General features: G+C 37.1%; 58 protein-coding genes, 2 tRNA genes, 1 pseudogene and 1 other annotated feature (1 of these 62 cut by a window edge). Of the genes and pseudogenes, 4 read left to right on the forward strand and 57 right to left on the reverse strand.

Going from position 1 to position 57,671, the window contains the following annotated elements; genetic code table 11:
* Nucleotides 1-144 (forward strand): ISL3 family transposase (locus tag HMPREF0819_RS08910; protein WP_004232095.1); only part of this gene is annotated, 144 nt, incomplete at its 5' end.
* A 76-nt stretch (nt 145-220) separates the two neighbouring features.
* Here HMPREF0819_RS08910 and HMPREF0819_RS02975 read toward each other — a convergent pair.
* The 7 genes from HMPREF0819_RS02975 to gdhA form a co-directional block, all read right to left on the reverse strand.
* Nucleotides 221-1,993 carry an ABC transporter ATP-binding protein gene (locus HMPREF0819_RS02975; RefSeq protein WP_004232098.1) on the reverse strand — a complete coding sequence of 591 codons (1,773 nt, stop codon included), beginning with the start codon at nt 1,991-1,993 and terminating at the stop codon, nt 221-223.
* Nucleotides 1,983-3,797 (reverse strand): ABC transporter ATP-binding protein, encoded by a 1,815-nt coding sequence (locus tag HMPREF0819_RS02980; RefSeq protein ID WP_004232101.1) that lies wholly within the window; start codon nt 3,795-3,797, stop codon nt 1,983-1,985. Before HMPREF0819_RS02980 ends, HMPREF0819_RS02975 begins: the two co-directional genes overlap by 11 nt.
* 3 nt (nt 3,798-3,800) lie before the next feature.
* Nucleotides 3,801-4,241 carry a MarR family winged helix-turn-helix transcriptional regulator gene (locus HMPREF0819_RS02985; RefSeq protein WP_004232103.1) on the reverse strand — a complete coding sequence of 147 codons (441 nt, stop codon included), beginning with the start codon at nt 4,239-4,241 and terminating at the stop codon, nt 3,801-3,803.
* Nucleotides 4,242-4,388: 147 nt separating this feature from the next.
* Nucleotides 4,389-4,799 carry a peptide deformylase gene (locus HMPREF0819_RS02990; RefSeq protein WP_004232105.1) on the reverse strand — a complete coding sequence of 137 codons (411 nt, stop codon included), beginning with the start codon at nt 4,797-4,799 and terminating at the stop codon, nt 4,389-4,391.
* Between the two features lie 2 nt (nt 4,800-4,801).
* Entirely contained in the window at nt 4,802-5,140 is a 339-nt protein-coding gene (locus HMPREF0819_RS09295; protein WP_336495113.1) for a GNAT family N-acetyltransferase, read from the reverse strand.
* Nucleotides 5,125-5,304 carry a hypothetical protein gene (locus HMPREF0819_RS09300; RefSeq protein WP_004232113.1) on the reverse strand — a complete coding sequence of 60 codons (180 nt, stop codon included), beginning with the start codon at nt 5,302-5,304 and terminating at the stop codon, nt 5,125-5,127. Before HMPREF0819_RS09300 ends, HMPREF0819_RS09295 begins: the two co-directional genes overlap by 16 nt.
* 151 nt (nt 5,305-5,455) lie before the next feature.
* Nucleotides 5,456-6,805 carry an NADP-specific glutamate dehydrogenase gene (gene gdhA / locus HMPREF0819_RS03000; RefSeq protein WP_004232115.1) on the reverse strand — a complete coding sequence of 450 codons (1,350 nt, stop codon included), beginning with the start codon at nt 6,803-6,805 and terminating at the stop codon, nt 5,456-5,458.
* A gap of 229 nt (nt 6,806-7,034) precedes the next feature.
* Here gdhA and HMPREF0819_RS03005 point away from each other — a divergent pair, with 229 nt between their 5' ends.
* Nucleotides 7,035-7,532, forward strand: coding sequence for a DUF308 domain-containing protein (locus HMPREF0819_RS03005; protein ID WP_004232117.1), 498 nt, complete (start codon nt 7,035-7,037; stop codon nt 7,530-7,532).
* A gap of 38 nt (nt 7,533-7,570) precedes the next feature.
* On the opposite strand, the gene queF is transcribed toward HMPREF0819_RS03005, so the two are convergent.
* From queF to HMPREF0819_RS03250, 50 genes and pseudogenes are all read right to left on the reverse strand, one after another.
* On the reverse strand, nt 7,571-8,062 hold the full coding sequence (queF, locus tag HMPREF0819_RS03010) for a preQ(1) synthase (protein ID WP_004232119.1): 492 nt from the start codon (nt 8,060-8,062) through the stop codon (nt 7,571-7,573).
* Between the two features lie 14 nt (nt 8,063-8,076).
* Nucleotides 8,077-8,790 carry a 7-carboxy-7-deazaguanine synthase QueE gene (gene queE, locus HMPREF0819_RS03015; RefSeq protein WP_004232121.1) on the reverse strand — a complete coding sequence of 238 codons (714 nt, stop codon included), beginning with the start codon at nt 8,788-8,790 and terminating at the stop codon, nt 8,077-8,079.
* Nucleotides 8,783-9,229 carry a 6-carboxytetrahydropterin synthase QueD gene (queD, locus tag HMPREF0819_RS03020; protein WP_004232123.1) on the reverse strand — a complete coding sequence of 149 codons (447 nt, stop codon included), beginning with the start codon at nt 9,227-9,229 and terminating at the stop codon, nt 8,783-8,785. The genes queE and queD overlap by 8 nt, the downstream gene beginning before the upstream one ends.
* A complete protein-coding gene (queC, locus tag HMPREF0819_RS03025; RefSeq protein ID WP_004232125.1) occupies nt 9,229-9,882 on the reverse strand; it encodes a 7-cyano-7-deazaguanine synthase QueC in 654 nt (217 codons plus the stop codon). The genes queD and queC overlap by 1 nt, the downstream gene beginning before the upstream one ends.
* Nucleotides 9,883-10,047: 165 nt before the next feature.
* Nucleotides 10,048-11,817 carry an ABC transporter ATP-binding protein gene (locus tag HMPREF0819_RS03030; protein ID WP_004232128.1) on the reverse strand — a complete coding sequence of 590 codons (1,770 nt, stop codon included), beginning with the start codon at nt 11,815-11,817 and terminating at the stop codon, nt 10,048-10,050.
* A gap of 2 nt (nt 11,818-11,819) precedes the next feature.
* Nucleotides 11,820-13,559, reverse strand: coding sequence for an ABC transporter ATP-binding protein (locus tag HMPREF0819_RS03035; RefSeq protein ID WP_004232131.1), 1,740 nt, complete (start codon nt 13,557-13,559; stop codon nt 11,820-11,822).
* Between the two features lie 44 nt (nt 13,560-13,603).
* Complete coding sequence (locus tag HMPREF0819_RS03040; RefSeq protein WP_004232133.1) at nt 13,604-15,472, reverse strand: ABC-F family ATP-binding cassette domain-containing protein; 1,869 nt, start codon at nt 15,470-15,472, stop codon at nt 13,604-13,606.
* On the reverse strand, nt 15,469-16,674 hold the full coding sequence (locus HMPREF0819_RS03045; RefSeq protein WP_004232136.1) for a CCA tRNA nucleotidyltransferase: 1,206 nt from the start codon (nt 16,672-16,674) through the stop codon (nt 15,469-15,471). Before HMPREF0819_RS03045 ends, HMPREF0819_RS03040 begins: the two co-directional genes overlap by 4 nt.
* Nucleotides 16,671-17,438 (reverse strand): 4-hydroxy-tetrahydrodipicolinate reductase, encoded by a 768-nt coding sequence (gene dapB / locus HMPREF0819_RS03050; protein ID WP_004232139.1) that lies wholly within the window; start codon nt 17,436-17,438, stop codon nt 16,671-16,673. Before dapB ends, HMPREF0819_RS03045 begins: the two co-directional genes overlap by 4 nt.
* 19 nt (nt 17,439-17,457) lie before the next feature.
* Nucleotides 17,458-18,306, reverse strand: coding sequence for a DegV family protein (locus HMPREF0819_RS03055; protein ID WP_004232141.1), 849 nt, complete (start codon nt 18,304-18,306; stop codon nt 17,458-17,460).
* On the reverse strand, nt 18,306-18,686 hold the full coding sequence (locus HMPREF0819_RS03060; protein ID WP_021142489.1) for a DUF1149 family protein: 381 nt from the start codon (nt 18,684-18,686) through the stop codon (nt 18,306-18,308). The genes HMPREF0819_RS03055 and HMPREF0819_RS03060 overlap by 1 nt, the downstream gene beginning before the upstream one ends.
* Nucleotides 18,687-18,801: 115 nt before the next feature.
* On the reverse strand, nt 18,802-19,461 hold the full coding sequence (locus HMPREF0819_RS03065) for a glucosaminidase domain-containing protein (RefSeq protein WP_004232147.1): 660 nt from the start codon (nt 19,459-19,461) through the stop codon (nt 18,802-18,804).
* Between the two features lie 116 nt (nt 19,462-19,577).
* On the reverse strand, nt 19,578-21,338 hold the full coding sequence (locus tag HMPREF0819_RS03070; protein WP_044023292.1) for a 1-deoxy-D-xylulose-5-phosphate synthase: 1,761 nt from the start codon (nt 21,336-21,338) through the stop codon (nt 19,578-19,580).
* 83 nt (nt 21,339-21,421) lie between these two features.
* On the reverse strand, nt 21,422-21,898 hold the full coding sequence (locus HMPREF0819_RS03075) for an NAD(P)H-binding protein (RefSeq protein ID WP_004232150.1): 477 nt from the start codon (nt 21,896-21,898) through the stop codon (nt 21,422-21,424).
* Nucleotides 21,899-21,942: 44 nt separating this feature from the next.
* Nucleotides 21,943-22,764, reverse strand: a pseudogene (locus HMPREF0819_RS03080) (aldo/keto reductase); the annotation flags it as partial.
* A 15-nt stretch (nt 22,765-22,779) separates the two neighbouring features.
* Entirely contained in the window at nt 22,780-22,929 is a 150-nt protein-coding gene (locus HMPREF0819_RS09550) for a hypothetical protein (RefSeq protein WP_004232155.1), read from the reverse strand.
* Between the two features lie 90 nt (nt 22,930-23,019).
* Complete coding sequence (locus tag HMPREF0819_RS03085; protein ID WP_004232158.1) at nt 23,020-24,876, reverse strand: bifunctional homocysteine S-methyltransferase/methylenetetrahydrofolate reductase; 1,857 nt, start codon at nt 24,874-24,876, stop codon at nt 23,020-23,022.
* 13 nt (nt 24,877-24,889) lie between these two features.
* Complete coding sequence (metE, locus tag HMPREF0819_RS03090) at nt 24,890-27,124, reverse strand: 5-methyltetrahydropteroyltriglutamate--homocysteine S-methyltransferase (RefSeq protein ID WP_004232161.1); 2,235 nt, start codon at nt 27,122-27,124, stop codon at nt 24,890-24,892.
* A 257-nt stretch (nt 27,125-27,381) separates the two neighbouring features.
* Entirely contained in the window at nt 27,382-29,310 is a 1,929-nt protein-coding gene (locus HMPREF0819_RS03095; protein ID WP_004232163.1) for a PTS fructose transporter subunit IIABC, read from the reverse strand.
* Nucleotides 29,307-30,218: a 1-phosphofructokinase gene (pfkB, locus tag HMPREF0819_RS03100; protein WP_004232166.1), complete on the reverse strand. Its 912-nt coding sequence runs from the start codon at nt 30,216-30,218 to the stop codon at nt 29,307-29,309. The genes HMPREF0819_RS03095 and pfkB overlap by 4 nt, the downstream gene beginning before the upstream one ends.
* Nucleotides 30,215-30,964 (reverse strand): DeoR/GlpR family DNA-binding transcription regulator, encoded by a 750-nt coding sequence (locus HMPREF0819_RS03105; protein ID WP_115255267.1) that lies wholly within the window; start codon nt 30,962-30,964, stop codon nt 30,215-30,217. Before HMPREF0819_RS03105 ends, pfkB begins: the two co-directional genes overlap by 4 nt.
* 177 nt (nt 30,965-31,141) lie before the next feature.
* On the reverse strand, nt 31,142-32,143 hold the full coding sequence (locus HMPREF0819_RS03110) for an NAD(P)/FAD-dependent oxidoreductase (protein ID WP_004232172.1): 1,002 nt from the start codon (nt 32,141-32,143) through the stop codon (nt 31,142-31,144).
* A complete protein-coding gene (locus HMPREF0819_RS03115) occupies nt 32,144-32,656 on the reverse strand; it encodes a GrpB family protein (RefSeq protein WP_044023293.1) in 513 nt (170 codons plus the stop codon). It abuts the gene before it with no gap.
* Nucleotides 32,657-32,715: 59 nt separating this feature from the next.
* Nucleotides 32,716-33,444, reverse strand: coding sequence for a tRNA (guanosine(37)-N1)-methyltransferase TrmD (gene trmD / locus HMPREF0819_RS03120; protein ID WP_004232177.1), 729 nt, complete (start codon nt 33,442-33,444; stop codon nt 32,716-32,718).
* Entirely contained in the window at nt 33,434-33,952 is a 519-nt protein-coding gene (rimM, locus tag HMPREF0819_RS03125) for a ribosome maturation factor RimM (RefSeq protein WP_004232180.1), read from the reverse strand. The genes trmD and rimM overlap by 11 nt, the downstream gene beginning before the upstream one ends.
* 85 nt (nt 33,953-34,037) lie before the next feature.
* Nucleotides 34,038-34,109, reverse strand: a tRNA-Glu gene (locus tag HMPREF0819_RS03130).
* Nucleotides 34,110-34,133: 24 nt separating this feature from the next.
* Nucleotides 34,134-34,205 (reverse strand) — tRNA-Gln (locus tag HMPREF0819_RS03135).
* A 245-nt stretch (nt 34,206-34,450) separates the two neighbouring features.
* A complete protein-coding gene (locus HMPREF0819_RS03140; protein WP_003065320.1) occupies nt 34,451-34,699 on the reverse strand; it encodes a KH domain-containing protein in 249 nt (82 codons plus the stop codon).
* Nucleotides 34,700-34,716: 17 nt separating this feature from the next.
* Nucleotides 34,717-34,989, reverse strand: a complete 273-nt coding sequence (gene rpsP, locus HMPREF0819_RS03145) for a 30S ribosomal protein S16 (protein ID WP_004232185.1) — start codon at nt 34,987-34,989, stop codon at nt 34,717-34,719.
* A gap of 175 nt (nt 34,990-35,164) precedes the next feature.
* Nucleotides 35,165-35,947, reverse strand: a complete 783-nt coding sequence (locus tag HMPREF0819_RS03150; RefSeq protein WP_004232187.1) for a hypothetical protein — start codon at nt 35,945-35,947, stop codon at nt 35,165-35,167.
* Between the two features lie 31 nt (nt 35,948-35,978).
* Entirely contained in the window at nt 35,979-36,728 is a 750-nt protein-coding gene (locus HMPREF0819_RS03155) for a class I SAM-dependent methyltransferase (protein ID WP_004232190.1), read from the reverse strand.
* An 18-nt stretch (nt 36,729-36,746) separates the two neighbouring features.
* A complete protein-coding gene (locus HMPREF0819_RS03160) occupies nt 36,747-37,337 on the reverse strand; it encodes a TVP38/TMEM64 family protein (RefSeq protein ID WP_044023294.1) in 591 nt (196 codons plus the stop codon).
* Between the two features lie 85 nt (nt 37,338-37,422).
* Nucleotides 37,423-38,652, reverse strand: a complete 1,230-nt coding sequence (locus tag HMPREF0819_RS03165; protein WP_044023295.1) for an ABC transporter permease — start codon at nt 38,650-38,652, stop codon at nt 37,423-37,425.
* 12 nt (nt 38,653-38,664) lie between these two features.
* Nucleotides 38,665-39,375, reverse strand: a complete 711-nt coding sequence (locus HMPREF0819_RS03170; RefSeq protein ID WP_044023296.1) for an ABC transporter ATP-binding protein — start codon at nt 39,373-39,375, stop codon at nt 38,665-38,667.
* Nucleotides 39,376-39,387: 12 nt separating this feature from the next.
* Nucleotides 39,388-40,599 carry an efflux RND transporter periplasmic adaptor subunit gene (locus tag HMPREF0819_RS03175; RefSeq protein WP_044023297.1) on the reverse strand — a complete coding sequence of 404 codons (1,212 nt, stop codon included), beginning with the start codon at nt 40,597-40,599 and terminating at the stop codon, nt 39,388-39,390.
* Between the two features lie 195 nt (nt 40,600-40,794).
* A complete protein-coding gene (gene carB / locus HMPREF0819_RS03180; protein WP_004232200.1) occupies nt 40,795-43,974 on the reverse strand; it encodes a carbamoyl-phosphate synthase large subunit in 3,180 nt (1,059 codons plus the stop codon).
* A gap of 233 nt (nt 43,975-44,207) precedes the next feature.
* Nucleotides 44,208-45,296, reverse strand: coding sequence for a carbamoyl phosphate synthase small subunit (locus tag HMPREF0819_RS03185; protein WP_004232201.1), 1,089 nt, complete (start codon nt 45,294-45,296; stop codon nt 44,208-44,210).
* A 67-nt stretch (nt 45,297-45,363) separates the two neighbouring features.
* The gene (locus tag HMPREF0819_RS03190) at nt 45,364-46,290 is read right to left on the reverse strand and encodes an aspartate carbamoyltransferase catalytic subunit (RefSeq protein WP_004232204.1); all 927 of its coding nucleotides are present in this window, start codon (nt 46,288-46,290) and stop codon (nt 45,364-45,366) included.
* Nucleotides 46,291-46,293: 3 nt separating this feature from the next.
* The gene (locus tag HMPREF0819_RS03195; RefSeq protein WP_074450880.1) at nt 46,294-47,526 is read right to left on the reverse strand and encodes a uracil-xanthine permease family protein; all 1,233 of its coding nucleotides are present in this window, start codon (nt 47,524-47,526) and stop codon (nt 46,294-46,296) included.
* 61 nt (nt 47,527-47,587) lie between these two features.
* Complete coding sequence (pyrR, locus tag HMPREF0819_RS03200; protein ID WP_004232208.1) at nt 47,588-48,109, reverse strand: bifunctional pyr operon transcriptional regulator/uracil phosphoribosyltransferase PyrR; 522 nt, start codon at nt 48,107-48,109, stop codon at nt 47,588-47,590.
* 284 nt (nt 48,110-48,393) lie between these two features.
* Nucleotides 48,394-49,290: an RluA family pseudouridine synthase gene (locus tag HMPREF0819_RS03205; RefSeq protein ID WP_004232211.1), complete on the reverse strand. Its 897-nt coding sequence runs from the start codon at nt 49,288-49,290 to the stop codon at nt 48,394-48,396.
* Complete coding sequence (gene lspA / locus HMPREF0819_RS03210) at nt 49,274-49,747, reverse strand: signal peptidase II (protein WP_004232214.1); 474 nt, start codon at nt 49,745-49,747, stop codon at nt 49,274-49,276. Before lspA ends, HMPREF0819_RS03205 begins: the two co-directional genes overlap by 17 nt.
* Complete coding sequence (locus HMPREF0819_RS03215) at nt 49,744-50,661, reverse strand: LysR family transcriptional regulator (protein WP_044023298.1); 918 nt, start codon at nt 50,659-50,661, stop codon at nt 49,744-49,746. The genes lspA and HMPREF0819_RS03215 overlap by 4 nt, the downstream gene beginning before the upstream one ends.
* Nucleotides 50,662-50,798: 137 nt before the next feature.
* Nucleotides 50,799-51,092 (reverse strand): 50S ribosomal protein L27, encoded by a 294-nt coding sequence (gene rpmA / locus HMPREF0819_RS03220; RefSeq protein WP_004232221.1) that lies wholly within the window; start codon nt 51,090-51,092, stop codon nt 50,799-50,801.
* Between the two features lie 21 nt (nt 51,093-51,113).
* Nucleotides 51,114-51,449: a ribosomal-processing cysteine protease Prp gene (locus HMPREF0819_RS03225; RefSeq protein WP_004232222.1), complete on the reverse strand. Its 336-nt coding sequence runs from the start codon at nt 51,447-51,449 to the stop codon at nt 51,114-51,116.
* A gap of 12 nt (nt 51,450-51,461) precedes the next feature.
* A complete protein-coding gene (gene rplU / locus HMPREF0819_RS03230) occupies nt 51,462-51,776 on the reverse strand; it encodes a 50S ribosomal protein L21 (RefSeq protein ID WP_004232223.1) in 315 nt (104 codons plus the stop codon).
* 35 nt (nt 51,777-51,811) lie between these two features.
* Nucleotides 51,812-51,887 (reverse strand) — a sequence feature (ribosomal protein L21 leader region).
* A 91-nt stretch (nt 51,888-51,978) separates the two neighbouring features.
* The gene (locus HMPREF0819_RS03235) at nt 51,979-52,518 is read right to left on the reverse strand and encodes a GNAT family N-acetyltransferase (protein ID WP_004232224.1); all 540 of its coding nucleotides are present in this window, start codon (nt 52,516-52,518) and stop codon (nt 51,979-51,981) included.
* Nucleotides 52,509-53,711 carry a CapA family protein gene (locus HMPREF0819_RS03240; RefSeq protein ID WP_004232225.1) on the reverse strand — a complete coding sequence of 401 codons (1,203 nt, stop codon included), beginning with the start codon at nt 53,709-53,711 and terminating at the stop codon, nt 52,509-52,511. The genes HMPREF0819_RS03235 and HMPREF0819_RS03240 overlap by 10 nt, the downstream gene beginning before the upstream one ends.
* Nucleotides 53,712-53,805: 94 nt before the next feature.
* Nucleotides 53,806-55,020 carry a tRNA uracil 4-sulfurtransferase ThiI gene (gene thiI / locus HMPREF0819_RS03245; protein ID WP_004232237.1) on the reverse strand — a complete coding sequence of 405 codons (1,215 nt, stop codon included), beginning with the start codon at nt 55,018-55,020 and terminating at the stop codon, nt 53,806-53,808.
* Nucleotides 55,021-55,060: 40 nt separating this feature from the next.
* On the reverse strand, nt 55,061-56,206 hold the full coding sequence (locus tag HMPREF0819_RS03250) for a cysteine desulfurase family protein (protein ID WP_044023299.1): 1,146 nt from the start codon (nt 56,204-56,206) through the stop codon (nt 55,061-55,063).
* A gap of 195 nt (nt 56,207-56,401) precedes the next feature.
* On the opposite strand from HMPREF0819_RS03250, the gene HMPREF0819_RS03255 reads away from it, so the two are divergent.
* Together HMPREF0819_RS03255 and HMPREF0819_RS03260 are read left to right on the forward strand one after the other, a co-directional pair.
* Complete coding sequence (locus HMPREF0819_RS03255; protein WP_004232242.1) at nt 56,402-56,866, forward strand: DUF6556 family protein; 465 nt, start codon at nt 56,402-56,404, stop codon at nt 56,864-56,866.
* Nucleotides 56,867-56,925: 59 nt separating this feature from the next.
* A protein-coding gene (locus HMPREF0819_RS03260) for a bifunctional folylpolyglutamate synthase/dihydrofolate synthase (protein WP_004232244.1) crosses the window boundary here: on the forward strand, nt 56,926-57,671 show its 5' portion. The gene runs 499 nt beyond the window's last position; the window shows 746 of its 1,245 coding nt (coding positions 1-746); its start codon is at nt 56,926-56,928; its stop codon lies beyond the right edge, outside the window.

Genomic DNA, 57,671 nt, shown 5'->3' on the forward strand with positions numbered 1-57,671 from the left:
ACCAAACTGGAGGCAACCAACAAACTCATTAAAGACATCAAACGACAAGCCTTTGGATTCAGAAATTTCGACAACTTCAAAACAAAAATACTTATCACTTTGAACATCAAGAAAGAGAGGACCAAAGTCCTCTCTCGCATGTGATTATAAGTCAACCCACTACAGTTGACAAAGAACCAAAAAAAAAGAAAACTAGAAAAGCTCTAGTTTTCTAACATTTTTATGCTACTTCAAACTGTGAGTTGTAAAGGTCAGCATAGAAGCCACCTTCTGTCATCAACTCATCATGATTTCCTTGTTCGATGATGTTACCATCTTTCATAACAAGGATAAGATCAGCGTTTTTAATAGTTGATAGACGGTGAGCAATTACAAATGATGTGCGACCTTCCATCAATTTATCCATAGCTTTTTGAATCAATTCTTCAGTACGTGTATCAACTGAAGATGTTGCTTCGTCCAAGATAAGAAGCGGAGCATCTTTCAAAAGCGCACGCGCAATTGTCAAAAGTTGTTTTTGACCAATTGAAAGAGTTACTGAGTCATCAAGATAAGTATCATATCCATCAGGAAGCGTCATGATAAAGTGGTGAACACCGACTGCTTTAGCTGCGGCAACCACTTGTTCATCAGTAATGTTTTCTTGGTTGTAAATCAAGTTTTCTTTGATTGTACCTTCAAACAACCAAGTATCTTGAAGCACCATTGAGAATTGATCGTGAACTTCTTCTCGTGACATGTTACGAGTATCGATACCATCGATAGAGATTTGACCTTTATCGATTTCATAAAATTTCATAAGCAAATTAACAATGGTTGTTTTACCAGCACCTGTTGGTCCAACGATAGCCACTTTTTGTCCTGGTTTAGCAACCGCTGAAAAATCATGAATAATCGTTTTATCTTTAGAGTAACCAAAGAAGACATTATCAAAGGCAACCTCACCTTTAACAGCTGTCAATTGACGTTCTTTGTGAGAATCGTCTTCCATTTCCTCTTCTTCAAGGAATTCAAAGACACGGCTCATTGCAGCAGTTGCTGATTGCATTTGTGTGAAGGCTTGCGCAATTTGTGATAATGGTTGTGAAAAGATACGAACATAAGTCATAAAGGCAACCACATCACCCATTGTAATATCACCGTTAATAACTTTGACGGCACCAACAACACAGACCATAACGTAACCAAAGTTACCAGTGAAAATCATCAGCGGCATCATAATACCAGACAAGAATTGTGATTGCCACATTGATTTATAAAGGTTTGTATTTAGTTTCTTAAAGGCTTCACTTGTTTCTTCAGACGCGTTGTAACTTGTTACCACATTGTGTCCAGAATAAATTTCTTCGACATAACCATTGACTGCTGCCAAGTTGTTTTGTTGGCGTTTAAACAATGGTTGTGATGAGCCCATAATGACGATAACCAAAAGGAAACCGATGAAAACTGATCCGATAGCTGTCAAAGCCATACTTACATTTGAATGGAACATCATGAAAATTGAACCAAACAAAAGCACAACAGAAGTCACTAATGTTCCCAGACTTTGGTTAAGTGATTGAGCAAGTAAGTCAACATCGTTTGTCACACGAGAAAGGGTATCACCTTGTGAATGACTATCAAAATAATTTAGTGGAACACGATTAATTTTAACTTGAATAGCTGCACGTAATCGTTGTGAAAAACGTTGGACGATTGTGGCAACTGTAAAGTTTTGAATATAACCCACCACAGCTGAGACACCATACAAAACAGCAAGTGTCATTGCAATTTCTCCGACTTTATCCAAATCAACACCTGGAATTGTTCCCATTTTCGTAGGTGTCAATCCGTCCATAATCGTATTTGTAATCTCTTTTAATTTATCAGGTCCAATAACCGTGATAGTCGCAGAAATAATCGCTCCAATCACCGCAAGGATAAATGGAAATTGGAAACCTTTGATATATGGCTTCATTCTGCTATAGAAAGATGCTTTTTTCTTATTTTCCATTTTCTAATTCCTCCTTAGATAATTGTGAGTAGGCAATTTCACGGTAAACTTCATTGTTTGCAAGAAGTTCTTCATGAGTACCTTGACCAACAACTTTACCTTCGTCAAGAACCAAGATTTGGTCAGCGTCCATGATTGTCGAAATACGTTGAGCAACAATCAATTTTGTCATGTCAGCTGTGCGTTCTTTCAATTGTGAACGAAGAATTCGGTCAGTCTTGTAGTCAAGCGCAGAGAAAGAATCATCAAAGATAATGATTTCTGGTTTACGTGCAAGAGCACGCGCAATTGCCAAACGTTGTTTTTGGCCGCCTGAGAAGTTCTGACCGCCTTGTGAAACTGGCGCTTTTAGTTGACCTTCTTTGCTTTCGACAAAGTCTCTACCTTGAGCCAAGTCAAGAGCTTCCCAGATTTTATCGTCATCAAGTGGTGAGCTATTGCTGTCACCCATATTCATATTAGAAGTGATGTCTCCGCTAAAGAGAACTGCTTTTTGTGGAATGTATCCGACAATCTTATGAAGCGTATCATGGTCGTAATCACGAACATTGACACCATCAACCTTGATTGTTCCTTCCGTCGCATCGTAGAAACGTGGAATCAAGTTCACTAAGGTTGATTTACCTGAACCAGTTGATCCAATAAAGGCAACTGTATCACCAGCCTTAGCTTTGAAAGAAACATGTTCTAGGACAGCCTCAGAATTTTTACTGTATCGGAATGAAACATTATCAAACTCTACAGTTCCTTTTTCTTTTGGTTTAGCTTTACTTTCTTCAGGATAAAGTACAGATGATTTTGTATCCAAAACTTCATTGATACGACCTGCCGCTACAACCGCACGCGGCAAGATAAAGAACACAGCAATCATCATCATAAATCCGATAACAACTTGCATGGCATATGATGAATAAACCACCATATCAGAGAAAATGTTCACCTTGTCTTGCATAGCGCCTGCAATTTTTGTCGGATCTTTTGGAATAGCAATATCTTCAATCAAGAAGGCACCAATCCAGTAAATCGCCAATGTCATACCACTTGAAATACTTGTCATCACCGGTGACATCAATGACATTGAACGTCCAATGAAAAGGTTAAGATTTGTGACATCGTTATTTGCCTTTTCGAATTTACCGTCTTGGTAGCTTTCAGCGTTATAAGCTCGAACAACTCGAATACCACTTAATGATTCACGTGTAATACTGTTTAGTTTATCAGTTAGTTTTTGAATCATACGTTGTTTTGGCATTACCATCATAAGAAGGAAAGCAAGCATGAAAATCATGACTGCAACCGCCACAACAAGTACCATTAACCATTCATGGTTCTTATCAGCAATCTTAGTAATTGCCCAAATCGCCATAATCGGACCTTTAGTAACGACTTGAAGTCCCATTGTGAAGACTAATTGAATTTGAGTAATATCATTCGTTGTACGTGTCAAAAGACTTGGAATTGAAAACTTCTTGATTTCGGCATCCGAATAGTCTAAAACACTATGGAAAATATCATCACGTAGACGAGTACTGAAACTTGCTGCAATACGTGCCGCTAAGAAACCGACAACCACAGATGCTGCAAAACTTCCTAAAGAAAGCAAGACCATACGCATTCCAGGGGCATCAAAATTCCAAGCAAATATATCTTTCGCTTTTGTTCCTTGAGTTGATAGCAAGGATGTGATATCTGACATGTAATCAGGGATTTTCAAATCCAAGAAAACATTCAAACACACAAATAGTACGGCAATAATTATCATAGCAACTTCTTTTGCCGTTAATCGTTTAAAAATTTTTAACATGCGTTACTCCTTGTTTTCTAAATTTTTCAAAATACGATCAAAGACACGACCAGAAATTTCTAGCTCTTCACGACTAATGCCATCAAAAATTTGCTTGTGAACCGCAGCGTGAAAAGCATCAATATCTTTTGTCTTAGCTCGGCCAAGTTCTGTAAGCACTACACGCTTGTAACGCTTATCAACTTCAGATGGAACAACTTTTATAAAACCATTCTTTTCCATTCTTTTAATCAAATTGCTGGTTACTGATTTTGAAATTTTAAGCTTACGTTCAATATCTTTAATGAAAACTTCTTTGTCTTCATTATCTCTCAGATATAAAACCGCAAATCCCTGCGGACCAGCTAAGTTCTCCACATCATGAAGTTCACCGAGTTCGTGCACACGGTTTTCCATCAAATTAACGAAGTCTCTTAATTGTGAAAACGGATCTTTATCTCGCATTTTTTCCTCACTTTCTGAAAAGCTTTCAAGAATAATTCTTGCAAGTTATATTATAGTTCTTATGAGAACTATTGTCAAGAAAAAAGTTCTCGTGTTAATTATTTTTTAACTATAAAAGAAAAAGCGCTGACCATCAGCGCCTTCACCTTAAATAATAATACCTTCTAAATGGTCCAGCTCATGCTGACAAATTTGTGCAGGTAGCCCTGTCAACGTAAGGCTTTGTTTGTTCCAATTTTTATCCATGAAAGTAACATCAATTTTTTGATAACGACGTGTCGAACGTGAACCCACCAAAGAAAGGCATGATTCCTCTGTATCAAAAGGCAATGATTTGTTCGTCATAACTGGGTTAAACATAATTAAATCACCTAGTCCCATATTCACAATGATGGCACGTTTTTTTACGCCAATCATATTTGCCGCCATACCAACACAATTTTCACGATTCGCATTCAAGGTATCTTGTAAATCCGTTGCAAGATACAAATCGGCTTCTGTTGCTTCTTCTGATTTTTGTGCCAAGAAAAACGTATCTTTTACAATTTCTTTAATCATATTTACTCCATTACTAATTCCATAATATCAAAATCAATCAAAAGTCCATCGACTTCCATAAAACCTTTAAAAGTACCAATTTTTTGAAACCCCAAGCTTTCATAAAGGTGAATAGCTGACTTATTGTCAGACCTAACCTCAAGGAAAAGAATTTTTAAATCAGACTGCTTTGCAAGAGCAATTAATTGAGTCATCAACTTTCGATCGATTCTTTGATTCCAATTAGACTTTTTTACCGCAATCCCAATCTCAGCTCTATGAGCTAAGCGTTTTTTACGAAAACCACTATAGTTACAAGTACCAACAATTTGGTTATTAACTTCAGCTAACAGAAAAAAGATGTGTCAGCATTCTGAACTTCTGTTAAAATACTCTCTTCATCGCCGACAGAAAGTCCAATGCCTTCGCTCCCATAGGAGAGGTTGTCTGTTTCTGAACCGATTTGATAACAAAATTCTAAAATGGCTTTAGCGTCATTTACTTTTGCTTTCCTTATTGTGACCATATGAAAGTCTCCTCTTTCGATAAAATCATTATATCAAAAAATGGTATTAACCAAAAGAGCCCACCAATGTGAGCTCTTTTGGTTATTTGATATTAGAGAATTAATTAAGATAATAATGGCTTGTTTAATCTGTCTGTATGCTTCTAGAAAATTAGACAATACCTTGTGCTGACATAGCTTCCGCAACTTTAAGGAAACCAGCAACGTTTGCACCGACAACAAGGTTACCTTCTGCACCAAATTCTTTAGCTGCAGATGCTGCGCTTTCGTAGATACCTTTCATGATGTTGTAAAGTTTAGCATCTACTTCTTCGAATGTCCATGGTGTACGTTGGCTATTTTGAGCCATTTCAAGTGCTGAAACAGCGACACCACCAGCGTTTGCTGCTTTGGCAGGACCAAATGAAACACCAGCTTTTTGGAAGACGTCAATTGCTTCAAGTGTAGAAGGCATATTTGCACCTTCAGTGACTGCAATAACACCATTTGCAACAAGAGCTTTTGCGTGTTCTTCGTTAATTTCGTTTTGAGTAGCACATGGGAATGCAAGGTCTGCTTTGATGTTCCAGATTGAGCCTTCAGATGCAGGAGTGAATGTTGCACTTGGACGAGCTTCAGCGTATTTAACGATACGAGCACGTTCAACTTCTTTCAATTGTTTAAGAAGTGGGACATCAATACCTTCTGGATCATAAACAAAACCAGATGAGTCTGAAACAGCGACAACTTTAGCACCCAATGTTTGAAGTTTTTCAGTTGCATAAATCGCTACGTTACCTGAACCAGATACAAGAGCTACTTTACCAGCGAAGTCTTCACCACGTGCTTTAAGCATTTGTTCTGCAAAGTAAACTGCACCGTAACCAGTTGCTTCAGTACGAGCAAGTGATCCACCATAAGTAAGGCCTTTACCAGTAAGAACACCAGTGTATTCGTTACGAAGACGTTTGTATTGACCGTAAAGGTAACCAATTTCACGTCCACCTACACCGATATCACCAGCTGGTACGTCAGTGTCAGCACCGATGTGTTTGCTCAACTCAGTCATAAAACTTTGACAGAAACGCATAATTTCGTTGTCTGATTTACCTTTAGGATCAAAGTTGGAACCACCTTTACCACCACCGATTGGTTGACCAGTAAGAGAGTTTTTGAAGATTTGTTCGAAACCAAGGAATTTAATGATTGATTGGTTTACAGAAGGGTGGAAGCGAAGACCACCTTTGTATGGTCCAATTGCAGATGAGAACTGAACACGGAAACCACGATTCACTTGAACTTGACCTTTATCGTCAACCCACGGAACACGGAAAGTGATAATACGTTCTGGTTCTACCAAGCGTTCAAGAAGGTTTTCTTCGATATATTTTGGATATTTATCGAACACTGGGACAAGTGATTCGAAAACCTCTTCTACTGCTTGTAGAAACTCTGGTTCGTGAGCGTTTTGAGCTTTAACCTTTTCAAAGACGCCAGCTACGTACTCTTTACCTGTTGTCATATATATTCCTCCAAATGCGAGATTGTAATTTTTATTACGTTAAATATTATAAATTTTCTGAATATTGATGTCAAGCATTTTCGATAAGTTTTTTGAAAAATTCACGATTTTATGTCATAAAATGTTACATATAATATTAAAAACTCCTAAAAACCTGTCAGTACATGCTCTAACAAACTTTTTTGTGAAAAATGTGATATGATAAAGGTAACTTACAGGAGGTATCATTATGAAACGTTTTTCATTTTTAGCAGGGATTATCGCAACTCTTATCGGCTTGTTTCTTTTTATTCATCCTTTTACAACAACTGCTATGATTGGCTGGATTATCGCCATCATCATTTTCTTTTCTGGTTTCACCAGTCTTATGATGTTTTCTAGCAGTTTCACTCGTTCACCTTGGTACTTATTACAGGGAATTCTATCCATTATTTTTGGCATTATTCTTCTCTCAAGTTCAGCTATGTCACTATCAAGTGCGGTTATGACAATCGCTGCTTACTGGTTTTTGATTAGTGGTATTCTTCGCTTAATTGGTGGATTTCAAATGCGTAAAGCAGGATTTTACGACGCTAATCGATTTTTGAGTTCAGCTGTAATTGCTATTCTTATTGGACTCTTCCTCCTATTTAATCCAACATTATCAGCTATATTTGTTGGTCGACTTGCGGGTCTTCTTCTTATGGCTGTTGGTGTTTCAGGAATTACTTTTTCATTTAAATTATAATAAACAAAAGTCTCGGATAATTTTCCGAGACTTTATTTTTAGCGGTTATCAATTTTTTCTGGGTAGAGATCGTGATTCATCAAACGATGCTCTGCCATTTTTTCATATTTTGTACCAGGTTTACCATAGTTGAAGTATGGATCAATTGACAATCCACCACGTGGTGTGAATTTTCCCCAAACTTCGAGGTAACGAGGATTAAGCAATTTAATCAAATCTTTCCCGATTGTGTTAATGCAATTTTCATGAAAATCTCCATGATTGCGGTAACTAAAAAGATAAAGTTTTAAAGATTTTGATTCAACACAAAGTTTGTCAGGAATGTATGATAGATAAATAGTAGCAAAATCGGGTTGCCCTGTAATCGGACAAAGTGATGTAAACTCTGGACAGTTAAATTTGATAAAATAATCATTTTCAACGTGTCGATTATCAAATGATTCTAGTATACTTGGGTTGTATTCATATGTGTATTTTGTGTTTTGGTTTCCCAAAAGCGTTAAATCTTTCATTTCATCTGTTCTTGTCATGTTAAATCTCCTTTTTAAACACCACGTTTATTGTCATATAAAAGCGTATGTAATTGTGGTAATACGCGTACGGATTGCCATTCAGGGTCTGCAGCCACCGTTTCCCATAGCATGCGCAGACGATTAAGCTGTGCTTCTACAATATTTCCAGCAGCATGAGGCTCTGGGTTCCCTGCAGATAGGTACAAAACATCTGGTTGATAACGGTTTTGAATCATTTTTGCAAATGCCAAATCGTCATCATCAAAGACAGGAATTTTAAAAGTATGCTGGTCTTTTTCCAATTGTGACACAATAAAATCAAGTGTTTCAAAATTCACAGTCATTTTACTTGATGGTGGTTTTGGACTGAGTGTCACCTGATCAATGTCCTTAAGCCAAGTTTGCCAACGTGACCCTTGCGTTTCAATACCAAGTGTGACACCACGCGCCTTGAGTTTAGTAACTAATTCTCCCATACTTGCCCCTAAAAGGCATGGATTCCCACCTGACAAAGTCACATAATCGTAAGTACCCAGTCGATCAAGTTCAGCAATAATTTCATCTGCTGTCATACGATTTGGCTTTTCAGAACCATTCCAAGTAAAATCTGAATCACACCAAGCACAATGATAATCACAGCCACCTGTTCTTACAAACATGGTCTTTTGTCCAATTGCTCTGCCTTCTCCTTGGAAAGTTGGCCCAAAAATTTCTAAAACAGGAATGGTTAATGGTCGCTTAGGCATCTAACTCCCACTCCCTTCTGAACTCAGCATAAGAAGTTGGTGTTTCATATAAACGGACATATTCTACTCGAGTGTCTCGCTCTTTTGGCAAATACTGCTCTAACTGTTTAAAAATCCAATAAACCATATTTTCAGCAGTCGTATTCATGTAGGGTAGACTTTCATTTAAATAGCGATGATCCAAATATGGTTCCAAGTGGTCTTTATAAATTTGCTTGATATCTCCAAAATCAACTGCCATTGCGCGATTATCCAGCATTCCAGAAACAGCAAGTTGTAGGTGATAAGTATGCCCATGAAGTGCTTTACACTTCCCATCATAATCATATAAATGATGCGCTGCATCAAATGTAAATTCTTTTGAAACCATGACACGGTGTGGACAATACACAAGTGACTCACCTGTCGGTTTTTTAATTTCTTTTGGGATTTCAAACATCAGTCTTGACCTCTTCTAGCTAAATACTTTTCAAGACCAGCTTGGCGAAGTTTACATGAAGGGCATTCACCACAACCACTTCCCTTGATACCATTGTAACAAGTCAAAGTGTTTTCTCGGACATAATCAAATTTTCCAAGCTTATCTGCCAACTCCCATGTTTCTGACTTATCAAGCCACATTAAAGGAGTTTGAATGACAAAATTGTAATCCATTGCCAAATTCAAAGTCACATTTAGTGATTTAACAAAGGCATCACGACAGTCAGGATAACCTGAAAAGTCAGTTTCACAAACACCAGTAATAATATCTGTAATACCAAGACGTTTTGCAAGCACTGCCGCAAATGATAAGAAGAGATGATTACGACCATCAACAAAAGTATTTGGCACATCATCATCAGGATTTTCAATCTCAATATCACGAGTCAATGCATTTTCAGTTAATTGCCCAAGCAACGACATATCAAGTAAGTGATTTTTAACACCTTGTTCGGCTGCAATTTGTTTAGCAACTTCGATTTCAAGGCTATGGCGTTGACCATAATTAAAAGTCACCGTTTCGACATGTTCATAGTGCTTTAAAGCCCAAAATAGGCAAGTAGTTGAATCTTGTCCGCCACTAAAGACGACAAGAGCAGATTGACGTTTCATTCAATATCTCTTTTCTAAGATATCTGGGCAAAGAAAAAGCCCCTATGGGAATCCATAGGGGCGCTAATATCAGTCATTAGGCTGGTTTTTTTTAGCGATGGCTTTTCCCAAACATCGATAATATTACTTTCTAATCATACCATTTTTAAAACTGATATTCAATTTTTAACTGTTTTTAGCAAACTGGCTATTGTAAAGGTCATAATAGAAACCTTTAGCAGCGAGTAAGCATTCATGATTTCCTTGTTCGACAATTTGACCATCGTTCAAAACAAGAATTTTGTCTGCATCTTGAATAGTAGACAAACGATGGGCAATGACAAAACTTGTTCTGCCATGCATCAATTTTTCCATAGCTTTTTGGATAAGCAATTCCAAACGTGTATCAACTGAAGATGTCGCTTCATCCAAAATCAGAATTTTTGGATCTGCTAGAAGAGCACGCGCAATTGTTAATAATTGTTTTTGTCCAAGAGAAACATTACTTGATTCTTGATTCATTTCCATGTTGTATCCACCAGGAAGGGTGCGGATAAAGTGGTCAACGTTCGCGGCTTTAGCAGCTTCAACAATTTCTTCATCAGTCGCATCAAGATTACCAAAACGGAGATTTTCTTTAATCGTTGCTTCATAAAGCCAAGCATCTTGCAAGACCATACCAAACTGCTTACGGTATTCCTGACGTGATAGATTTCGAATGTCATGACCATCAATTTTAATTGAACCACCAGTGACATCGTAAAATCTCATCAGCAGATTAATCAAAGTTGTCTTACCAGCACCCGTCGGACCCACAATAGCAACCATTTCTCCCGGTTTGACGTCAAGATTAAAGTTACGAATCAGTGGCTTGTCAGGTGTGTATTGGAAAGAAACATCCTCAAAAGTGACTTGACCAGACAAATCATGTGTCAATTGTTCTTTGACTTCAGCTGCTTCTTCTGGCTCATCAAGAACTTCAAAGATACGTTCTAGTGATGATTTTGCACTTTGTAAAATACTTGCCAGTTGCGTAATCGTTTGAACTGGCTGACTAATTTGCCAAACGTATTGAACAAATGCCTGCATATTACCAATTGTCAAAGCACCTGCTAGCACTTGAAGCGCACTGAGCATGGCAATAAGTAAGTAAGCCATATCTGAAATTGCACTTAAAACGGGCATCATAATACCAGAAATGAAACTTGCTTTAAAACCTACTTCTTGAAGATTTTCTGTAATGTCTCGAAATTCTTCACTTGAAATTTCTTCACGACCATAGAGTTTAATGACATTAAAACCAGAAAGATTTTCCTGGACAAAACCATTCATATCTCCAAGCGTATCAGCTTGTTTTTTGAAATATGGCTGAGATTTTTTCAAAATGAACTTAGCACTAAAATAATTAATCGGAATAATGGCTACAACAATCAAAGCTAATTTCCAGTTAAGGTAGAAAACCATAAACATAACAGCAAAAATCGTTACAAAAGCATTGATAATTTGCAAGAAACTTTGTTGAAGAGCGTTTGATACTGTTTCAACATCAGAGGTGAAACGTCCCAAAACATTTCCAAATTGTTGGCTATCAAAATATGAAACTGGAATTTTATTGATTTTTTCACTCAAATCACGACGCAAATCATGAATCGTTTTTTGCACCGCTTTAGTCATAAAGAAGTTTGAGCCGTATGAACCAATTTCATAACCAAATCCACGAATAAAATACAGTACCAAAATAATCGCAATATAAGTTGTATTGATATGTGCGCCAGAAACACCTCGAGCCATATCAAGTAAGTTTGCTGTTAATTCAGTAATTGCAAGACCGAGTACGAAAGGCTCCAACACACTCATGATACCACTGAAAATTTTAAGAAAAATCGCTAAGAAAAGTGAACCTTTATAGTTGCGGAGATAATCCCATAAACGTAAAAATACATTTCGTTTTTCCATGTTTACTCTCCTTTCATTCCATCTACATTTTTCAACTGTGAATTAGCAATTTCACGATAAATATCATTTGATTGCATTAATTCGTCATGTGTACCACGACCTACAATTTCACCCTTATCAAGAACGATAATTTGGTCAGCATTCATAATAGTACCTACACGTTGAGCGACAATTAAAACCGTCGCATTATGCGTAACCTCTTTTAAACGAGCACGCAACTGCGCATCAGTCTTATAATCAAGAGCTGAGAATGAATCATCGAAAATGTAAATATCGGGTTCCTTAACAACCGCACGCGCAATTGACAAACGTTGTTTTTGACCACCAGACAAATTACTTCCGCCCTCTGCCAAGTGAGTCTGATAACGTTCATCACGACTTTCAATAAATTCTTTTGCCTGCGCAACGTCTGCAGCTTCTTGCAATTCAAAGTTTGTTGCGTCAGCCTTACCATATTTTAAGTTTTCCTCGATTGTTCCTGTAAATAGCAAAGCTTTTTGAGGAATAAAACCAATTTTTTGACGAAGTGCTTTCAACTGATAATCTCTGACGTCAACACCGTCCACTAAGATTTTACCAAGTGTGACATCGTAAAAACGTGGAATCAGATTCACAAGAGAAGATTTACCAGAACCAGTTGACCCGATAAAGGCAATAGTTTCACCAGGTTTTGCCTTGAAGGAAATATCTTTTAAGACCGGGCTTTCTGTTTCGCCAGGATAAGCGAATGTAACCTTGTCAAATTCCAAATAACCTTTTGTTTGTGTTTCAGTTACACCATCTTCATTCGGATTGATAGAGATTGGCATATTCATAACTTCAGAAATACGTTCACTTGAAACAACCATTCTTGGATACATGGTAAATAAATTAGCAAAAAGCAAGAATGAGAATAATGCGTGGAAACTATACTCAATGAAGGCAACTAGGTTACCGATTTGCAAAGCACCGCTTGCTAACGGATTCAAAGCAAACCAGACAATTGAGACAATCATTGAAATGATAATCAAAACAAACAAAGGCTCTGTCAATCCTGTCAAAACAAAGAGACAACTTGATAAATCTTTGTATTCTTCGTTTTTCGAATCAAAACGTTTTTCTTGAAAATCTTCTCTAGCAAATGCACGGATAACGCGCAAGCCAGTTAAATTTTCACGAACATATTGGTTAATTTTATCCAAAGTTGCTTGTTGTTTTTCAGATAATGGACGTGTCTTAGTTGCCACATAATAAACAACTAAAATCAAAAATGGAATGGCAACTGCTACAATCCATGCTAACGACGGACTTGTCAGTAAAATCATAACAACACTAGAAACCATCATCAAAGGTGTAATCACACCCATTCGAAGTGACTGCTCAGCAAATTGTGTCAAGATGAAAGCATCGCTCGTCATACGCGTAACAAGGGAAGACACACCAATTTGTTCATATTCATGGTGTGAATATTGTTGTAATTTATCATACATATCATTACGCATATCTTTAATCATATTAGTTGTGATTTTACCTGCCGCATAAGCAAGTACAACACGCCCAATCGTACCAATGACAATGATGGCAAACATAACAATCGCCCAAAAATAAACACGTTCTTTATTTCCAGGTGTTACCCCTTGGTCAATCATTCGAGCAAGAGCTGTTGGCAAACCTAAGTTAACCAATACAAAAGTTAAAGCTCCTACAACATCTAGAATTAGCCATTTGGGATATTTTTTCAAATAAGTCCAAATTAGTTTCATGGTCTTTCCTTTCTATATTTTGTGTATGAAAGAAGTGACCCCGCCTACTCGGCTAAGTCACTTAGGTATTCATATCTTTCGTATTTTTCAAGTAAGTTTTTATTAGCTTCATCTAATGAACGTTGAAGCTCTGCCAATTTACCATAATTGCTGGCATTTTCTTGCATTTGAGCTTCGATAGATTCGCTGTCTTCTTCAAGTTTGGCAATTTCATCTTCGATGACTTCCCATTCTTGTTTTTCAAAATAAGACATGCGTTTCTTTTTCGTTTTTTCTTTTTCGGTCTTTTGTTGAGTTTCTTTCTTAACTTGTTCTGCTGCATTTTCTTCAAATGCTTTTTCGTCAAGATAATCCGTGTAATTTCCGAAAAATTCTCTGACATGACCATTTTCAAAGGCCAAAATTTTATTAGCTACCTTATCAAGGAAATAGCGGTCGTGACTAACTGTGATAACTGGCCCTTGGAAAGTTTGTAAAAAGCTTTCAAGAACAGTTAAAGTCGCAATGTCAAGGTCGTTTGTCGGTTCGTCGAGCAAAAGAACATTTGGTTTTTCAATCAAAATTTTCAAGAGATAAAGACGTTTCTTCTCACCACCAGAAAGTTTTGAAATCAAAGTTCCATGCGTTGAACGCGGGAACAAGAATTGTTCAAGTAAATCTGTGACGCTTGTTGAACCTACACTTGTCTTAACCTCATCTGCCACTTCTTGAAGATAATTGATAACACGTTTGTTCTCGTCCATATCTTTTGGCAATTGTGAGAAATAACCAATGCGGACAGTCTCACCAATTTCAAGTTTACCTGAACTTGGCTTCAAATCACCATTAATCAAATTAAGAAGGGTTGATTTTCCAACTCCATTATCTCCAACAATCCCAATTCTGTCTTTATTTTGCACCAATAAATTGAAATCTGTTAAGATTTGTTTATCAGGAAAAGCAAATGAAACATCTTCAAAATTGATAACTTTTTTCCCGATACGGCTTGTTTCAAAGTTAATTTCAAGCTCTGCCGACTGAGTCGTACCAGACAAGTCAGCTTTTAAATCATTAAATCGATTAATACGTGCTTGTTGTTTTGTCGCACGAGCTTGTGGTTGCGTACGCATCCAAGCCAGCTCTTGCTTGTAAAGTTGTTTTTTCTTGTGAAGCGTTGCTGCATCACGTTCATCTTGTTCTGCACGCAAACGAACGTAATCCTGATAATTTCCTTGATATTCTGTCAATTGACTATTTGCCAATTCAAAAATACGTGTTGCCACATTATCCAAGAAATATCGGTCGTGAGTGATGAAAAGAACTGTCTTTTTAGAAGTTTTCAAGTAATTTGTTAACCAAGCAATGGTATCAATATCCAAGTGGTTTGTCGGTTCGTCAAGCAATAACAAGTCAGCATCATTTAGCAAGACTTGTGCTAATTGCACGCGACGACGAAGACCACCAGACAAATCACCAACTTTTTGTGACAAATCTTCAAGACCAAGTTTTGTCAAAACTGTCTTCACTTCACTCTCAATCGCCCAAGCATCAAGTGAGTCCATCTCAGCCATGATTTTTTCAAGCTTATCTTGACTAGCTTCATCATAATTTGCCATCAAGGTTTCATAAGTCTTAATCAAAGTCATTTCGCGTAAATCAGATGACAAAACAGTGTCCAAAATAGTTTTCTCATCGTCAAACTCAGGTTCTTGGGTTAGATAAGCAATCTTATAACCATTCTTGGCAGAAAATGGTGACACATCACCGTCAAAACCAAGTCGACCTGAAATAACATCGAGAAGTGTTGTTTTACCGGTCCCATTAACACCAATAATCCCGATACGATCAAAATCATGAATAATAAAGGAAATATCACGAAAGACGGTTTTATCCCCAACAGATTTTGTTAAATGTTCTACGATAAAATCGCTCATTTATTTTCCTTTCTAATGAATTCAAAAATTGCCTCTTTGTCGTTTGCTAATTCTCCAAGGACAATTTGTTTTTCGATTTCTTTTAAGATTTTACCAAGTTCTGGTCCTGGTTTGTACTGCATTTCTTTGATTAAAATGCCTCCATTGACCACAATTTCATGCTTATCATGAATCGTCAATTCTTTATCTAATCGATCAATAATGTCAAAATCAACTGGCAAACCAAAACCTAAGCGAAGATCTTCAGCTTGCTCAATCAAGTTTCTACCATAGCTATACATTTCCATCTTGTCAAGTTCACTGGTCATGCGGAAACGATAAATTGATACGATTTTTTCAACATCCTTTTGGAATTGACTTGACGTTTTCCAAGCACGCAAGAATGCTCGAACATCCTTAATCTCTAAAGCTAATAGCAAAGCTGCCCAAGCTTGTTCAGACGATTTAAAGTGATAATCACAAGATAAATCATCCAACAATTGCTGCAAATTATCATGTGCATTTTCAAGATAAGGAAGATATTTTTGAGCATCACTTGCAATCATGGCTGTAATCCCTTTACGCCAGAAAGGTGCCATCAAAAGTTTGTCAAACTCAATAAAAGAGCGCTCTACCGAAATTTTTTCAAGTAAGGGCGCATGTGCTGCCATAGCAGCAAAAGTTTCAGGTTCAATGTCAAAGTCAAGACTCGCAGAAAAACGGAAACCACGCATAATACGAAGAGCATCTTCATTAAAACGCTCTGCAGGATTTCCTACTGCGCGCAAGAGTTTCGCTTTCAAGTCGTCTAAACCATTGAATTTATCAATAATCAAACCTGTTTCATCAAGAGCAAAAGCATTCACCGTAAAATCACGGCGTTTCAAATCTTCTTCAAGTGATCGAACAAATGATACGCTGCTTGGTCTACGATAATCCACGTAAACATCTTCAGTACGGAAAGTCGTAATTTCATACTCTCCACCCTCTTCTAACACGAGAACTGTTCCGTGTTCAATACCGATATCAACCGTACGATGAAAAATACTTTTTGTCTCTTCTGGATAAGAGCTTGTCGCAATATCAACATCGTGAATTGGGCGGTGCAATAACACATCACGTACACTACCGCCAACAAAGTAAGCTTCATAGCCTGCTTCACGAATTTTCTTTAAAATTGGTAAAGCCTTCTGAAATTCAGAAGGCAAATTATTTAATTTCATAGTAATTTTTCCAAACCATAAACAAGTTTATCTTGTTTCACAACTGCTTTAATTCCAATATTTACGCCACTCATAAATGAAATACGATCATATGAATCATGACGAAGTGTCAATCCTTCACCTTGTGCTCCAAAAATAACTTCTTGGTGAGCAACCAAACCAGGTAAACGAACACTGTGAATACGCATGCCATCAAAATCAGCACCACGCGCACCTTTTAGTGTTTCAACTTCATCAGCTGCACCTTGTTTTTTAGGCTGACGCACTTCACGGATCAATTCAGCAGTCTTAACAGCTGTTCCTGAAGGAGCATCTTTCTTCTTATCATGATGTAGTTCAATAATCTCAACATCTGGGAAGTATTTAGCAGCTTTAGCGGCAAATTCCATGAGTAAAATAGCACCGATAGCAAAGTTTGGAGCGATTAGTCCACCAGTTTTCTTTTCTTCAGAAAGAGCAATAAGCTCTGCAATTTCTTCTTCAGAAAATCCAGTTGTTCCAACAACAGGAGCAAAACCATTCTCCAAGGCAAAACGAGTATTTTCATAAGCGACAGATGGCATCGTAAAATCAACCCACACGTCAGCATCAAAGCCAACTAGTTGTGATTTGTCAGTAAAAACTGGGACACCATCAACTTCTGTTTCAGTCGCAAATGGATCAAGTAAGCCCGCTAATGTTAGGTCTTTATCTTCCTTAACCATATTAACGGCTGCTGAACCCATTCTCCCTTTAAAACCTGCTACGATAACTTTAATACTCATGTCTTTTCCTCTCTAACACTTAGACAATTGGTGTGAAACCAAATGCAACTGCGCCTTCCCCTAAATGAGTAGCAATTACGCCATCAAATGATACAATTTCAAGATTATCAGTCTGACCTTTATCTGCCAAAGCTTGATAGAAGTGTTGTGCTTTTTCTTCAGCACGAGAATGGATAATAAAGACTTCGTAATCTCCATTAACTGTCACTTCTGAAAGAACATCAACGAGACGTTTAATAGCTTTTTTCTCTGTTCGAACTTTTTCGTAAACTTCAATAACACCTTCGTCGTTAAAGTAAAGAATTGGTTTAATGCTAAGCAAGTTACCAATCAAAGCTGAACCATTTGACAAACGACCACCTTTTACCAAGTGATTCAAATCATCCACCATGATAAAGGCACTTGTTCCATCGATTTGTTTTTGCAATTTTGCTAAAATCTCGTCGAATGAAACACCTGCTTCAGCCCAGTTCAAAGTATTGCGAACCATGCTACCTAGTGGTGCTGAAGTGATTTTGCTATCTGGAAATGCAATCGTCAATTCAGGGTAGTCTTCAATCAAGAATTGGATATTTTGCCAGAATCCTGAAATACCAGATGACAAGAACAAACCAACAACATGTGTGTAGCCTTCAGAAGAAATTTTTGTTAAGATTTCATCTAATTTTGCTAGACTTGGTTGACTTGTTTTTGGAAGAACTGGTGATGCTGCCATCTTTTTGTAAAAGTCATCTAAACTTAGGTTTTTACCTTCTACATAAGAAACACCATCAATCATAATAGGGATTTCAAGGACAAAAAGATTCTCTTTTGCCTTGATGTCATCTGACAAAACTGCGGTTGTATCTGTTATAACTGCTAATTTCATTAATTTCTAAACTCCAATTTAACCCCTGGACGATCGAGGGCAATTTCGGTTACTTCGTATGTTAGGCGTTGCACGATATCTAGTAAAGGTGCAGCCAAATATTCAACTTCGTCCTTAGTGAATTCGCTTGGTTCGTTAACAATACGATTTTGAATGTGAACCATTTGTGAGACAACACCGCTGATAACAAACTCTTGTTTCACGACCATAAACTGCAAAACAGAAACAATTGTTGTTTGATTGTTGTCTGTGTCTTTTTTCACTAATTGAAATGTTACTTCAAAATTAGTCTTCGGTGTACCATTTTCTTTTTCCCATTCGAGATTTCTTGCATCATAATGGTATTGGTTGACAAATTCTTTTTCACGTACTAATTCCATACTAATCTCCTCTTTGTACATCACTTTTCATTATAGCATAAATAACTTGTATTTTGCACGCTTTTCTTTGAAGTTTGAAACAATATCGAACAACTTTTTCAAAAGAAAGAAACGCTCACCAACTATCATAAATTGTCAAGTCATATTCTAAAATAATTTGATTTAATTTGCTGCCATAAGACGTGTCTGTAGCATAAGTTCCTGTCAATGCTGCCGTAGCATCTTGATAAGTTGTTGTATTTGATTTTCGAACTCCAGCATAAATATCTTTTTGTAAGAACTGTGCATAATCTTGTAACGATTCATCTTGGCTACCGTAAGAACGGAATTGAGCATCAATCGTATAAGCATCTCCACTGCCATCATCTTCCCAAGTTTGCATAGTCGTCGATTGCCCGTTGTAATCACCTTTAATTCCAAAATAATTATAATAAGGCGGTTGACTAAGTGCAGACTGACCACTATTTGACTCAAGAATAGCTTGCGCAATCATGACCGAAGCGTACAAATCATTTTGAGCAGCAATTTGGCGCGCTGTTTCACCAATTTCCTGAATAAATGAAATCGTTGTCGTATCTTGAGATGACTGGCTTGTATCCGCAGAAGCTGAATAAGCACCGTCTTGCGAAGAAATAGCATAGAACATCAAGGTCGAACAAGACAAAAAAGCCAGAAAAACCATTCCATACAAAACTGATTTTGACAGTTTTTTAGAAGTTCGATTTCTCCTAACTTTTCTTCTTCCTTTTATTTTTCTTACCTTTGCCAAATGCACACAATCCTTTCAAAATATCAATTTCCAGTATACCAGATTTTCATTAAAAATGAGTTAATCAATTGTTAAGTTAAGAAAAAAGTCAGCGTCTAACGGCACTGACTTTTCTATTTTTATTAATCTACATTTTTCAAAATGTTGTTAACGATATTTTCTACAGAAATACCATTTTCAGCTAACAATTCTTGAGCATTGTAACGGTCATGGAAAGCTTTTTCCACTCCGTAGTTTTGAACCTTAAGATCATGGTCACCAAGATAGCTTGCAACCATTTGACCGTAACCACCTTCAAGTACGCCATCTTCAAGCGTTACAACAAGCTGGTGCTCAACTGCCAAGCTATCAAGCAATTCTTCATCCAATCCTGTAATGAATTTCGGATTAACAATTGTCGCTGTGAGACCATGTTTGTCAGAAAGTTCTTTAGCCACTTCCTCTGCTAAAGCGTAGAAGTTACCAAGTCCAAAGATAGCAACTTTGCTACCTTTTTGAGTTACTTGGTTTTTATTAAGAATTGAGTAATCTGTGTTATCAGCAACACCTGTCTCACGAAGCGGACCAACGGGAATGCGGATAGCAACTGGATGTTCATTTTGTTCAACTGCCCAATCAAGCATAGCCAAGTGTTCTTCTTTACTTGTTGGTGCCAAATAAACAACGTTTGGAATGTGTGCCAAGAATGGAATATCAAAGAAACCAAGGTGACTTTCGTCATTCATTGCATTAACAGATGCTGAGTAAACAAGTGTTGTAACCGGAAGATTGTTCAGCGCGATGTCATGAGACCATTGGTCATATGTACGTTGCATAAATGGCGCTGCAACATACCAAATTGGTTTGGCACCATTTTTAGCAAGTCCAGCTGACATTGTAGCAGCTTCTTCTTCAGCGATACCGACATCAACAAATTGTTTCCCGGCTTCTTTACGTTGATTTTGATTCAACATAAACATTGGTGTTCCTGCATTAACAGCAACAACTGTCGGATCATTCTTAATTTTATTCAAGACAAAATCTGTAGTGATGCTATTGTATGTTTCACCAGCATTTCCACCTCGAAGATACTCACCTGTTTTTGGATTGTAAGGTCCACCTGCATGAAATGCTTCACGATTTTCTTCCATGAATGTCACGCCATGACCTTTTTGTGTATGAATATGTAACAAAACTGGATGATTAGTATCTTTGATCTCTTCAAACAAAGCGATCAAAGCATCGAGGCCATTACCCGCATCAAGGTAGTGATAATCAAATCCAAGAGCTTCGAAAAGATTATTTTCAGCTTGACCATTACTTTCACGCAGGTCACGAAGGGCTGTGTAAATACCACCAGTTGGGTTAACAGCAATTGATTGGTCGTTATCGTTAACAATGACAATTGTATTTGTGCCTTCTGTTGCGATTTGGTTCAAACCTTCGTACGCCATACCACCTGAGAGTGAACCATCCCCAATGACTGCAACCACGTTGTATGATTCATCTTTTAAATCACGCGCTTTTGCAACACCTGATGCAAGAGACAAAGAAGTTGATGTGTGACCTACTGTAAAGAGGTCGTGTTCGCTTTCTTTAGGATTTGTGTAACCAGATACATCATCGTAATGTGCTGAGTCAAGAAAAGCTTTGGCACGCCCAGTTAACATTTTATGAACGTATGATTGGTGTGATACGTCAAAAATGAATTTATCTACTGGTGAATTAAAGACATAGTGCATAGCAACTGTCATTTCAACCATGCCAAAGTTTGGTCCGTTGTGCCCACCATGTTGACTTGTTTTTTCAAGAAGCGCTTGTCGTGCTTCATCAACAACACGGTGCAAATCTTCACGAGATAATTGTTTTAAATCTTGTGGTGATGAAATTGTTTCAAGTACCATATCGTCTCCTTTGAGTTTTTTCTTTTCAAGTATGATTATCATACACCTTGGAGTCCACTCCAAGTCAAGCTATTTTTTTGATTTTAATCAAAGATTTTTTCAATAGGTGTGTCACCTAGATTAATGGCAATCACACGTTTAACTGTCGAAGATTTGTCGACAACTTCTGCCAAAACACTTGCAGTATCTTCGATTGAAATAACCGTAAAACCTTTATCTCCCAGTTCAACACAACCTTGACCAGCTTCTTCTAATAAACCACCAGGCTGAATAATAGTGTAATCCAAGTCAGACTGATTTATCAAGTAATTGTCGGCAAAAAATTTAGCAACGTAGTAATCTTTAAGATTCTCAGGCCATTTTTCTGGTGTTAACGAAAAGAGGGCACTGAGCATAACAAAACGTGTTACGCCAACTTTTTTAGCTGCTTGCATTAATTTAACAGCACCGCAGGCATCCGTTTGAAGTAAGTCCTTACCACGAGAACCTGCTGTAAAAATAATGGCATCAACACCTTTTAGTAAAGCATCAAGTTCATCCTCTGAAGCATGTAAATCCATTGTCTAACGAATCAGTTTCCAGCACAAAGCCAGAAACTTTTGTCTTATAAGGCACCTACAATTTTATGTGGTAAATATTTTTCATCCAAATAAGCCATATCATCTTCAGTTAATGTCACATCAAAAGCGCCCATAAAATCATCTAGGTATTTTTCTTTTGTGACACCGACAATTGGTGAGTTAATTCCTTTTTGCCATAGCCAAGCAAGTGCAACTTGAGCGCGAGTCACACCATATTTTTCTGCGACTTCTGCCACACGCGCAACAATTGCTTTATCTTGCTCTTCAGTGCTATCGTATTTCATTTTTGCTGTTTCATCCGTTTTACTGCGAGCAGTATCAGCATCCCAATCTCTAACCACACGACCTGCAGCTAAAGGACTATATGGCGCTAAACCTACACCTGAATCTTTACAAAAAGGAATCATTTCACGTTCATCTTCACGATAAAGCATGTTGTAATGATTTTGCATGGCTGAAAATTTCGTCCAACCATTTTTCTCAGCCACATATTGTGCCTTTTGAAAATGCCAAGTATACATTGCTGACGCACCAAGATAATGCACCTTGCCAGAACGCACCAAATCATTTAGGGCAGACATGGTTTCTTCAATCGGCGTATTGTAATCCCAACGGTGAATGTAAAGAACATCGATATAATCAGTTCCCAAGCGTTTAAGACTAGCTTCCACTTGATTAAAAATCGCTTTTCTAGATAAACCAGTTGTATTTCTTCCATCGTGCCGACCATCACCAAAGAAAACCTTAGTCGCGATAATCACCTCATCACGGTCTGCAAAATCACAAAGGGCACGCCCAAGATATTCTTCGCTAGTTCCTTTCCCGTAAACATTAGCTGTATAAAAAAATTGACACCCAAATCAAGGGCTTTTTTTAATAATAACGCGTGATTTTTCTTCATCTAAGAGCCAACCAGAATGAAAACCAAGGCTAGCATCCCCAAAACTCATGCAACCAAGGCACAATTTTGACACTTCAAGACCTGTATTTCCCAATTTTGTGTATTCCATAAGGGACCTCCACTTATTTTTTAAACGGTTTCATTTTACACCTTAGAGCCCACTCCAAGTCAAGAAAAAAATGGACTTAATTGTCCATTTTTATGATATTTTTTGTTTTTTCTCTTCCACCTTTTGGTGAATGTAATTAACTAGCTCGACAGTTAAATCATATCGCATGAAGGGCGTGATGAGATAGATTCCATTAAAGCACTCTAAAGCACTATCAATTAAAGCCTTGCTTTCTTGCAATGCTAATTCTTGACACTTATTCTTATCGTCTTTTACCGCTTCTATTTTTTCTAAAAAGTCATCTGACAACTGAATCCCTGGAACCTCATTATGTAGAAAAATTGCGTTATTGTAGCTCGTAATTGGCATTATTCCAATAAAAAACGGTGCTTCATAATCTCTTGTTAGCTCTGCTAAATTTTCAATAATCTCTTTGTTAAATATGGGCTGCGTAATAAAACAATCAGCTCCTGCAGCAATTTTTTTATCTATCAAACGACTGCAACGTGATAAATTTTTAACATTTGGATTAAATGCTGCAGCTGCTGTAAAAGATGTTTCTTTTTTTATGCTAGCGCCACTGTATCCTTTTCCCTTATTGAGCTGTTGAATCAGCTCTAATAACTTAAAACTTGTAGCATCATATACGCTGGTTGCTCCCGGAAAATCTCCTATTTTAGATGGATCCCCTGTAATTGCTAGAACTTGATGAAATCCTAAAACATCCATTCCCAAAAGACGTGATTGAAGACCTATCATATTGTGATCACGACATGATAAATGTAGTAAAAATGGTGTTGAAATCTCATTTTTCAAAAGTGAGGCAATACTGACATTGCAAATTCTTGTCTTAGCAAGAGAATTATCTGCCAATGTTATAGCTGAGACACCTGCGTCATCTAGAGCTTTAACACCTTCTGTAAACTTTTCAATATCTAATGTTTTTGGCGGATCAATTTCTGCAATTACGGTCACTTGACGTTTTACCTTGTCGACAATAGTCTCAGACTGCTTGACTGCCTTAATCAGCTCAGCCTCTTCAACCATTGGTGTCACAAATTTTCGCGAAACTGGTTTCAAACCTTTGATAGCACGCTTGACAGCTCGAATATGATCTGGTGTCGTACCGCAACATCCACCAATCAAACGAGCCCCTTCAGCCACTAAAAGCTCTGCACTTTTTCCAAAATAATCCGCATTTTGACTAAAGCCATATTGCCCACTACCATTGTCATCAACAAATGATAATAAACTAGCATTTGGATAAACCGATAAATAAGACTGGGCAAAAAGCGGAACTTGTTTTAGAGATTGGATCATGTGATAAGGTCCCAAATGACAATTTAATCCAACAACATCCGCTCCCAACATGACTAATTTGCCAAAAATTTCTACTAAAGGCTTACCATTTTCTGTAATTCCCGCTTCGTGAAGAGCAATGTTAGTGATAATTGGTAAATCCGTCAATGGCCTGACTGCTTTTAAAACCGCGATAATTTCTTCTTCATCATAATAAGTTTCAAAAAGTAATCCATCAATCTGATTAGTTTCAAGTAAGCAGTTCACCTGTTCAAGCGTTTCTTGGATAATTTCATCAAGTGATAACTCACACTGTTTTAGACCACGAAGAGCACCAACCGTTCCCAAAACAAAGAAATCTTTCCCAGCAGCTTGTCTTGCAATTCTGACTCCAGCTTGATTAATCTCCTTGACTTTATCTTCATAGCCATATCCCTTAAGTCGGTGTCGTTTTGCTGCATATGTGTTAGTCTGGATAACATCAGCCCCTGCTTCGATATAAGCTTTATGAATGGCAGATACCTTTTCAGGATGAATCAAATTATAGGCTTCATAGCAATTGTCAAGACCATTGGCGTAAAGAAGCGTTCCCATAGCACCGTCAGCTACCAGAATATCTGTTTTTAAACGTTCTAATAATCGTGACATAGCTTAACCTTCCTTATTTTCTGTATTTTGCTCGAACTTCCTTTGTTGCTTCCACTAAAACTTTAAGCGCTGCAACTGTTTCTGGTTCACGACGTGTTTTTAATCCACAGTCAGGATTAACCCAGAATTGTTCGACAGACAATTGACGAAGAGGACGTTCGATATTTGCAATAACTTCTTCTTTTGTCGGAACACGAGGCGAGTGAATATCGTAAACACCAAGACCGATTCCAAGCGGATAAACCGCAGTTTCAAATGCCTGAATAACATCTCCATGACTACGACTTGCTTCAATTGAAATAACATCAGCATCCAAATCTCGAATCGAGTCAATAATTTCATTAAATTTTGAATAACACATATGTGTGTGAATTTGCGTTTCATCTTTAACCGACGAAGTAGCAATACGAAAAGCATGCACAGCATCGTCAAGATATGCCTGTTGTTTAGCTTTTCGAAGTGGCAAGCCCTCACGAAGTGCTGCCTCATCTACTTGGATAATAGCAATACCCGCATCTTCTAGCAATTTGATTTCGTCTTTGATGGCAAGACCAATTTGATTAAATAAATCAGCACGTGAAATATCAGAACGCTCAAACGACCAATTCGTAATCGTGATTGGACCTGTTAGCATGCCTTTAACCGGACGATCAGTTAACCTTTGTGCATAAACCACTTCTTTCACTGATAATGGTTGAATGTGTTTCACATCACCATAAATAATCGGCGGTTTAACAGCACGAGAACCATACGATTGAACCCAACCAAGTTTTGTTGTGGTGAATCCAGCCAATTTTTGACCGAAGAATTCCACCATATCCACACGTTCAAATTCACCGTGCACCAAAACATCAAGATCTAAATCCTCTTGAATTTTAATCCAACGAGCAATTTCGGATTTGATAAAATCTTCGTATTCTGTATCAGAAATATCCCCACGCTTCCAAGCCAAACGTGTTCTTCTAACCTCTGGTGATTGTGGAAATGAGCCAATAGTTGTAGTCGGAAGAGTTGGTAAACCAAGTTTAGCTTCTTGTACTTTACGACGAACTTTATAGTTTACACGCTGAGTTGGCACATTATCTAAGTTTTCAAGGGTAACATTTCGAAAATCAGCTGCTTGTAAAGCATCAAAGTTAGCAAGATGCTGTTTGTAACTATCTGACTCTTCCCCATCTAAATGCTGAGCTAAAAGAACTAGCTCTTCTAATTTTTCATCAGCAAAAGCAAGACCATTTTTCAATACTAACTCTAGCTCATTCTCATTTTTTGTCGTCACCGGAACATGAAGTAGGGAACAAGACGGTTGAATCACAAGATTACCAACCTTATCTTGGAGCTTTTTCAGTAATTCGGATGTTTTTGCAAAATCATTTGCCCAAATATTTCGCCCATCAACTACGCCAGCAAAAACTTCTTTATTCTCAAAAAGACCATTTTCGACAGCTTGCAAATTTTCATCAAACCCATGAACAAAGTCAAGTCCAAAAGCAGCTACAGGAAGTTCAGACAATGTTTCAGCGTCAATCAATGCTTCAAAATACGTTTGGAAAATAATTTTCACCTCTGGCACTTCCTTTGCAAAATAAGAATATACATATTTTGCAGCCTCTAAAAGTCCAGCACCCTCATCCGTCACAAAAATTGGTTCATCAACTTGAATATAAGTTGCACCCGCTGCAGCTAATTCTTTAAAAACTTGCTTATAAAGTGGTAAAAGTTTTTTCACTGCTGATGTAAAATCACTGACTTCAGATGAAAGTGCAACATAAGTAATAGGACCTGTAATTACCGGTTTTGCCTTGTCACCCACAACTTCTTTTGCCTCAATGTATAAGTCAAGCAAGCGTGTATTTGTCAAATACGGCTTCACTTTTGACCATTCAGGTACAATGTAGTGATAATTTGTATTGAACCATTTTTTCATTGAAGAAGCCACATTGTCCTTGGTTCCACGAGCAATCGCAAAAAACAAATCCAGATTGACGTCTTCTTTTGAAAAACGATTTGGAATAACACCAAATTGAACAGATAAATCCAAAATATGGTCATAAAGTGAAAAATCACCTACTGGAATCAAATCAAGCCCTGCCTCAACTTGCTTTTTCAAAAATGACAGACGCAAGGTCTGAGCTTGTGCTTCTAACTCAGCTTGAGAAATATTTCCAGACCAATACGATTCAATCAGTTTTTTCCACTCACGATTCTCACCTAAACGCGGATAACCCAAATTCGAAACCTTAATCATAGTTACCTCCTATAACCTCATTAGTTTAAAACTATATGGATCAAAATTTTATAATTTAGATTTTAACTGATAACCCCTTATTTTTCAACGACTCTAGCCATTCTATCTTTTTATGATTTGTTATAGTTATCAGCTATGTAGTTAGATGTTATTATAGTTACAAACTATAACAGTGGTGCTTAAACAACAAAAAAAGAACCCCCGAAGGGATTCTCTAGTGTGTTAGATTAATAAAATTTTATATTAGTTGTTTTTAATTATTTAGCTTTGCGAAGAGCACCAAATAGGATACCCGCGATGATTGCTCCGATGATAACAAAGACAAGGTAAAGGATTGGAGCGCTTGTCAATGCGATAACGAAGATACCGCCGTGTGGAGCCATAAGTTTGATACCAAATGCACCAACAAGAGCTCCAGCTACAGCTGAACCAACCATGAAGCTTGGGATAGCACGAGCAGGGTCAGCAGCACCAAATGGAATAGCACCTTCAGTAATGAATGAAAGACCCATGATAATGTTAGTCAAACCTGAGTTGCGTTCTTCTTCAGTGAATTTATTTTTGAAAAGAAGAGTTGCAACAAATACTGCAAGTGGAGGAACCATACCACCAGCCATAACTGATGCCATAGCAACTGAACCACCTGAGGCTACAGATGCAGCAAGTGTACCTGTACCAAATACGTAAGCAGCTTTGTTAAATGGTCCACCCATATCGATAGCCATCATTCCACCAAGGATAGCACCTAGAAGAACAGCTGATGCACCTTGAAGACCTCCAAGGAAGTTGTTCAAACCAGTGTTGATTGCTGCCATTGGGATATTAACAAATAGCATTGCAAAACCTGTCAAGAATACACCAAGTAATGGGTAAAGCAAGATAGATTTAATACCTTCAAGTGAACGTGGAAGACCAGCACATGCTTTTTTAACAAGGTTTACAAGCCAACCAGCAAGGAAACCACCAACAAGAGCACCAAGGAATCCTGAAGGAGTTCCTTCAAGGTTACCCCATGCTGCACCACTTGAAGCAATAGCACCAGCTACGAAACCAGCTACAAGACCTGGTTTTTCAGCAATTGAATAAGCAATGTAGCCTGCTAAAATTGGAAGCATGAATCCAAATGCTGCGTTACCAATTGTTTTGAAGTAAGCAGCTGCTTGGTGATATGTACCCAAGTTAGAAAGTTGATCTTTTGGCACACCCAAAATGTTATCAATCAAGAATGCAAGTGCAATCATGATACCACCACCGATAACGAATGGCAACATTTGAGAAACACCACTCATCAAGTGTTTGTAGAATGCAGCACCAAGGCTAAGTTTTTCACTTGATTCTTTTTCTTCGGTAGAAGAACCCGCTGCAGCTTTGTAAGTGTCAGCTTTACCATCAAGGATGATATTAATTAATTCTTCAGTTTTCTTGATACCGTCAGCAACTGGACGAGATACCAATTGTTTGCCGTCGAAACGAGCCATTTCAACAGCTTTATCAGCAGCAACGATAACACCTTTAGCGCGAGCAATTTCATCTGCTGTCAAGCGGTTACCAACACCTGATGCACCATTTGTTTCAACACGAACTGTTACACCCATTTCTTCACCTTGTTTGATGAGGGCTTCTTCTGCCATGTAAGTGTGTGCGATACCAGTTGTACATGCTGTTACAGCAACGATAAGTGGTTTATCGTCTGAAACTGGAGCAGCTTTGACTTCTTCTTTTGCTTTGTTATCTTCTTCTGCAGCGTTAAATGTTGCAATAACTTCATCAGCAGTAGTTACTTTACGCAATTGATCTGCAAAACCGTCTTTCAAAAGGTATTTTGAAAGTTCAGCAAGGGCTGCCAAGTGAGTATCATTTGCTCCATCTGGTGCAGCGATCATGAAGAATAGGTATGTTGGTTGTCCATCCAAGGCTTCATAGTCAACACCAGCAGTAGATTTTGCAAAAAGAACTGTTGCTTCTTTCACAGCAGCATTTTTGCTGTGTGGCATAGCGATACCATCACCTAAACCAGTTGATGTTTGAGCTTCACGGTTCATGATACCTTGTTTAAAAGTATCAAAATCGGTTACAACACCATTTTCAACAAGGCTTGTAATCATTTCATCGATAGCAGCTTCTTTTGAAGTTGCTTTCAAATCAAGAATCATGACTTCTTTTTTAAGCAAGTCTTGAATTTTCATAGTTTTTCTACCTCTACTTTTTGATATGTTTCTTTGATGAATTCAGCTGTTGCTAAGTCATCTGAGAATGTAGTTGCTGTTCCACAAGCGACACCCCATTTAAGAGCTTCAACAGGGTCACCAGATTTAACGTATTCTCCAGTGAAACCAGCTACCATTGAGTCACCAGCACCTACAGAGTTTTTAACTGTACCTTTAATTGGTTTTGCGAAGTATGCTGCTTCTGGAGTTACAAGCAATGCGCCATCTCCAGCCATTGAAATAATAACGTTTTTAGCACCTTTAGCAAGAATTTCACGAGCGTATTTTTCAATATCAGCTAGACCATTCAATTCTACACCAAAGATATCAGCCAATTCGTGATTATTTGGTTTTACTAAAAGCGGTTGGTAGTTTAGTGAGTCAAGTAGAGTTTGTCCCTCAAAGTCACACACTACTTCAGCACCAGCTTTTTTAGCAATTGGAATCAAAGTGTTGTAAACTTGGTTCCCAAGGCTGCTTGGAGCTGAACCCGCAAAAACAACAGTATCTTCGCTAGACAAGCCAGCAAGAATTGATTTCAATTCTTCTAATTTTTCATCTGAAATTTTTGGACCAGCACCATTAATTTCAGTTTCTTCACCAGCTTTGATTTTAACGTTAATACGTGTATCTTCAGAAACTTCAACAAAGTCTGTTTTAATACCTTCAGCTACTAAGCTATCAGCAACAAAACGTCCAGTGAAACCACCGATAAAACCAGTTGCAGTATTATCGATATCCAATCGTTGTAAGATACGACTAACGTTAATTCCTTTACCACCAGCAAACTTATCATCGCTAGACATACGGTTAACACTGTCAAGTACTAAGTTATCCAAGCGAACGATAAAGTCGATTGATGGATTCAGAGTTACTGTGTAAATCATACTTCAATTACCCTCGTATTTTCTTTTATTTTTTTCATCAGTGCTCCGCTAGATTGATTGGTAATGATTGTAACATTTTCAATCTTTTCAACCTTTGCAAAAGAAATACGACCAATCTTTGATGAGTCAGTGACTACATAAGTCTTTCTGGCATTCTCGATAACTGTCCTTTTAATAACTGCTTCCTCTACGTCAGGTGTTGTTAGGAATTTTTCATCAATTCCATTAATACCTAAGAAAGCTTTATCAAAACTCAACTGTCGAATTTGATCGTAAGCTGCTACTCCGATACTTGCATCAGTTGATTTTTTTACATGACCACCAATAATGATGGTCTTGACGTTTTTATCAACCAACTTAGCAGCGTGGTGAATTGAATTCGTTACAACCGTTAAATTATCCTGATTTAAATAGCCTAATAATAATTCGTTGGTTGTTCCTGCATCCACAAAAATAACTTCATCATTTAAAATCATTTCTGCTGCTTTTTGAGCAACTAGCTTTTTTTCTTGAATGTTTTTGATAGATTTTTGCTGATTGGTAAATTCCTCTTGGAGCGAGTGAGGAAGTTCAGCCCCACCATGAACTCGGTGAAGTTTTCGCTCACTTTCAAGCTCGTCTAAATCCCTGCGAACAGTGGATTCAGAGGTATCTAGCAGGCTAACTAAGTCATCCAGCCGAACAAATTTATCATGAGACAATTTCTGCATGATTAATTGTTTTCGTTTAGACTTTAGAATCCTCATCACCTCCATTGAAATCGTTTACAGATAGAATTATACTATATTTCCAATCAATGTCAAGCACTTTCTCTCAAATTCTATCATTTTTCTGCAAAAACGTCAATTTCAGAAAGTGAATTTTTGATTTCAGAAAAAACCTTGTAAAACAAGTGGAATTCACTGTCTTACAAGGCTTTTTTATTATTCATTAATTAATGATGTTGAGTGAACAACTCGGTTATCACGATCAGGGAAAATGTATTTAATAGCTTGGTTAATAGCTGTTGGTGCTTCACCAAAACCAGTTGCAATCAAATCAACTTTTCCTTCATAATCAGCTGCATCACCGATTGCATAGACACCTGGTTGACTTGTTTCAAACAATGGTGAAACTGTAATACTTGAACGTTTGTAATCAACATTCCAGTTTTTAAGGTTTTTATTTGAAGTTGAAAAACCAAAGCTTACAATCAATGCATCAAGCGGTAACTCTACTGTCTCATCTGATTTCACCTTTTGAACTGTTAAGCTCTTAGCAAATTGGCCATCACCTGAGAGTTCGTATGGTATATAAGGTGTCAAAATATTGACATTTGAATTTTTCAACACTTCAACACTGTGTTCATGAGCTCGGAAAGCATCACGACGGTGTACGATTGTGACACTTTTAGCCAAACCATCCAAGTGGTTTGCCCAGTCAACTGCTGAGTCTCCTCCACCACAAATAACAACATTTTTACCAGCGAATTGGTCAAGTTTGTGAACGTTGTAGAAAAGGTTATTATCTGCGTATAATTCTTCGCCTTCTAGACCAAGTGTACGAGGAGCAAACGCGCCATTACCACAAGCAATCACAATCGCACGTGAAAAATGTTGTCCTTTATTTGTGTCGATAGTGAAGATGTCACCATCTTTTTCAAAAGTTTTAACTTCCTCTTTAAGGCAAATAGCTGTGTTATCTTTAAAACGATCCAATTGTTTAATAAGATTTTCAGTCAAATCTGCTGCTGTGATTCCTGGGAAACCAGCAACGTCGTAAACCATTTTTTCAGGATAAAGAACTGCAGGTTGGCCACCAAGTTCAGATAAACTTTCAATGATTTTTACTGAAACTCCACGCAAACCAGCATAAAATGCTGCAAACAGACCAACAGGTCCACCACCAATGATAGTAATGTCATAGATTTCACGATTTTCTGACATTTAAATTTCCATCTCCTTATATATTTGTTCAATAATAGTTGATTTATAGGCTATATAGCTATCGATATCTTTGGGAAATAGCTGCGCTGCTTTCACTTTTACTTCGCCATAAGCCTGAACAGCTTCTGGATGACAGCGTAAATAATCTCGAAAAGGAAGATGACGTTTTAACTCACACGAACTTTCAGGGCAGACATAGAGATGATGAAGTTGCAAGTGCTCTTTGCCAGAATAAGCAAAAGCCTCTCTTCCTTCTATCCCTAAATTTCCTTCATGAACATAACCAATTTTTGCTAAACGATCAATCACTTCCGTCAAATCTGTATCATCTGAAATAACAAGATCAATATCAATAATTGGCTTTGCCGAAAGTCCTTGAACGGAAGTACTACCGACATGTTCAATTCGAAGAACTAGCTTCCCTGCAGCTTCTTGTAACTCTTTTGAGATTTGCTCAAAATCGTCTTTCCAACTTTCTTGGTAAGAAAGTACCACAACTTCTTTTGTTCGCATAAAACCTCCACAAAAATAAAAAGACATACAGCCGCATGTCCTTTATTATATCACATATTCTATTTTTTCGCGTCTCTATCCTTTAGAATCTTACGGAAAATGGCCTCTTCTTCCTTCGTAAAGGTATAGTTTTCCAACAAATCAGGTCGACGATCCAATGTTTTACGAAGGCTTTGTTCAATTCGCCACTTACGAATATTCTCATGGTGACCACTCATCAAGACATCAGGCACTTTCATACCACGAAAGTCATATGGACGAGTGTACTGAGGAAATTCTAATAAACCAGATGAAAATGAATCATCTTGGTGACTTGCTTCTTTTCCGAGAACATTTGGAATCAAGCGAACTGTGGCATCAACGATTGTCATTGCTGCTAACTCACCACCCGTTAAAACAAAATCGCCAAGTGAAATCTCATCTGTCACTAACGTCTTGATACGCTCATCATAGCCTTCATAATGACCACAGATAAAGATTAACTCTTCTTCTTGTGAAAGCTCCTCAGCATAGCTTTGGTCAAATTTACGACCTGCAGGATCCAAAAGAATCACACGAGGTTTTTTAGCATTAATTTTGTCAATCGTATCAAAAATAGGCTGCGCACGAAGTAACATTCCTTGACCGCCACCATAAGGTTCATCATCAACATGACGAGCTTTTTCAGCATTATCACGGAAATTGTGGTAATTAATGTCAAGCAATCCTTTTTCAGTCGCTTTTCCGACAATTGAGTGTTCAAGCGGTGCAAACATTTCTGGAAAGAGTGTCAAGATATCAATCTTCATCGTCAAGTCCTTCCAATACATCTACATCAACACGATTACCTGCAACATCAACATTCAAAATAACTGGTGGAATGTACGGCAATAGCAAATCGCGTTTTCCTTTACGTTTGACAACCCAAACATCATTAGCACCAGGCTGAAGAATTTCTTTAATTTGCCCAATTAAAACATCATTTTCATAAACGTCAAGTCCAATGATTTCATGATAGTAAAATTCACCATCTTCAAGTTCTGAAAGATTTTCTTCAGCAACCTTCAATGAGCACCCTTTATATTTTTCGATATCATTGATATGATACATACCTTTGAATTTGATGATGTCAAAATTCTTTTGTTTGCGATGGCTTGCAATTTCTACATCAAGCAGAAAACGATCCTTATCATCAAAAACAGCCAGTTTTGAACCTTTTTTAAAACGTTCTTCAGCAAAATCTGTAACTGACAAAACACGCATCTCACCTTGAAGACCTTGTGTATTGACAATTCTTCCAACATTATAGTAATTCATTTTCACTCCACATAACTTAGTCTTTATTATTTTACCATAAAAATAGTAAAGAAAAAACCAGCTGCCCTACTGCAACTGGTCAAGATAGTCCGTACGGGATTCGAACCCGTGTTACCGCCGTGAAAAGGCGGTGTCTTAACCCCTTGACCAACGGACCATATTAACAAAACCATACGGTTCACTGGGGTAGCTGGATTCGAACCAACGCATGAGGGAGTCAAAGTCCCTTGCCTTACCGCTTGGCTATACCCCATAAACAACATAACCTATTCTATCGCAATCAACTTTATTTGTCAACCCCTTTTTTGAAGTTTTTTTCAAAAAGTTTTTTAAACTGCAATAATCTGACCTGCACAACAACTCTCAAAAGTTATCTCTCAAATCAATACAATATATATTCTATCATGATTGAGGCACTTTGGCAATACTTTTTTGAAACTTTTTTTAATTTTTTTCAGGATACTTGACATTTGCAAAAAGAAAAAGAGTAGCATAACACTACTCTTCTCCTTTTTCGTCAATAACGAGTCTTACTTTTTTACCTTGAGTTGGTACCGAATAGACAATCGATCTTATCGCTGTAATGGTACGACCTTTTTTACCGATAACACGACCGATGTCCTGTGCATCCAAATCCAGATGATATTCTAAAAACTCAGGTGTATCTTCAATTTTAATGGTAAGATTATCTGGTTGTGAAATCAAAGGTTTCACAATAGCGATAATAAGATTTTCAATGGTATCCATAGGCTTTTGTTACTCTATTATTTTGAGAATTTTGAATCGTGGAATTTTTTCATAACACCTTGTTTAGAAAGGATGTTACGAACTGTATCTGAAGGTTGAGCACCTTTAGACAACCATTCAAGAACACGTTCTTCTTTAAGTGTTACTTGGTTTTCAGCTACAAGTGGGTTGTAAGTACCAACTGTTTCGATGAAACGACCATCACGTGGAGCACGTGAATCAGCTACGTTGATACGGTAGAAAGGTTTTTTCTTAGAACCCATACGAGTTAAACGGATTTTTACTGCCATTAGTATAAAGTCTCTTTTCTATTTTTTTGTTTAGGTTAATAGCTCTGCTACTAACTCACTTAACTTATTATATCATAAAAAGATAAGGTGTCAAGAAAAAAACTTGACACCTTTTAATTTTTTTCAGATTGTTAAACAATATAAGCATTGTAGATTACTTAGTTTACAATTCATATTACTTATAACCAATAACTTTTTCTGAAACTTCAGTAATTATTTCATCAGAAATATCGCTTACAGATAGTGAATATGCTTTATTAAGTCTCGGATTGAAAATTCCGAGATTCTGAATATTGTTAAACTCTAGATAATTAGAATGCTTTCCCATTATATAATAAATCAATATTTGAAGTGTCTGGTCTTTATTTGGCTCTTTCTTTGATACTTTAAAATCCCAAAGAGTATCAGCAGTTAAATAGTCACCATCACCTATAGTAACAACATCAGTATAAGCTCCCTCAAAAGTAAAACCGTCTTTAATAATTGGTCCATAATTTTCAATAAATGCAAGTGATCTTAGGACCATTGTACGTACGTTCTCAATAGTCTCATCAGTTAGAACAGGACTATTTTTTTTTTGCATACTCCTATAAATGCTCTCATAAAATGATGACATTTGTACACGATAATATACATCAAATTCAACAAGTTTATGAGCACAACGTATTGATTCATCATCTAAACCTTTAACGTGCTTTAAAAACGCCTTTGCCAATTCATACTCAGATATATTTTTAGCCCCTTGTAAAGAAACTTTAAATGCATCCTCTAACGGTGCTCCATTCATAAATCGAGTAAGATAATCAACCAACAATCCAACAAGAATAGGATGTATGTTCTCTTCATCATTTAACGCTGTCTCATCATCAAATTGTTGGACATGAAATGCTGTCTTGGGTCGGATATATCCTCCCCAAGGTTGTTTCACTTGTTTTATACGTTGTGTTACTGAAACCATTTTTCTCCTCAATATAGTAATATATTACCAATTAAATCTCAATTACACCATAATGGAACTTCTGATTCGGTCGTACAAATTGCTTAAAGCCATATTTTTCAAAGACATCATCTCTAAAATGAGCTTTAATGATAATCTTCTTTCTAGCCACGCGCTTAGTTTCTTGCAAAAGCTCTTCTGAAAAAGCTGTGACATTAGCATACTGACGTAAGCCATCCAGATTCTTCGATTCCTCAATTCTCTCAGAAAACATCGGATCACAATAAACAATATCAAAAGAATCATTCGGTAGTTTTTTCAAGTACGCCAGACTCTCAGCACAAATAGTCTTGATTGAACGCATTGCTTGGTTTAGTGACTCAGAGTTACTTTGATAGTTTTTTAAACCTTCTGAAACAATAAAATGAATCAAAGGATTACTCTCTACTGCTGTTACATCGTGACCAGCGTATGCCATAACAATACTATCACTTGCTAATCCCATTGTCGTGTCAAGAACCTTCAAAGAGTCCGTACCAAGTAAATCAACCAATGCATCGTGTGAACTTTTTATTCGTAGCATAGCCGTATCTGGATGAAAAGAAAGCTCACTACCATCTTGATTTAATAAGCACAGCTTATTTTCATAAACCAAAAGGATACCCTCGCGACCCTGCAACAGCTTTTTTGCTGATTGTTTATTTCGCTCAATCACTGGAAGATTAAGCTTTTCACCGATTGTTTTTGCTTTAGCAAGCAATTTAGCATTTTCTCTCAAACTAGTTGTAATTACAATTGACATAACCACATTATACCAAAATCACAAAAAACTTTTGATGAATCGTCCACCATAAATCCAAAAATAACTAAAAGCAACAATCGAAATCGGCTTACAAATTAAAATAATGTATAAGAATCGTTTAAAGGACATTCTTGATAAGCCGGTTACCATAACCAAAATATCTGCTGGTGATATAGGAGAAGCCATATTCAAAGCAAATACAGTTTCATATGTTGATGATGCCAATTTTTGCTCATAATGCTTAAATGATTTCTCATCTACAAATAATAAAATAAACGGTTTACCATATCGCCTCGTAAGCAAAAATAGAATGATACTCCCAATCACAATTCCAACATAATTCAGAATAAATCCCAGAATTGGTCCAAATGCCATAAAACCAACAACCGTTGTCACACCACCTGGAATAATCGGGATAACAACTTGAATAATTTGTAATAGTAGAAATCCAATGCTACCTATAATCAAATGGCCTTTAAGCGCTCTTGTTAAAGCATCAGGATCATTTAAAATATCCATGTGCTTAAATAGATAGACTAAAAATAAAACAGTCAAAGCAATTGAAAAAATTCCCAAAAATTGAACCAACTTCTTCAAAGTTTCATACATCATATCATCCTTTAACACGTCTATTACTTAAATTTATTATACAAGGGTTATTCTTTTTTAACAAGAAATTATGTAACTCCTTTCATTATTCATAACGAAGGGCTTCAATTGGATTTAGTTTACTTGCTTTGTTAGCCGGTAATAGCCCAAATACAATACCGATAAGGGCTGAAAAGATAAGGCTACCTAGTGCAATATTTAGAGAAATAGATGGTTTAACATTTGGAATAGTATTTCCAAGCAAGGCTGTTACTCCAGACGCTAAAGCAAGCCCAATCAATCCACCTAAAATTGTTAAGACCATTGATTCAATTAAAAATTGAGTCAAAATTTTCTGGCGCGTAGCACCGAGAGCTTTACGTAAACCAATCTCACGTGTTCTCTCGGTTACAGATACTAACATGATATTCATGACACCAATACCACCAACAAGCAATGAAATACCTGCAATAGCACCGATAACCGTTGTCATCATGCCATAAGCTGATTTCACCTGAGAAAGTACTTGCGTCATGTCATAAATTGTAAATCGACCAGTTCTAACACCAGAAATCTGTGTCATCAAACGAGCAGCTTCTTTTCCGACTTTAGACGATTCTTTAACATCGCTGACATGAACAAATGCTCCCTGAACCTCGTCAATGTTGAACTCTGCAGCTAACTGAGTATTTGTCATAACAGCATTTCCGCCTGATTGCATGCCATACTGTGCCGAACCAGCATCTGGGTCTTTATAAACACCAACAACTAGATAGGTTTTTGAACCGATAGAAACTTGCTGATTAAGCGAAGCATTATTGCTGCCGAAAAGTTTAACAGCTAATTTTGTATCCAACATAACAATACGAGAAAAACGGTCATAATCTCCCTTTTCAAAACTTCGTCCTGCTAGTACTTTGAATTTTTTAACCGCAAAATAAGTCTTGTTTACCCCTGTTATATTAACATTTTTAGATTTTTTCTGATTTCCCTCAACTGTTGATGTTGTCCCATTTGTTAAATAGTAATTCGTAACACCTGGAAGCTCGCTTGTGATTTTTTGCAACCACTCTTCCTTAATTTGTGGTCCTTTGTCAGATGCTGTAGGGTCTTCATCATCAAAAATATCCATATCATCTGACTTCTTAGTTGTGTAATAAATTTGAATATTTTGATTGTCAGAAGCAAACATATTAGTGACTTGATTTGTCATTCCTTCACCCAATGCCATAATGACAACCACTGAAGCCACACCGATAATGATTCCTAAAGTTGTTAAAAACGAACGCATCTTGTGCCCCATGATTGAACTTAGGGCGAATTTCCAATTTTCCATCATAATCCTCCCTTAATCAATTCGAACACTTTCTGTGGTATCTCTTGTAATCTCACCATCACGAATAATAATTTTTCGTGTTGCAAAATCAGCCACCTCAGGCTCGTGCGTTACCATAACAATCGTTTTTCCTTCACGATTTAACTCCGTCAATAAGTTCATGATTTGAATACTTGTCTTAGTATCAAGGGCACCTGTTGGCTCATCAGCAAGAATAATTGAAGGATTATTGACCAAAGCACGCGCAATAGCGACACGTTGCTTTTGTCCACCAGACAACTCAGACGGTAAATGCTTCATTCGTTCGCTCAACTCAACTTTTTCTAAAAATTGTTTTGCTAATTGACGACGCTTTGAAGCACCGACACCAGCATAAATGAGTGGAAGTTCAACATTTTGTAAAGCTGATAACTTAGAAAGAAGGAAGAATTGTTGAAAGACAAATCCAATTTCTTCGTTTCTAACTCTGGCAAGTTCTTTCTCTTTGAGTTCTTCGACTTGTTTGCCATTCAAGCTATAATCACCAGATGTTGGTCTATCCAAGAGACCGATAATGTTCATCAAGGTTGATTTACCTGAACCAGATGGTCCCATAATGGCAAGAAATTCACCTTCATAAACTGTCAAATCAATTCCTTTTAAAACATTGAGTTCTTGATCGCCATTCTGGTAAGATTTTATAATATTATTTAATTGAATTAGTGGTTTTTTCTCATCTGTCACTACTGTCACCTCTTATTCTTCTTTAGCAGTGGCATCTTCTTTAGTTACATGTTCAACTTTTTCACCATTTTTTAGAGCTTTATCAGGATTTGAAATAACAGATTGACCTACTTCTACTCCACTTAAAATTTCTTGTTGTGAAGCATCAGCATTTCCAAGGGCTACTTCTACTTTACTTACTTTTTTAGAATCTTTGTCATAAATCCAGACAAACTTTTTATCTCCCTCAGTAGAGACAGCGTCAACTGGGACAAGTTTATTTTTGTTTTCATTAACAACTTCTACTGAAACTGTAAATCCTTGTTGAAGGTTAGTAGTGTCACCTGTCAAATCAATTTTGTAATCATAAGAAGCTGAACTATTTGATGAGTTGCTTGATTCAGAAGTTGCTGCATCAGCAGTTTGATTTGGATAATTTGAAATGTATGAAATTGTACCAGTCCATTCTTGATCAGGATAAACTTTTGACTTAATCTTAACGTTTTGACCAGTCTTAATATTTGCCAAATCGTATTCTGTCAATGTTCCTTTTACCTGAAGTTGACCTTCTGTTGCCACGTGAACAAGCGTTTGACTATTTTTAGATGATGGGTCAATATCATTATTAACTTCAACAACTGTACCAGAAACATCACTTGTAATAATTGTTTCATTTAGTGCTTGTTGAGCTTTATTTACCTCAGCTTGAGCATCCGCATAGGAATCATTCAAATCTTGTAATTGCTGATTGTATTCAGCAGTTTGTTGAGCTGTTGGCTGAGAAGTAACTGTTGTTTCCTCACCAGTTTCTTCATCGGTACTAGTTGATGTTGTTGGCAGATTACCGTATTTTTTCAAATAGTCAATTTGGCGTCCAACTTTATTAAGTCCACGAACAGCCGTATCGTAAGCTGCTTGTGCCGCAGTTGAGTCATATTGAACAAGTTGTTGACCTGTTGTGATTTGGTCTCCGACAGCTACAGTTGGTCTAGCTGAACTACCTTTGCTACTATCAAAATACACATATTGCTCCTGAGAAGCTTTCACTTTCCCAGTTAGTAAAGTAGATGATGAAATTGTACCTTCTGTTACATTGACAGTGTTGTAAGATACTTCACTTTTTACTGATGATTTGGACTGTTGCCACATCATCAATCCCCCACCAGCAACCACAAAAATTGCTACTGCTGCTCCAATTGTAATCTTAGTCTTTTTTGACATACTTGACTTGCTTCTTCTAGACATTTTCTTCCTCGTTTTCTTTTTGTATAATTGTATCGCTAAGATAGAACAATTATACATTTTTGGTATATTACTGTCAAGAATAAACCGAAGTTCATCTTTATAACCATTATAGTTGAATTCGTTAGCAGAAATTCTTACAAGTTTGTAAGTGAAAACAAAAAAAGCTGAGACATTAGTCTCAGCCTTTGATTGATATTAGATGGCTTGCGTTGTAAATCCGCGACTTTCAAGTACACGAATCATGGCATCTACTGTATCAAGCGCAGTAAAGAGAGGAACACCATGCTCGATAGCAGAGCTGCGAATAATAGCTCCATCTTCATCAAGAGTACGTTTTGTACCAACTGTATTAACAATTGCTTGAACTTTTCCTGCACGAACAAGTGCTGGAATGTCATTATCGTCATCTTGACCAATCTTATCAATGATTGTTGAATGAAGGCCATGCTCAGCAAAGAACTTAGCTGTTCCGTGTGTTGCAAGGATACAGTATCCAATGTTAGCAAAACGTTTTGCTAATCCAAGTGCTTCGGCTTTAGTATCATCAGATACAGTAAAGACTACATTACCAAATGATGGCAAGTGAAGATATGATGCTTCGAACACTTTGTAAAGAGCTTTTTCAAGTGTTTGATCTGATCCCATGACTTCACCAGTTGATTTCATTTCAGGACCCAAAAGGCTATCAACTTTAGCAAGTTTTGTAAATGAGAAGACTGGTGCTTTGACATGAACATAATCAGCTTCTGGATAAAGACCATCTTCATAACCAAGGTCTGACAAAGTTTGTCCAAGAATCAATTTTGTTGCTACTTGAGCCATTGGAATATTTGTTACTTTAGATAAGAATGGAACCGTACGACTTGCACGCGGGTTAACTTCGATAACATAAACAGTTTCATCTTTGATAACAAATTGGATATTCATCATACCAAAGCAATTCAACCCTATCGCTAGACGTTTTGTATAATCTGCGATAGTTTCTTGAACTTTCTTAGAAAGTGTTTGTGGTGGGTAAACAGCCATTGAGTCACCTGAGTGAACACCAGCACGTTCAATGTGTTCCATAATACCTGGAATCAAAACATCTTTACCATCTGAAATGGCATCCACTTCACATTCACGACCAACAATATATGAGTCTACAAGAACGGGATGGTCAGGACTCGCTTTTACAGCTGTACGCATGTATGAACGAAGATCTTCTTCATTTTCAACGATTTCCATAGCACGTCCACCTAGAACATATGATGGGCGAACAAGAACTGGGAAACCAATCTTATGAGCTGCTTCTACCGCTTCTTCTTCATTTGTTGCAGTTTGTCCTGGTGGTTGTGGAATGTTCAACGCTTTTAGAGCTTGTTCAAAAAGATCTCGGTCTTCAGCACGGTCAAGGTCAGCCACTTGCGTACCAAGAATTTTGACACCTGCTTTTGACAATGGTTCTGCTAAGTTAATCGCAGTTTGACCACCAAATTGAACGATAACACCTTTTGGTTGCTCAAGCTCAATCACATTCATAACATCTTCAAATGTAAGTGGCTCGAAGTAAAGTTTGTCTGAAATTGAGAAGTCAGTTGAAACTGTTTCAGGATTTGAGTTCATGATAATAGCTTCATATCCTGCAGCTTGAATTGCTTTAACAGAGTGAACTGTTGCGTAGTCAAATTCGACACCTTGACCAATTCGGATTGGTCCAGAACCAAGTACGATAATTGATTCTTTATCTGATTTGATTGATTCATTTTCCCATTCATATGTTGAGTAGAAGTATGGTGTTGCTGATTCGAACTCAGCAGCACATGTATCAACCATTTTATAAACTGGAATGATTTTATTTTCGATTCGAAGAGTTCGAACTTCTTCAGCAGTCATGTTCCAAAGCTCTGCAATTTTAAGATCCGCAAATCCATTTCGTTTTGCCTCTTTAAGAACATCGACATCACCAACGTGAGTAGCTAATTCTTGCTCAATTTCAAAAATGTGAAGCAATTTATCAAGGAAGAAAAGATCAATTTTTGTTAGTTTTGATAATTCTTCAATTGTGTATCCACGACGGATGGCTTCAGATAGGTAGAAAAGACGATCGTCTTGGGCACGAACAATCTTATTCACCAAATCATCATCTGAAACATTTGCTAATTCGGACATTTCATTGTGATGAATACCAATTTCAAGAGAGCGACAAGCTTTCAAAAGTGACTCTTCAATGTTACGACCGATTGCCATAACTTCACCAGTCGCTTTCATTTGAGTACCTAGACGGCGTTCACCATTTTCAAATTTATCAAATGGGAAGCGAGGAATCTTAGCTACCACATAGTCAAGAGCTGGCTCAAACATAGCGTATGTCGTACCTGTAACTGGGTTTATCATTTCATCAAGCGTTAAACCAACAGCAATCTTAGCAGCTAATTTTGCGATTGGGTAACCAGTAGCTTTTGAAGCAAGAGCTGATGAACGTGACACACGTGGATTTACTTCGATAACATAGTATTTAAAGCTATTTGGGTCAAGGGCAAGTTGAACGTTACATCCACCTTCAATTTTAAGAGCGCGGATAATACTCAAACTTGCATCACGCAACATTTGGTTTTCAATATCTGAAAGAGTTTGCGTTGGCGCAAAAACAATTGAGTCACCTGTGTGAATACCAACAGGGTCAAAGTTTTCCATGTTACAAACAACCAAAGCGTTGTCTGCAGCATCACGCATCACTTCGTATTCAATTTCTTTAAAACCTGCAATTGAACGTTCAATCAAACATTGTGTAACTGGTGACAATTTCAAACCATTTTCAGCGATTTCACGGAGTTCTTCTTCATTGTCACACATACCACCACCAGTACCACCAAGAGTAAAGGCTGGACGAACAATAACTGGATAACCAATTGAGTCAGCAAAAGCAACTGCTTCATCAACGGTATTTACAATTTCAGATTCAGGAATAGGTTGATTCAAATCTTCCATCAATTGTTTAAATTGATCGCGGTCTTCAGCTTGGTCGATAGCTGATAATTTTGTACCCAGCAATTCAACTCCAAGTTCGTCAAGAATTCCTGCTTTTGACAATTCCATTGCCATGTTAAGACCAGTTTGTCCACCTAATGTTGGAAGAAGTGCATCTGGACGTTCTTTACGAAGAATTCTAGTTACAAATTCTGTTGTCAAAGGCTCAATGTAAACTTTATCAGCAATTTCTTTATCTGTCATGATTGTTGCAGGATTTGAGTTAACAAGAACAACGCTGTATCCTTCTTCTTTCAAAGCAAGACAAGCTTGTGTTCCTGCGTAGTCAAATTCAGCAGCCTGACCGATAATAATCGGACCAGAACCAATCACCATAATTTTTTTAATATCAGTACGTTTCGGCATAATCTATGATACAAGAGTTACTCATCCAACAACTGATGAGCACTCAAATGCTCAAGTTAACTTCTAGCTAACTTGCAGCTTGTATCTTCTCCTTTCTATATTCTCTATCTCACGGGATAGAATTAAATAGTTCTCCGACATTTAAAACTAACTTATTCGCAAAATCAGCTTCAAACTCATGTATGACTAGTCATACTTCTTATATTTTCTAACTCTCAGGTTAGCTTTAAACATTAGTTACGAGTTTTTCCAGCTTGAAAAGCATCAATTAATTCGATGAAATCATCAAATAGATAACTTGCATCATGTGGTCCAGGCGCAGCGTCTGGGTGGAATTGAACTGAAAATTCTGGAAAATCACGGTGACGAACACCTTCTACAGATTTATCGTTGATTTCTTCATGAGTAACCATCAAGCAATCAGGAAGTGAGTCTCGATCAACTGCATAACCATGGTTTTGACTTGTAAAATCAATACGTCCAGTAGCAATTTCGCGCACTGCATGGTTAAATCCACGGTGACCGAATTTCATTTTATATGTTTTAGCACCATTTGCTAAGCTGAAAAGTTGGTGACCCATACAAATACCGAAGATTGGAATTTTTCCTTGAACGCCACGAATCATATCCAGAACTTCTGGCACATCTTCTGGGTTACCTGGACCATTTGACAACATAACACCGTCAGGGTTGAGTTGGAGAATCTCATCAGCAGTAATGTTATAAGGTACAACCGTTATATTACATTTACGTTTTGAAAATTCTCGTAAAATAGAATGTTTAAGTCCAAAGTCAACCAGAACAATATTTTTACCAACACCTGGTGCTGGATAAGCAGTTTTTGTTGATACTTGCTCAATATTGTTAGTTGGTAAAACTGTTGCTCGCAACTGGTCTTGCAAATGCTCAAGAGTATCTCCTGCATTTGCCAAAGTTGCTTTCATCGTACCATGTTTTCGAATGATTTTTGTTAGAGCTCGTGTGTCAACTCCAGAAATTCCAGGAATATTTTTTGCTTTCAAAAATTCATCTAAAGTCATTTGATTACGCCAATTATTAGGTCGACGTGTGTTTTCTGAAACAACAACCCCTTTACATGTTGGTTTGATTGATTCATAGTCATCTCGATTGACACCGTAGTTACCCACTAGCGGATAAGTAAATGTCAAGATTTGACCGTTATAAGACTGGTCAGTAATTGATTCTTGGTAACCTGTCATACCAGTATTAAAAACAATCTCACCTGTTACATCAAGGTCAGCTCCAAAAGCTTTCCCTTCAAAAATTGTTCCATCTTCTAAAATTAAAAGTCTTTTTGCCATTTTTATTCCTCTCGTTTGCTCTCACGGGAGCAGTTTAACGTTTTTAGCGGACACTTCAAATAAATAGTTAAGCTTTACCATTAAGTACAGCTTCTAAGATTGCCATTCTCACAAAAACACCGTTTTGCATTTGTGTAGCAATTCTTGATTTTGGTGCTTCTACCAGTTTATCAGCAATCTCAACATCACGATTAACTGGTGCTGGGTGCATAATGATGGCAGAAGTCTTCATTTTGTCATAACGTTCATAAGTTAGACCATAAGTTTTATGATAAGTTTCTTTTGAAAAACCACGCTCGCTATCATGACGTTCATGCTGAACACGCAACATCATCATGACATCAACTTTGTCAACAATCTCATCAATTGTTACAAATTTTCCATAGACATCAAATTCACTTGAGTACCATTGCTCTGGACCAGTAAAGTATAACTCTGCTCCAAGTCGTTTAAGAATTTGCATGTTCGATTTTGCAACACGAGAATGTGTGATATCACCGACAATAGCAACTTTAAGATTTTCAAAACTTCCAAACTCTTCATAAATTGTCATCAAATCAAGTAAACACTGACTCGGGTGTTGACCAGAACCGTCACCACCATTAACAATTGCTGTTTGAATTGTTCGGCTATCAATCAACTCTTTGTAATAATCTTCCATTGAGTGACGAATCACGCAGATATCAATTCCTAGTGAGCTCATTGTCAAAATCGTATCATACAAAGTTTCACCTTTGTTAACTGAACTTGTTTTTGCATCAAACTCAATGACATCAAGTCCAAGTTTTCTTTCAGCAACTTCAAAAGATTTGTGTGTACGAGTTGATGGTTCAAAGAAAAGATTAGCTGCAAAATATTGTCTATCTAAACTAAAGTCAACTTCGTTATTCTTAAACTGAATACCACGTTTGATTAAACCTAACACTTCTTCATTTGATAATGTTTCCATTGTAACCAAATGTTTTAATGAAACAACGCCATCTGTAATTGCCATTTTTTAGTCCTTTTCTGGAAGAATTTGATACAAGATAATTCCTAAAAGTGTTGAGAAAGCAACACCTGTAATTTGAAGACCAGCGACTTGTAATGTCAAACCACCGATACCAGAAACTAGGATAACACTTGCAATTAAAAGATTTTTCTTATTATCAAAATCAATTTTATTTTCAACTAAAATTTTAAGACCACTTGATGCAATAACACCAAAAAGTGCAATTGAAATACCACCGATAACTGGTGTTGGAATTGATGAAAGTAGAGCTGAAATTTTTCCGATAAAGCTCATCACAACCGCAATCACAGCAGCTCCAGCGATAACGTACACTGAATAGATTTTGTTAAGAGCCATGACACCGATGTTTTCACCATATGATGTTACCGGTGGAGCACCGAAGAACCCTGCGATGATTTGTGCTAGACCATCACCTGTAAGAGTGTGATCAAGACCTGGATCTTTAAAGAAGTCACGTCCTGTTAAGCTATTAAGAACCATAACGTGTCCAAAGTGCTCAGTCATTGTAACAAAAGCGATTGGAGCCATTGTCAAGATGGCACTTGGATAAAGTTTAAAGTGATAATCTACAAAAAGAATATCAAAATCTGGAACTTGGAACCAAGCTGATTTTGCAACGCCTGACAAATCAACAATGCTTTGACCTGTCACAGCACCAATAACCAAGGCAAAAATATAACCAACAATCAATCCAAGAAGAATTGGAATAACACCGATGATTTTTTTGCCATACATGTTAAAGAGAATAACCGCAAGCAATGTTACCATACCAATCAAAAGGTAAGTGAAATTATAAGCGCCATCTTTAAGCATTACATCATTAACGGCTGTTGTTGCAAGGCTAAGACCGATAACAATGATGATTGGACCAACCACAACCGGTGGCAATACTTTATCAATCCAAGCATTTCCTGCAAATTTCACAATCAAGGCAACAATCAAGTAAACCAAACCACCAGCAATTGCCCCCTGAGCTACCGCAGCAATCCCATCTGTTTTCATGAGCATTTGCATTGTTGCGATGTAAGCAAAACTTGAACCCATATATGCTGGAATTTTATATTTGGTTACTGTCAAATGCGCTAGAGTACCCAAACCACTTGAAAATAGTGCAATCGCAGGATCAATTCCAACTAAAATTGGAACCAAAACTGTTGAACCAAACATTGCAAACAAATGTTGAAATGATAGTCCAAAAAGCATTCCTGGTTTTGGCATATCATGCACATCGTATCTTACGTTTTCCACTTTTTTTCACTCTCCTTAATTCTTATACTGATTAACTTGGATCAACAATGCTAACGCGATCTTTACCGTCTACTTCGACAACTTCAACGATAATTTCTTCGATTGCACTTGTTGGAATGTTTTTACCAACGTAATCAGCACGAATTGGGAGTTCACGGTGTCCACGGTCAACTAATACTGCAAGACTGACACGCGCTGGACGACCAAGACTTACCAAGTTATCAATTGCTGCACGAATTGTACGACCTGTATAAAGAACGTCATCTACCAAAATAACGTCTTTACCAGTAATATCAACTGGCATATTAGTTGTATCTTCTTCAACTTTCATATCATCTCGGAAAGGTTTGGTATCAAGGTCACCAATCGGAATATCAATACCTTCCAATTGTTTCAAACGGTCTTGAATACGACGAGCGATATAAACACCACGTGTCTTAATACCTGCAAGGACGATATTATCAAGATTTTTATTGCGCTCGATAATTTCATAAGTGATACGTGTAATAGCACGTTTCATTGTTACGCCATCAACAATTTCTTTTGTTTTCATAAACAAACCTCTCTAAATATACAAAAAATCTCCTCGTTACCAAGGAGATTCCACAAAATATAGGTACAACTATACCAGTTGCACTTTTCTTTTACCGTTCTCTCCTTGCCTGCCTCACGGGACAGTATTAAAGGATAATATTTACTGTCTATATAATACCAAATCGTTTATCGTTTGACAAGTAATTTACGAACTTGGACAAAAAATATCTTGAAATTATTTTTAAAAGACGAATAAAAAAACAGGTAGCAATCACCTGCTAATCCTGTTTTTATCATATTTTCTTACGCTTTACCGCTTCTTAATTTTTCTAGTGTTTCTTTAAAAATTTCAGGAACTTCTGCCGTAAATGTTATTGTTTCACCAGTTTTCGGATGTGTAAAGCCAAGAGTTTGCGCATGCAAAAATTGACCATGCCCTTTAAGTGTTTTACGTGGTCCGTAAAGTGGATCACCTGCAACAGGGTGTCCAATATAAGCCATGTGCACACGAATTTGGTGAGTACGACCTGTCTCCAAAGTCAATTCAACTAGCGTGTAGCTCCCAAATCGTTCCAAGACTTTAAAATGTGTCACAGCTGGTTTTCCCTTAGCTGTTACAGCTTGTTTTTTACGATCTTTGTCTGAACGGCCAATCGGTGCTTCAATCACACCACGATCATTTGGAATATTTCCGTGAACGATGGCAACATACTTACGAAGTGATTTCTTATCTTTCAACTCTGCTGCGAGAGCATTATGTGCAGCGTCATTCTTTGCAATCATCAAAAGTCCTGAAGTATCTTTATCAATACGATGGACAATACCAGGGCGAATAACACCATTTATTGATGATAAATCTTTAATGTGATACATCAATGCATTTACTAACGTACCAGATGTATGCCCAACTGACGGATGAACAACCATACCTTGTGGCTTATTAACAACAGCTACATCTTCATCCTCATAAATAATATCAAGTGGAATATTTTCAGCAGTATACTCTAGTACTTCTTCTTCTGGAACTTCGTAAGTGACAACATCACCAACTTTAACAGCATATTTCGCTTTGACAGCTTTGCCATTTACCAAAACAGTTTCTTTTTTAATTTCATCATTAGCTTGGCTACGTGACAATTCTGTCAAATCCGCTAAGGCTTTGTCCAAACGAGCACCAGCTTCTTTAATGATTAATTCCATTTTCCTCCTCTTTCCATAGGGTAATGAAAAGAATAATTACCCCAACAGTTAAATACGAATCTGCCACATTAAAAATTGCAAAATTCATAAAATCTAAGTGAACCATATCAACAACATAGCCTAGGCGCACGCGATCAATAAAATTTCCTAATCCGCCTGAAATAATTAACAAAAGCCCAAACAAGAGCCAAAAATTACCTTGTAAATTTTTAACAAAATAATAACAAGCAGCGCCAACAACAGCAAAGGTAATCACCGTAAAGAACCATTGTTGATTTTGTAAAATTGAGAACGCAGCACCATAATTACGCAAGTAAGTTAGACTAAAAATACCCGGCAAAAATTTATAAATAGTGTTTAAAGGAATATGATTGACAATCCATAGCTTGCTCAATTGATCTAATGCAATCAAAACAACAGCAGCTAATGGAAAATAAATTTTTCTATAGTTTTTCATTTGGTCACCTTTGGACTGAATTTTTCAAAATAATCTCTCATGACACCAGTAAATTTTAAAGCAATCGGCGATAAGTTTTTATCACGTCGTTTAATATAAACCATTTTATTATCCAGCTTATCTTCAAGAGGAATAACAGTGATACCATTAACACTTCTACCATCCAGAAAACCTGACCCTGTTGCAAATGCATCTGTTCGCTCTAAAATACCATTTAACGTTGCCCTGTCAGTCACATTGAAAATATGTGGGCTGTCAGAAGTGTCTACAAAGTTTTCAGAATAATAAAGATACTCATCTTTTTCTTGTGTGAAGCGCACCGTTGGAAAGTTCTTCAAGTCATCCATTACAAGACTTTCTTTTTGAGCTAAAGGATGATCCTTAGCAATATAAATGTGGGTTTTAAACGGAATCAGTTCAATAAATTCCAAACCCAGTTTTTCCATACGCTGTAAAAGTCCCTTTCGATTTTGATTATTTAGATAAATAATCCCAATCTCACTGTCACCTTGTGCAACCTCATCAAGGATTTGAATGGTCGTTGATTCAAAAATACGAAAATCCTTGTATTCTGGATGAGCCTTAGAAAAAGCTGTGATTAACGGTGGCAAAAAATCATAGTGCTGACTTGCAATTGAGAATTCATCAGAATCAACTGCTGATTGCGAAAATTGCTTTTCAAAAGAATCAAAACTCTTAACAACTTCGAGTGCCTTTTCATAAAACGTCATACCATGACTGGTCAAAACAGCACCAGTTGTTGTTCGTGTAAAAATTTGAAACCCTAATTCACCTTCAAGATCCTTTATAGCTACTGACAAACTCGGTTGGCTAACAAAAAGCTTAGACGCCGCTTCACGAAAAGTACCGCTATTTGCAATAGCTACAACGTAACGTAGTTGCTGTATATTCATGTCAATCATTCTTTCTAAAAAATCAATCAGTTTCATTATATCAAAATATAGTAAAAGGCGCTATATCAAGTAAAGATTGACAATAACTTAAAAAATCAAACAAAAAAAGTCTGCATAAAGCAGACTCTTTTGCTAAATTATTTTGCGATTGGATAAACTGATACTTGACGTTTATCGCGACCTTTACGTTCGAAGCGAACAACACCTTCCACTTTAGCGAAAAGTGTATCGTCACCACCGCGACCTACGTTCACACCTGGGTAGATGTGAGTACCGCGTTGACGGTAAAGGATTGATCCACCTGAAACAGTTTGACCGTCAGCTGCTTTAGCACCAAGACGTTTTGCTTCAGAATCACGACCATTTGATGTAGAACCTCCACCTTTTTTGTGGGCGAAAAGTTGCAAGTTAGCAAGATTCATTTTTAACATATGTAGTGTCCTCTTTTCAAATTAGTTTGCAATGACCTTAACTGAGACAAACTCTTGAGAGTTCTCTGCCAAGTTGGTCATTCCTAAAAGAAAGCTTTCAAATAAAAGTTGAACTTTCTCATCTGTCTTTTTGGTCATATGAGAGATATCAATCTTCATATAACCACCATCAATCTCATTGACAGCTAAATCAACGTCACAATCTGTCAAAGCCTCTAACGAATTAACTAAATTAATCGATAAGGTTGAGACAGCTGCACATACGATATCAAAGCCATATTCACCACTGCCGGCATGTCCAGTAAGCTCAACACTTTCTAGATTTCCTTCATGACGAATAAAAGTTGCTTGAATCATGAGAATGCTAAATTAAGCGTTGATAGCGTTGATAACAACTTTAGTGTAAGGTTGACGGTGACCTTGTTTACGGTGTGAACCTTTTTTAGGTTTGTATTTGAAAGTAACAACTTTCTTTTGTTTTCCTTGTTTTTCAACAGTACCAACAACAGAAGCTCCTTCAACAACTGGTGTACCAACAACAGTTTTTTCACCACCAACAAGAACAACTTCGTTAAATGTTACTTCTGAACCAGCTTCAACATCAAGTTTTTCAACATAGATAGCTTGACCTACTTCAACTTTAACTTGTTTTCCACCAGTTTTGATGATTGCATATGTGCTCATCGTGCACCTCCTATAAATTTTTGTTGCGGATTTTTCCGCTTGTGAAGACTCGCCTAAATCGTGAACCTCGAAAGTTTCTTAAAAACGATTTTCGTGCGGTTGCACAGGATGTGCATTTAGTCAACGTTCATATTTTAACACGTTAAGATGATTAAAGCAAGGAATATGCTGCCTTTTTTTAATGATAGTACGTTTTCATTCTCTATTTTTTATCATAAGATACTTTTACTAAACCTAGAACTGCTTTTTTCGTCAATTTTTCGATAGAGTCAATTGCAATTGTTTTATTATTTGCCATCATCTGATAAGTCTCAGTACCCTCATGATAATAATATGCTGTAATGTGAAAACCATTTTTCTCATAAAAACGCACGCGTTTCAAACGTTGGTGAAAGTTGTCAGCTTTTTCATCCATTGGCTCAATAGCTAGAACAACTGGACGGTTTCCTGCTATTTTTTTGATATCCTGCAAAATCTCAGAGCCATATCCACGGGAACGAATTTGCGGATTAACCGCCAAGAAAAATAAATAAACAACATCTTCATTTTGTAAAACATAGGCTAATCCAACAAAGTCATCTCCATCATAATAAGCGTAAAAATCTGCCAATTCTCGGTAACTTGTCAAAAGCATTGAAAAATATGGCACACGTTCAACAGCTGGAAATGCTGATAAGTATAAGTTTTTGACATCACAGGAACTTTTAGAAAAAAGTTTCACCTTTTGACGTTTTAATTCCATTGTAAATTCACCAATTCATTCATTTCTTGATAGGCAGTATCAACTCTTTCTTGCATTGCTGCATCCAGTTTATCACGATATTTACCACCTTTGATAAAATCTTCCAAAATCAGCGTACGGTAATCTGAAAGAACAAAACCTTCTGAACCAACTACGCCTTTGCTCCAAACCCAAACCATAGTTGGGTGAGCTGCAACCTTCTTAATAGTAGTTTTATTGTTTTTCTTCTCAAATGTCACATCCATCAATAAACCACGTTCTGTCCAAATATCATCTACTGTCTCCAAACGTTGATTAGAAATGAAGTTTCCCATTGAGTAGATGATAAATTTCTTCTCACCGTTTTTTTCGATTGTTTCTGATGGTTCTACCACGTGTGGATGTCCACCAAAAATAACGTCTGCACCCCAATCAATCATTTTATGATAGAGCGTTACTTGCTCTTGAGTTGGTTCGAGTTGATATTCAACACCCATTTGAGGCATAACGATAGTGACATCAGCTTTCTTTTCTGCTTCTTGGATTTCAGACTTCATCCTGTCTTCATCTAAATCAGACATGTGTTTTTCATAGTTACTTGAAGAAAGATTTGCTTCTAAACCATTGTAAGCATAAGAATAACCTAGGATTGCAATTTTGATCCCATTGACATTTTTAATTAAAATATCTTCTTTGTCACGATTGTTTTTATAGACCCCAATACTTGGCATACCAAGTTTGTCAAATGTTTTTACAGTATTAATGGCACCTGAAAGCCCTGAATCCAAAATATGATTATGAGCTAAATCAACGACATCATAACCTGTATCCTTCATTGCATCAGCAATCTCACTTGGCGCATTAAATAGCGGATAACCTGCTAGAGGATAATCAGGACTAATTGTCCCTTCATAGTCTCCAATCGCTAAATCAGCGCTTGAAATCCAACTCTTAGCGTATTCAAAGAAAGGCTTAAAATCATACGTTCCATCAGATTTCTCAGCACTGCCATAAAGTCCATTATGGATTAGAATATCACCATTTGCCATAACACGCGCCGTTTTAACTTTTTTTGAACTTACTTTTGCCTGATTAACACTACTTGCCGCATGCTTTTCAAAAATCAAACCATAAATAGCACTTCCAAACAAGCTAACCAGTAAAAAAGCCAAGCAAGCCAAGGTTGTTTTTTTGTAAATCATCCTATCTAACATCTTAGTCACACCTCCATGGGCATATTATACCATTTTATGATGAGGCTTTCAGACTTTAACTGGTACAAAAAAGCCATCTAAGATGGCTTTAATACTATAGTAAGTCATCGATTAAATCATCGACTTCATCATGTTCAGCTTGAGGTGTAATTGTTGTCACTTTAATGCCAGCAACTGCGCGTTCAACAAGTCCTTCAACATCCATACGTTTTTCGTATTGTTCAACATTTTTGATTTTTGGATTTGTTTTTGGACGATCTGGTGCAAAGATTGTGCAACAATCTTCAAATGGTTGGATTGAAATATCAAAAGTATCGATTTTTTGCGCGATATCAATAATTTCCAATTTATCCATTGTAACAACAGGACGAATGATTGGTGTTGCAGTTACAGCATTAATAGCTCGCATACTTTCAAGTGTTTGACTAGCAACTTGACCAAGACTTTCACCATTGATGATAACCAAACCATTACGTTCTTCACGAATTCGGTCTGTAATACGCATCATGAAACGACGAGTCAAAGTCATCAAGTAAGCTTCTGGCGCTTTTTCTTTGATTTCCTCTTGAATTTCGGTAAATGGAACTTCGATGAAATCAATATTTCCACCAAATTTTGTCAATTTACGTGTTAAATCTTGAGCTTTTTTTAGAGCACCGGGACTAGTATATGGTGGGCTAGCAAAGTGAACAGCCTCGATATCAACACCACGTTTAAGTGCAAGGTAGCCAGCAACTGGTGAATCAATACCACCAGAAAGCATTAACATACCACGACCTGCAGTTCCTACAGGAAGGCCTCCAGCACCTTTAATATTTTCATACGAAAGATATGCCGCTTCTTCACGAATCTCAACTTTTAAGTTGACATCTGGGCCCTTCATTTGTGCTTGAATATCTGGTAAGACTTCAAAAACAGCTGAGCCAAGGTATTGGTTTAACTCACGGCTGTCCATTTCAAAGTTGTGATCACTACGTTTACTTGTGATTTTAAAAGTAAGCCCTTCACTATAAACATCTTTCATCACATCTTGAACAGCTTTTTTGATTGTTTCAAGATTTTTTTCGATCTTGTAAGACGGTGAAAATGCTTGAATCCCGAAAATTTGTTTCAATGATTCAGCAACTGGTACGTAATCTGTTCCGTTCAAATAAATGTGAGCGCGGTCGCGGTCTGCCACAACTCTGACATCAGGGTAAATTGAAAGAACATGTTTCATGTTACGTTTCAATTTATTGATGAAACGCATGCGGTTCTTACCTTTTGTTGATAATTCGCCGTAGCGAACCATGATTTCTGAGTATTGCATAGTTTATTAAAGAGGGAACTCTCTTTATCCTTTCTTCTTATTATCTAACTTTTTTTGTTTTTTCGTAAACTTGTTTGAAAATCGTTAAGAATTGCTCAACTTGTCCCATATCATTGTCGTCGTCAAGACTAATACGAACAGCTGATTGAGCTTGTTTTGTTGGAACTCCCATAGCAATCAAAGTTCCAGCTGGTTTTCCAGCTTTTGATGAACATGCTGATGTTGTAGAAATGAAGATTTCGTGCTCTTCAAAGGCATGAACAACAACTTCGCCTCGAACACCTTTAATACCAAAGGTTAGGATATTCGGTGCAAAATCATTTCCTTTACCAGAGAAAATCATAATATCTTCGTGTTTTGCAAGTTCATCATAGATGATTTCTTTCATTTTAGCAATTTTAGGAAGAGCAAATTCTTCTTTATCTGCCACCAAACGAAGTGCCTTAGCTGTTGCTGCAATTCCTGCAACGTTTTCAGTAGTTGAACGAAGGTCACCTTCTTGCCCACCACCGGCTAGCAATGGATTTAATTTCTTGCCTTCTTTTTTGTAAATGAATCCAACACCACGAACACTGTGGAATTTGTGACCAGAAAAGCTTGCAAAATCAACGCGTTCTGTCAAATATTCATTCACAGGGATTTTACCAATTGCTTGTACGGCATCCACATGGAAAGAGATTCCAGGTTTGTCAGCTAATAATTCTGAAATAGCATGAATTGGTTGGATTGAGCCGATTTCATTATTGACTGCCATAATTGACACCAAAGTAGTATCTGGGCGCAAGAGCTCAGCTAATTTATCAACATCGACAAAACCTTTATCATTAACAGGTGCATATGAAACTTCAAATCCGTGTTCTGCTAACCATTTTGCAGATTCTTTAACAGCTGGGTGTTCGATATCTGATACGATGATGTGTTTTCCATAGCGTTCTTTTTCAAAAGCAACACCTTTTAGCACCCAGTTATCTCCTTCTGTTCCGCCAGAAGTGAAAATAATCTCTGTATTTTTGACACCAAGTAAGTCAGCAATTTGTTTACGACTAGCTTCTAGAATACGGCTAGCTTTTGTTCCGAGATTGTGCAAACTTGATGGATTTCCATAAATCTTAGTTGCCACTTCCTGATATGTTCGTAAAACCTCAGGATAAGGAATTGTAGTGGCAGAGTTATCAAAGTAAATCATTTTTTCTTCCTTCACAAAAAAATCAATACTACCATTATAGCACAGTCTATCAAAAGTGTGAAAGCTTTAATACTAAGTTTTTAAGGCTTATTTTAAGAATCTCTGATAAAATATTTTATAAAAGACAGCTATTTTATACTAGACATTTAAAATGAAAAAACTATAATAGAATCATACGCAAAAAAGGAGTTAAAAATGTCTCAACATTATTCAAGACGTCAAAAATCATCAACTGAAGATAAGGAACCAACTCCGGCAAAACACATCAAAAAAGGTTTTTCAGCCTTTCAAAAAACAGTCGCCCTAATCGGTTCTATTCTTAGTATCATTGTGGCAAGTATTACGATTACTAATGCTCTTAAAGGTTCATCAACAACTAAGCCAACTGATAAATCAATGACAACTGTTGTCATCAAAGATGGCAATAACAGCAAGACTGACACTTCAGCATCCTCAGTTTATTCTGATGATACTGACAATGATTCAGGCACAGTTAATAATACTTACAATGACGATGCTGACACAACTTACAGTTCAAGTTCAGATACTACATACAACTATAGTTCTGATGATAGTCAAAGTGATAGCACACAAAACAGCGCAGAAACTTCTGATGACACTGCAAGTAGTGCCACTGAAGCTACTGAAGCTAGTGAATAAGTTACTAACGGAAGGAGACATATTATCTCTCCTTCCTTTTTTATAAGGTATTAATAACAATGAACTATACTACTACACTTAATTGGATTCATTCCCACAAAGCTAATGGTAGAAGACCTAGCCTTGAACGCATGCGTTACTTACTTGATTTACTTGACAATCCCCAAGATAAATTTCCTGCTGTCCATGTTGTCGGAACAAACGGCAAAGGCTCAACAACAAGTTTTTTACAGCATATTTTAACAAGTTCAGGATATAAGACTGGCACATTCACTTCTCCATTTATCACGCGCTTTAACGAACGTATTGCAATTAATGGCGATCAAATTTCAGATAACGACTTAATCTTAACAGCGAAAGCTGTCAAACCAATTGTTGAATCAAATTCTTTTCAAGAAAAAGTTGGAAAGGTGACTGAATTTGAATTGGTAACAACTCTGATGTTCTACTACTTTGCTAACATTAATCCTGTTGATATTGCTGTGATTGAAGCTGGAATTGGCGGAACATTCGATTCAACCAATGTATTCACTGCCCAAGCAGTCATTTGCCCTTCAATTAGTATTGACCATCAAGACACGCTTGGAAAGACTTTAGTTGAAATTGCTAGACATAAAGCTGGGGTTTTAAAACCAAATGTGCCATTCATTTTTGGAAAAATGGCCCCTGAAGTCAAAGAAGTTTTTTACCAAAAATCAACTTCTTTAGGATGTCCAACATATGAAATTGACAAAGACTTTTTTGGCACTGAAAACAAGAAAACATTTACTTTTACTCAAAATGATTTCTCTATCTCAGACATTTC

It is taken from the genome of Streptococcus equinus ATCC 9812 (assembly GCF_000187265.1).
GTDB lineage: Bacteria > Bacillota > Bacilli > Lactobacillales > Streptococcaceae > Streptococcus > Streptococcus equinus.

Coding starts and splice junctions, on each gene's coding strand:
- HMPREF0819_RS02975 (WP_004232098.1), bottom strand. CDS start 1,993: ATGGAAAATAAGAAAAAAGCATCTTTCTATAGCAGAATGAAGCCATAT.
- HMPREF0819_RS02980 (WP_004232101.1), bottom strand. CDS start 3,797: ATGTTAAAAATTTTTAAACGATTAACGGCAAAAGAAGTTGCTATGATA.
- HMPREF0819_RS02985 (WP_004232103.1), bottom strand. CDS start 4,241: ATGCGAGATAAAGATCCGTTTTCACAATTAAGAGACTTCGTTAATTTG.
- HMPREF0819_RS02990 (WP_004232105.1), bottom strand. CDS start 4,799: ATGATTAAAGAAATTGTAAAAGATACGTTTTTCTTGGCACAAAAATCA.
- HMPREF0819_RS09300 (WP_004232113.1), bottom strand. CDS start 5,304: ATGGTCACAATAAGGAAAGCAAAAGTAAATGACGCTAAAGCCATTTTA.
- gdhA (WP_004232115.1), bottom strand. CDS start 6,805: ATGACAACAGGTAAAGAGTACGTAGCTGGCGTCTTTGAAAAGGTTAAA.
- HMPREF0819_RS03005 (WP_004232117.1), top strand. CDS start 7,035: ATGAAACGTTTTTCATTTTTAGCAGGGATTATCGCAACTCTTATCGGC.
- queF (WP_004232119.1), bottom strand. CDS start 8,062: ATGACAAGAACAGATGAAATGAAAGATTTAACGCTTTTGGGAAACCAA.
- queE (WP_004232121.1), bottom strand. CDS start 8,790: ATGCCTAAGCGACCATTAACCATTCCTGTTTTAGAAATTTTTGGGCCA.
- queD (WP_004232123.1), bottom strand. CDS start 9,229: ATGTTTGAAATCCCAAAAGAAATTAAAAAACCGACAGGTGAGTCACTT.
- queC (WP_004232125.1), bottom strand. CDS start 9,882: ATGAAACGTCAATCTGCTCTTGTCGTCTTTAGTGGCGGACAAGATTCA.
- HMPREF0819_RS03030 (WP_004232128.1), bottom strand. CDS start 11,817: ATGGAAAAACGAAATGTATTTTTACGTTTATGGGATTATCTCCGCAAC.
- HMPREF0819_RS03035 (WP_004232131.1), bottom strand. CDS start 13,559: ATGAAACTAATTTGGACTTATTTGAAAAAATATCCCAAATGGCTAATT.
- HMPREF0819_RS03040 (WP_004232133.1), bottom strand. CDS start 15,472: ATGAGCGATTTTATCGTAGAACATTTAACAAAATCTGTTGGGGATAAA.
- HMPREF0819_RS03045 (WP_004232136.1), bottom strand. CDS start 16,674: ATGAAATTAAATAATTTGCCTTCTGAATTTCAGAAGGCTTTACCAATT.
- dapB (WP_004232139.1), bottom strand. CDS start 17,438: ATGAGTATTAAAGTTATCGTAGCAGGTTTTAAAGGGAGAATGGGTTCA.
- HMPREF0819_RS03055 (WP_004232141.1), bottom strand. CDS start 18,306: ATGAAATTAGCAGTTATAACAGATACAACCGCAGTTTTGTCAGATGAC.
- HMPREF0819_RS03060 (WP_021142489.1), bottom strand. CDS start 18,686: ATGGAATTAGTACGTGAAAAAGAATTTGTCAACCAATACCATTATGAT.
- HMPREF0819_RS03070 (WP_044023292.1), bottom strand. CDS start 21,338: ATGGTACTTGAAACAATTTCATCACCACAAGATTTAAAACAATTATCT.
- HMPREF0819_RS03075 (WP_004232150.1), bottom strand. CDS start 21,898: ATGGATTTACATGCTTCAGAGGATGAACTTGATGCTTTACTAAAAGGT.
- HMPREF0819_RS09550 (WP_004232155.1), bottom strand. CDS start 22,929: ATGGAATACACAAAATTGGGAAATACAGGTCTTGAAGTGTCAAAATTG.
- HMPREF0819_RS03085 (WP_004232158.1), bottom strand. CDS start 24,876: ATGTCACGATTATTAGAACGTTTAAAAACAGATATTCTGGTAGCTGAC.
- metE (WP_004232161.1), bottom strand. CDS start 27,124: ATGATTAAGGTTTCGAATTTGGGTTATCCGCGTTTAGGTGAGAATCGT.
- HMPREF0819_RS03095 (WP_004232163.1), bottom strand. CDS start 29,310: ATGAAAATTCAAGACTTGCTTAAAAAAGAAGTCATGATTCTTGATTTG.
- pfkB (WP_004232166.1), bottom strand. CDS start 30,218: ATGATTTACACAGTAACTCTGAATCCATCAATCGACTTTATCGTTCGC.
- HMPREF0819_RS03105 (WP_115255267.1), bottom strand. CDS start 30,964: ATGAGGATTCTAAAGTCTAAACGAAAACAATTAATCATGCAGAAATTG.
- HMPREF0819_RS03110 (WP_004232172.1), bottom strand. CDS start 32,143: ATGTCAGAAAATCGTGAAATCTATGACATTACTATCATTGGTGGTGGA.
- HMPREF0819_RS03115 (WP_044023293.1), bottom strand. CDS start 32,656: ATGCGAACAAAAGAAGTTGTGGTACTTTCTTACCAAGAAAGTTGGAAA.
- trmD (WP_004232177.1), bottom strand. CDS start 33,444: ATGAAGATTGATATCTTGACACTCTTTCCAGAAATGTTTGCACCGCTT.
- rimM (WP_004232180.1), bottom strand. CDS start 33,952: ATGAATTACTATAATGTTGGAAGAATTGTCAATACACAAGGTCTTCAA.
- HMPREF0819_RS03140 (WP_003065320.1), bottom strand. CDS start 34,699: ATGGATACCATTGAAAATCTTATTATCGCTATTGTGAAACCTTTGATT.
- rpsP (WP_004232185.1), bottom strand. CDS start 34,989: ATGGCAGTAAAAATCCGTTTAACTCGTATGGGTTCTAAGAAAAAACCT.
- HMPREF0819_RS03150 (WP_004232187.1), bottom strand. CDS start 35,947: ATGGTTTCAGTAACACAACGTATAAAACAAGTGAAACAACCTTGGGGA.
- HMPREF0819_RS03155 (WP_004232190.1), bottom strand. CDS start 36,728: ATGTCAATTGTAATTACAACTAGTTTGAGAGAAAATGCTAAATTGCTT.
- HMPREF0819_RS03160 (WP_044023294.1), bottom strand. CDS start 37,337: ATGTATGAAACTTTGAAGAAGTTGGTTCAATTTTTGGGAATTTTTTCA.
- HMPREF0819_RS03165 (WP_044023295.1), bottom strand. CDS start 38,652: ATGGAAAATTGGAAATTCGCCCTAAGTTCAATCATGGGGCACAAGATG.
- HMPREF0819_RS03175 (WP_044023297.1), bottom strand. CDS start 40,599: ATGTCTAGAAGAAGCAAGTCAAGTATGTCAAAAAAGACTAAGATTACA.
- carB (WP_004232200.1), bottom strand. CDS start 43,974: ATGCCGAAACGTACTGATATTAAAAAAATTATGGTGATTGGTTCTGGT.
- HMPREF0819_RS03185 (WP_004232201.1), bottom strand. CDS start 45,296: ATGGCAAAAAGACTTTTAATTTTAGAAGATGGAACAATTTTTGAAGGG.
- HMPREF0819_RS03190 (WP_004232204.1), bottom strand. CDS start 46,290: ATGGCAATTACAGATGGCGTTGTTTCATTAAAACATTTGGTTACAATG.
- HMPREF0819_RS03195 (WP_074450880.1), bottom strand. CDS start 47,526: ATGCCAAAACCAGGAATGCTTTTTGGACTATCATTTCAACATTTGTTT.
- pyrR (WP_004232208.1), bottom strand. CDS start 48,109: ATGAAAACAAAAGAAATTGTTGATGGCGTAACAATGAAACGTGCTATT.
- HMPREF0819_RS03205 (WP_004232211.1), bottom strand. CDS start 49,290: ATGGAATTAATCATTAAAGAAGCTGGTGCTCGTTTGGACAAAGCCTTA.
- lspA (WP_004232214.1), bottom strand. CDS start 49,747: ATGAAAAACTATAGAAAAATTTATTTTCCATTAGCTGCTGTTGTTTTG.
- HMPREF0819_RS03215 (WP_044023298.1), bottom strand. CDS start 50,661: ATGAATATACAGCAACTACGTTACGTTGTAGCTATTGCAAATAGCGGT.
- rpmA (WP_004232221.1), bottom strand. CDS start 51,092: ATGTTAAAAATGAATCTTGCTAACTTGCAACTTTTCGCCCACAAAAAA.
- HMPREF0819_RS03225 (WP_004232222.1), bottom strand. CDS start 51,449: ATGATTCAAGCAACTTTTATTCGTCATGAAGGAAATCTAGAAAGTGTT.
- rplU (WP_004232223.1), bottom strand. CDS start 51,776: ATGAGCACATATGCAATCATCAAAACTGGTGGAAAACAAGTTAAAGTT.
- HMPREF0819_RS03235 (WP_004232224.1), bottom strand. CDS start 52,518: ATGGAATTAAAACGTCAAAAGGTGAAACTTTTTTCTAAAAGTTCCTGT.
- HMPREF0819_RS03240 (WP_004232225.1), bottom strand. CDS start 53,711: ATGTTAGATAGGATGATTTACAAAAAAACAACCTTGGCTTGCTTGGCT.
- thiI (WP_004232237.1), bottom strand. CDS start 55,020: ATGCAATACTCAGAAATCATGGTTCGCTACGGCGAATTATCAACAAAA.
- HMPREF0819_RS03250 (WP_044023299.1), bottom strand. CDS start 56,206: ATGATTTACTTTGATAACTCTGCCACTACAATTCCTTATCCTGAGGTT.
- HMPREF0819_RS03255 (WP_004232242.1), top strand. CDS start 56,402: ATGTCTCAACATTATTCAAGACGTCAAAAATCATCAACTGAAGATAAG.